51 protein-coding genes are annotated in these 51,781 nt (G+C 67.3%); 47 read left to right on the top strand and 4 right to left on the bottom strand.

Translation table 11 applies throughout. The annotated features are described in order from the left end of the window. The 3 genes from FHD68_RS02225 to doeB form a co-directional block, all read left to right on the top strand. Positions 1-419: aspartate racemase/maleate isomerase family protein (locus FHD68_RS02225; protein WP_208863731.1), on the top strand; the 419-nt coding region annotated here is incomplete at its 5' end. Positions 420-446: 27 nt separating this feature from the next. Next, positions 447-1,643, top strand: a complete 1,197-nt coding sequence (doeA, locus tag FHD68_RS02220; protein ID WP_045999371.1) for an ectoine hydrolase DoeA — start codon at positions 447-449, stop codon at positions 1,641-1,643. Continuing rightward, a complete protein-coding gene (gene doeB, locus FHD68_RS02215) occupies positions 1,640-2,629 on the top strand; it encodes a N(2)-acetyl-L-2,4-diaminobutanoate deacetylase DoeB (protein WP_139085091.1) in 990 nt (329 codons plus the stop codon). The genes doeA and doeB overlap by 4 nt, the downstream gene beginning before the upstream one ends. Here doeB and FHD68_RS02210 read toward each other — a convergent pair. Further along, on the bottom strand, positions 2,626-3,252 hold the full coding sequence (locus FHD68_RS02210; protein ID WP_164871417.1) for an alpha/beta fold hydrolase: 627 nt from the start codon (positions 3,250-3,252) through the stop codon (positions 2,626-2,628). The two genes, doeB and FHD68_RS02210, sit on opposite strands and share 4 nt — an antisense overlap. Before the next feature lie 90 nt (positions 3,253-3,342). Between FHD68_RS02210 and FHD68_RS02205 the strand changes: the two genes are divergently transcribed. The 31 genes from FHD68_RS02205 to cysE all read left to right on the top strand — a co-directional run bounded on the left by FHD68_RS02205 (position 3,343) and on the right by cysE (position 31,361). Beyond that, positions 3,343-4,221, top strand: a complete 879-nt coding sequence (locus tag FHD68_RS02205; protein WP_127898325.1) for a LysR family transcriptional regulator — start codon at positions 3,343-3,345, stop codon at positions 4,219-4,221. Positions 4,222-4,311: 90 nt separating this feature from the next. Beyond that, positions 4,312-4,785, top strand: a complete 474-nt coding sequence (locus tag FHD68_RS02200) for a formate dehydrogenase subunit gamma (protein ID WP_045999367.1) — start codon at positions 4,312-4,314, stop codon at positions 4,783-4,785. Beyond that, entirely contained in the window at positions 4,782-6,299 is a 1,518-nt protein-coding gene (locus FHD68_RS02195; protein ID WP_127898326.1) for a formate dehydrogenase beta subunit, read from the top strand. Before FHD68_RS02200 ends, FHD68_RS02195 begins: the two co-directional genes overlap by 4 nt. Continuing rightward, the gene (gene fdhF, locus FHD68_RS02190; RefSeq protein ID WP_127898327.1) at positions 6,296-9,223 is read left to right on the top strand and encodes a formate dehydrogenase subunit alpha; all 2,928 of its coding nucleotides are present in this window, start codon (positions 6,296-6,298) and stop codon (positions 9,221-9,223) included. The genes FHD68_RS02195 and fdhF overlap by 4 nt, the downstream gene beginning before the upstream one ends. Before the next feature lie 2 nt (positions 9,224-9,225). Continuing rightward, the gene (gene fdhD, locus FHD68_RS02185; RefSeq protein ID WP_084693669.1) at positions 9,226-10,050 is read left to right on the top strand and encodes a formate dehydrogenase accessory sulfurtransferase FdhD; all 825 of its coding nucleotides are present in this window, start codon (positions 9,226-9,228) and stop codon (positions 10,048-10,050) included. After that, positions 10,040-10,243, top strand: a complete 204-nt coding sequence (locus FHD68_RS02180) for a formate dehydrogenase subunit delta (protein ID WP_127898328.1) — start codon at positions 10,040-10,042, stop codon at positions 10,241-10,243. Before fdhD ends, FHD68_RS02180 begins: the two co-directional genes overlap by 11 nt. Positions 10,244-10,314: 71 nt before the next feature. Next, the gene (locus tag FHD68_RS02175) at positions 10,315-11,271 is read left to right on the top strand and encodes a diacylglycerol/lipid kinase family protein (RefSeq protein WP_240542389.1); all 957 of its coding nucleotides are present in this window, start codon (positions 10,315-10,317) and stop codon (positions 11,269-11,271) included. A 6-nt stretch (positions 11,272-11,277) separates the two neighbouring features. After that, positions 11,278-12,069: a metallophosphoesterase family protein gene (locus FHD68_RS02170; protein WP_127898330.1), complete on the top strand. Its 792-nt coding sequence runs from the start codon at positions 11,278-11,280 to the stop codon at positions 12,067-12,069. Positions 12,070-12,256: 187 nt separating this feature from the next. Then, the gene (rpsA, locus tag FHD68_RS02165) at positions 12,257-13,936 is read left to right on the top strand and encodes a 30S ribosomal protein S1 (protein WP_084693668.1); all 1,680 of its coding nucleotides are present in this window, start codon (positions 12,257-12,259) and stop codon (positions 13,934-13,936) included. A gap of 239 nt (positions 13,937-14,175) precedes the next feature. Further along, positions 14,176-14,460, top strand: a complete 285-nt coding sequence (gene ihfB, locus FHD68_RS02160; protein ID WP_045999360.1) for an integration host factor subunit beta — start codon at positions 14,176-14,178, stop codon at positions 14,458-14,460. Positions 14,461-14,510: 50 nt separating this feature from the next. Beyond that, positions 14,511-14,894 (top strand): LapA family protein, encoded by a 384-nt coding sequence (locus tag FHD68_RS02155; RefSeq protein ID WP_127898331.1) that lies wholly within the window; start codon positions 14,511-14,513, stop codon positions 14,892-14,894. 3 nt (positions 14,895-14,897) lie between these two features. Then, positions 14,898-15,533 (top strand): phosphoribosylanthranilate isomerase, encoded by a 636-nt coding sequence (locus FHD68_RS02150; protein WP_127898332.1) that lies wholly within the window; start codon positions 14,898-14,900, stop codon positions 15,531-15,533. Between the two features lie 235 nt (positions 15,534-15,768). After that, on the top strand, positions 15,769-16,176 hold the full coding sequence (locus FHD68_RS02145) for a hypothetical protein (protein WP_045999357.1): 408 nt from the start codon (positions 15,769-15,771) through the stop codon (positions 16,174-16,176). Positions 16,177-16,210: 34 nt separating this feature from the next. Next, positions 16,211-17,470 carry a DNA-packaging protein gene (locus tag FHD68_RS02140; protein ID WP_127899341.1) on the top strand — a complete coding sequence of 420 codons (1,260 nt, stop codon included), beginning with the start codon at positions 16,211-16,213 and terminating at the stop codon, positions 17,468-17,470. 80 nt (positions 17,471-17,550) lie between these two features. After that, on the top strand, positions 17,551-18,735 hold the full coding sequence (locus FHD68_RS02135) for a phage portal protein (RefSeq protein ID WP_127898334.1): 1,185 nt from the start codon (positions 17,551-17,553) through the stop codon (positions 18,733-18,735). Between the two features lie 3 nt (positions 18,736-18,738). After that, a complete protein-coding gene (locus FHD68_RS02130) occupies positions 18,739-18,969 on the top strand; it encodes a GTA head formation protein, RCAP_rcc01685 family (protein WP_045999356.1) in 231 nt (76 codons plus the stop codon). Between the two features lie 3 nt (positions 18,970-18,972). Next, a complete protein-coding gene (locus FHD68_RS02125) occupies positions 18,973-19,503 on the top strand; it encodes an HK97 family phage prohead protease (protein WP_240542390.1) in 531 nt (176 codons plus the stop codon). Positions 19,504-19,611: 108 nt separating this feature from the next. Continuing rightward, entirely contained in the window at positions 19,612-20,775 is a 1,164-nt protein-coding gene (locus FHD68_RS02120) for a phage major capsid protein (RefSeq protein ID WP_127898335.1), read from the top strand. Positions 20,776-20,965: 190 nt separating this feature from the next. After that, positions 20,966-21,580 (top strand): head-tail connector protein, encoded by a 615-nt coding sequence (locus FHD68_RS02115; protein ID WP_127898336.1) that lies wholly within the window; start codon positions 20,966-20,968, stop codon positions 21,578-21,580. Beyond that, positions 21,580-21,918, top strand: a complete 339-nt coding sequence (locus tag FHD68_RS02110; RefSeq protein ID WP_127898337.1) for a head-tail adaptor protein — start codon at positions 21,580-21,582, stop codon at positions 21,916-21,918. Before FHD68_RS02115 ends, FHD68_RS02110 begins: the two co-directional genes overlap by 1 nt. Continuing rightward, complete coding sequence (locus FHD68_RS02105) at positions 21,915-22,334, top strand: DUF3168 domain-containing protein (RefSeq protein WP_045999352.1); 420 nt, start codon at positions 21,915-21,917, stop codon at positions 22,332-22,334. Before FHD68_RS02110 ends, FHD68_RS02105 begins: the two co-directional genes overlap by 4 nt. Positions 22,335-22,346: 12 nt before the next feature. Further along, the gene (locus FHD68_RS02100; protein ID WP_127898338.1) at positions 22,347-22,760 is read left to right on the top strand and encodes a phage major tail protein, TP901-1 family; all 414 of its coding nucleotides are present in this window, start codon (positions 22,347-22,349) and stop codon (positions 22,758-22,760) included. Continuing rightward, entirely contained in the window at positions 22,760-23,074 is a 315-nt protein-coding gene (locus tag FHD68_RS02095; RefSeq protein WP_127898339.1) for a gene transfer agent family protein, read from the top strand. The genes FHD68_RS02100 and FHD68_RS02095 overlap by 1 nt, the downstream gene beginning before the upstream one ends. Then, positions 23,071-23,325, top strand: coding sequence for a rcc01693 family protein (locus FHD68_RS02090; protein WP_127898340.1), 255 nt, complete (start codon positions 23,071-23,073; stop codon positions 23,323-23,325). Before FHD68_RS02095 ends, FHD68_RS02090 begins: the two co-directional genes overlap by 4 nt. Continuing rightward, the gene (locus tag FHD68_RS02085) at positions 23,312-23,956 is read left to right on the top strand and encodes a phage tail tape measure protein (protein ID WP_127898341.1); all 645 of its coding nucleotides are present in this window, start codon (positions 23,312-23,314) and stop codon (positions 23,954-23,956) included. Before FHD68_RS02090 ends, FHD68_RS02085 begins: the two co-directional genes overlap by 14 nt. A 13-nt stretch (positions 23,957-23,969) precedes the next feature. Then, positions 23,970-24,602 (top strand): DUF2460 domain-containing protein, encoded by a 633-nt coding sequence (locus tag FHD68_RS02080; RefSeq protein ID WP_127898342.1) that lies wholly within the window; start codon positions 23,970-23,972, stop codon positions 24,600-24,602. Next, positions 24,599-25,432 (top strand): DUF2163 domain-containing protein, encoded by an 834-nt coding sequence (locus FHD68_RS02075; protein WP_139085088.1) that lies wholly within the window; start codon positions 24,599-24,601, stop codon positions 25,430-25,432. Before FHD68_RS02080 ends, FHD68_RS02075 begins: the two co-directional genes overlap by 4 nt. Beyond that, complete coding sequence (locus FHD68_RS02070) at positions 25,425-25,850, top strand: NlpC/P60 family protein (protein WP_127898344.1); 426 nt, start codon at positions 25,425-25,427, stop codon at positions 25,848-25,850. The genes FHD68_RS02075 and FHD68_RS02070 overlap by 8 nt, the downstream gene beginning before the upstream one ends. Positions 25,851-25,874: 24 nt before the next feature. Beyond that, on the top strand, positions 25,875-29,756 hold the full coding sequence (locus tag FHD68_RS02065) for a baseplate multidomain protein megatron (protein ID WP_139085085.1): 3,882 nt from the start codon (positions 25,875-25,877) through the stop codon (positions 29,754-29,756). Further along, the gene (locus tag FHD68_RS02060; RefSeq protein ID WP_127898345.1) at positions 29,746-30,456 is read left to right on the top strand and encodes a DUF2793 domain-containing protein; all 711 of its coding nucleotides are present in this window, start codon (positions 29,746-29,748) and stop codon (positions 30,454-30,456) included. The genes FHD68_RS02065 and FHD68_RS02060 overlap by 11 nt, the downstream gene beginning before the upstream one ends. A 77-nt stretch (positions 30,457-30,533) precedes the next feature. Beyond that, positions 30,534-31,361, top strand: a complete 828-nt coding sequence (gene cysE, locus FHD68_RS02055; protein ID WP_127898346.1) for a serine O-acetyltransferase — start codon at positions 30,534-30,536, stop codon at positions 31,359-31,361. A gap of 2 nt (positions 31,362-31,363) precedes the next feature. Here the strand turns inward: cysE and FHD68_RS02050 are convergent, their stop codons facing one another. Both FHD68_RS02050 and FHD68_RS02045 read right to left on the bottom strand, forming a co-directional pair. After that, entirely contained in the window at positions 31,364-32,416 is a 1,053-nt protein-coding gene (locus tag FHD68_RS02050) for a quinone-dependent dihydroorotate dehydrogenase (RefSeq protein ID WP_127898347.1), read from the bottom strand. Continuing rightward, positions 32,413-32,748, bottom strand: a complete 336-nt coding sequence (locus FHD68_RS02045; RefSeq protein WP_127898348.1) for a DUF952 domain-containing protein — start codon at positions 32,746-32,748, stop codon at positions 32,413-32,415. Before FHD68_RS02045 ends, FHD68_RS02050 begins: the two co-directional genes overlap by 4 nt. Before the next feature lie 141 nt (positions 32,749-32,889). On the opposite strand from FHD68_RS02045, the gene FHD68_RS02040 reads away from it, so the two are divergent. From FHD68_RS02040 to FHD68_RS02030, 3 genes are all read left to right on the top strand, one after another. Beyond that, positions 32,890-34,491 carry a bifunctional metallophosphatase/5'-nucleotidase gene (locus FHD68_RS02040; protein ID WP_127898349.1) on the top strand — a complete coding sequence of 534 codons (1,602 nt, stop codon included), beginning with the start codon at positions 32,890-32,892 and terminating at the stop codon, positions 34,489-34,491. 89 nt (positions 34,492-34,580) lie between these two features. Then, positions 34,581-35,174, top strand: coding sequence for a nicotinate-nucleotide adenylyltransferase (locus FHD68_RS02035; protein WP_127898350.1), 594 nt, complete (start codon positions 34,581-34,583; stop codon positions 35,172-35,174). A gap of 17 nt (positions 35,175-35,191) precedes the next feature. Beyond that, the gene (locus tag FHD68_RS02030) at positions 35,192-36,556 is read left to right on the top strand and encodes a D-alanyl-D-alanine carboxypeptidase (RefSeq protein ID WP_167550350.1); all 1,365 of its coding nucleotides are present in this window, start codon (positions 35,192-35,194) and stop codon (positions 36,554-36,556) included. On the opposite strand, the gene FHD68_RS02025 is transcribed toward FHD68_RS02030, so the two are convergent. Further along, on the bottom strand, positions 36,553-36,975 hold the full coding sequence (locus tag FHD68_RS02025; protein WP_045999336.1) for a tellurite resistance TerB family protein: 423 nt from the start codon (positions 36,973-36,975) through the stop codon (positions 36,553-36,555). The two genes, FHD68_RS02030 and FHD68_RS02025, sit on opposite strands and share 4 nt — an antisense overlap. 87 nt (positions 36,976-37,062) lie before the next feature. Here FHD68_RS02025 and FHD68_RS02020 point away from each other — a divergent pair, with 87 nt between their 5' ends. The 10 genes from FHD68_RS02020 (at position 37,063) to FHD68_RS01975 (ending at position 51,713) form a co-directional block, all read left to right on the top strand. Next, on the top strand, positions 37,063-38,649 hold the full coding sequence (locus tag FHD68_RS02020; protein ID WP_127898352.1) for a lysine--tRNA ligase: 1,587 nt from the start codon (positions 37,063-37,065) through the stop codon (positions 38,647-38,649). Between the two features lie 129 nt (positions 38,650-38,778). Continuing rightward, on the top strand, positions 38,779-41,073 hold the full coding sequence (locus tag FHD68_RS02015) for a glycosyl hydrolase family 28-related protein (RefSeq protein ID WP_127898353.1): 2,295 nt from the start codon (positions 38,779-38,781) through the stop codon (positions 41,071-41,073). A 70-nt stretch (positions 41,074-41,143) separates the two neighbouring features. Further along, a complete protein-coding gene (locus tag FHD68_RS02010) occupies positions 41,144-42,679 on the top strand; it encodes a SulP family inorganic anion transporter (RefSeq protein WP_244297734.1) in 1,536 nt (511 codons plus the stop codon). A 179-nt stretch (positions 42,680-42,858) separates the two neighbouring features. Further along, the gene (gene acs / locus FHD68_RS02005; protein WP_127898354.1) at positions 42,859-44,814 is read left to right on the top strand and encodes an acetate--CoA ligase; all 1,956 of its coding nucleotides are present in this window, start codon (positions 42,859-42,861) and stop codon (positions 44,812-44,814) included. A gap of 119 nt (positions 44,815-44,933) precedes the next feature. Then, a complete protein-coding gene (locus FHD68_RS02000) occupies positions 44,934-45,191 on the top strand; it encodes a DUF4212 domain-containing protein (RefSeq protein ID WP_042244402.1) in 258 nt (85 codons plus the stop codon). Between the two features lie 10 nt (positions 45,192-45,201). After that, the gene (locus FHD68_RS01995) at positions 45,202-47,109 is read left to right on the top strand and encodes a sodium:solute symporter family protein (RefSeq protein ID WP_127898355.1); all 1,908 of its coding nucleotides are present in this window, start codon (positions 45,202-45,204) and stop codon (positions 47,107-47,109) included. 60 nt (positions 47,110-47,169) lie between these two features. After that, complete coding sequence (locus FHD68_RS01990) at positions 47,170-48,984, top strand: DUF294 nucleotidyltransferase-like domain-containing protein (protein WP_139085079.1); 1,815 nt, start codon at positions 47,170-47,172, stop codon at positions 48,982-48,984. Then, positions 48,981-49,484, top strand: coding sequence for a hypothetical protein (locus tag FHD68_RS01985; protein ID WP_127898357.1), 504 nt, complete (start codon positions 48,981-48,983; stop codon positions 49,482-49,484). The genes FHD68_RS01990 and FHD68_RS01985 overlap by 4 nt, the downstream gene beginning before the upstream one ends. Next, on the top strand, positions 49,477-49,839 hold the full coding sequence (locus FHD68_RS01980; RefSeq protein ID WP_127898358.1) for a response regulator transcription factor: 363 nt from the start codon (positions 49,477-49,479) through the stop codon (positions 49,837-49,839). Before FHD68_RS01985 ends, FHD68_RS01980 begins: the two co-directional genes overlap by 8 nt. Further along, entirely contained in the window at positions 49,839-51,713 is a 1,875-nt protein-coding gene (locus FHD68_RS01975) for a 3'-5' exonuclease (RefSeq protein ID WP_127898359.1), read from the top strand. Before FHD68_RS01980 ends, FHD68_RS01975 begins: the two co-directional genes overlap by 1 nt. The last annotated feature ends 68 nt before the right edge of the window (positions 51,714-51,781 follow it).

Raw genomic sequence — 51,781 nt, 5'->3', positions numbered from 1 at the left:
CGCCGGTGACCACGCCCGCGGGCGCGGCGCTGCGGGCGTTCGCGGCGCTGGGCGTGGCGCGGGTCGCGCTGATGACGCCCTATCTGGCGGCGACGACCGACCTGGTCGGCGATCATTTCGCGTCCAATGGCATCGACGTCGTCCGCCGGTCGTCGATGGGCCATGCCGACGACCGCGACATGGCCATGCTGAACCCGACCGAGATCACCGAGATGGCGCTGGCCAGCGACCATCCCGACGCGCAGGCGCTATTCATGTCCTGCACCGCGCTGCCCGCGCTGGATCTGATCGACACGCTGGAGGGGCTACTGGGCAAACCGGTCGTCACCTCGAACCAGGCGCTGTTCTGGGCGATGCTGGACCGCGCGCGCATCCCGGGTCGCGGGCCGGGCGCGCTGTTCCGTACCCGCAGCTGGTAATTCACCCCCCGACGCAAGGTCCGTCCCATGCCTGAACTGCAACGCACGCCCGAACGTTTCGCGACCGAGGAATACGAGGCCCGGCTGGCCGGTACCCGCGCCCGCATGGCGCGCCAGGGCCTGGACGCGCTGATCGTCAGCGACCCGTCCAACATGGCCTGGCTGACCGGCTATGACGGCTGGTCGTTCTATGTGCATCAATGCGTGATCGTCGGGCCGTCGGGCCCGCCCGTCTGGTTCGGGCGCGGGCAGGACGCGCAGGGCGCGCTGCGCACCGTCTGGATGCCCGAGGACGCGATCATCGGCTATCCCGACCATTACGTCCAATCGACCGAGCGTCACCCGATGGAATACCTGGCCGCCCGTCTGACCGATCTGGGCTGGAACCGCGGCACCATCGGGGTCGAGATGGACAACTACTGGTATTCGGCCAAGGCCCATGCCTGCCTGGCGGCGGGCCTGCCCGATGCGCGGTTGACGGATGCCGCGTCGCTGGTCAACTGGCAGCGCGCCGTCAAGACCGAGAAGGAACTGGAATACATGCGCAAGGCCGCGCGCATCGTCGAGCGCATGCACCGCCGCATCGCCGACAAGGTCGAGGTCGGCATGCGCAAATGCGACCTGGTGGCCGAGATCTATGACGCGGGCCTGCGCTATGACGAATGGTCCGGCCATGGCGGCGACTATCCGGCCATCGTGCCGCTGCTGCCGTCGGGTCCCGATGCGGGCGCGCCGCACCTGACCTGGGACGACCAGCCGATGAAGCCCGAGGAGGGCACGTTCTTTGAAATCGCCGGCTGCTATCAGCGCTATCACGTGCCGCTGTCGCGCACGATCTTTCTGGGCACGCCCCCCGACGCCATGCTGGAGGCCGAGAAGGCCGTCCTGGAGGGCATGGACGAGGGGCTGGAGGCCGCCCGCGCCGGCAACACCTGCGAGGATGTCGCCAACGCCTTCTTCCGGGTGCTGGACCGCCACGGCATCGTCAAGGACAACCGCACCGGATACCCGATCGGCCTGTCCTATCCGCCCGACTGGGGCGAACGCACCATGTCGCTGCGCCGGGGCGACAAGACCGTGCTGAAGCCGGGCATGACGTTTCATTTCATGACCGGGCTGTGGATGGACGACTGGGGGTACGAGACGACGGAATCGATCATCATCACCGATGGTGCGCCCGACCTGTTCTGCACCCTGCCGCGCCGGATGCTGGTGAAGGGATGACCGCGATCACGCCCACCATCCCGCTGGACGCGCCGGGCAAGCATCACGGCTTTCTGCGCCTGCCCTACAGCCGCAACGACAGCGCCTGGGGCAGCGTGATGATCCCGCTGACGGTGATCCGCGGCGGCGACGGGCCCACCGCCCTGCTGACCGGGGGCAATCACGGCGACGAATACGAAGGCCCCCTGGCGCTGCAGCAGCTGGCATGGGAGCTGGAGCCCGCGCAGGTGATGGGCCGCGTGATCATCCTGCCCGCGATGAACGCGCCCGCGGTCGCGGCGGGCACACGGGTCAGCCCCATCGACGGGGTGAACATGAACCGCGCCTTTCCGGGGCGCCCCGACGGTTCGGTCACGCAGAAGATCGCGGATTACCTGGCGACGGTCCTGGTGCCCGCCGCCGACCTGGTGCTGGATTACCATTCGGGGGGCAAGACGCTGGACTTTCTGCCCTATGCCGCGGCGCATTACCTGGACGACGCGGATCAGCAGGCGGCCTGCGTGGCCGCCATGCGGGCCTTTGGCGCGCCCTGGTCGATGATGATGCGGGAAATCGACGCGGTTGGCCTGTTCGACACGACCGTGGAACAGCAGGGCAAGGTCTTCGTCACCACGGAACTGGGCGGCGGCGGCACGGCCACTGCGGCGACCGTGTCCATCGCGCTGCGCGGGGCGCGCAACGTGCTGCGCCATGCGGGCATCCTGTCCGGCCCGGTCGAGGGGGTGGACGACAGTCGCATGCTGGACATGCCCGACGATGCCTGCTTCCACTTCGCGCCCCAGGGCGGGCTGCTGCACCCCCTGGTCGATCTGGGTCAGGACGTGGCCGAGGGGCAGCCGCTGGCCTGCATCTGGCCCGTGGACCGCACCGGCATCGCGCCCGTGACGGTCTGCGCGAACCGCCCCGGCCTGCTGGCTGCGCGGCACTTTCCGGGGCTGGTGCAGACCGGCGACTGCCTGGCGGTGGTGGCCGTTCCCGCACCCTAGCGCGCGATTGCGTCGATCAGGTCGGCCAGCCCCTGCGGGTCGGACTGGAAGGGCGAATGCCCCCAGGGCTGGTGGTGCAGGTGATCGACCGGCGCGCGGTCCAGCATCGCGCGCTGCGCGGCAGGCAGGATGGCGCGGTCCCGGTCGCACAGGACATAGTGGCGGGTGGTCTGCTTGCGCGGTCCGGGCAGCGGGTCGCGCAGCGGGCCGACCGGCTGGGGCCGCAGGCGGGACAGATCGGCGTCGGCGCAATCGTCATACAGCATCGCCCGCGCGGCGTGTGGCGACAGAACCAGCCGCCCCAGGTCGTCGCGCGGCCAGTTCCTGGGCGGTGCGGGGATCAGCCGGTCCAGCGACGCCACGCTGTCGCCCGGCAGCTGTAGATAGGAACACAGGTGGATTAGCACCCGCGGTGCCGGGTCCATCGCCTCGGCCAGCATGCCGCCCAGGGAATGACCCACGACCACGGGCGCCCAGGGCAGGGCCGCGGCGCAGGTGGCCAGGGTGTCGCCCGCGACATCGGGACAGGCCACGCGCCAGCCTTGCGCCCGCAGCAGGGCTGCGGTCCGGTCCCAGCACCAGCCGCCGTGCCATGCCCCGTGGATCAGCAGGATATCGGTCATGCGCCGACCCTCACCCGCGACGGCCCGCGCGGCAAGTCCTTGACCGCGCCTGCCCGGACGCGCCTGATGGCGGCCAAAGGGGGACCACGCATGATCGACAAGCTGGAGATGTTCCTGGCCGTGGCCAAGGAGGGCCATTTTGGCCGTGCCGCCGCGACCATCGGCGTGACCCAGCCCACCCTATCCGCCGGGATCAAGCAGCTGGAGGAGAGCCTGGGCGTCCTGCTGATCTTTCGCGGATCGCGCTATGGCGGGCTGACGCCCGAGGGGCAGCAGGCCCTGGTCTGGGCACGGCGCATCGTGGGCGATACCCGTCAGCTGCGCGACGAAATGCGGGCCGTCCGCCACGGCCTGTCGGGTCGGCTGCGCATCGCGGTCATTCCCACCGCGCTGACCTGGGCCGCACGGATCAGCGCCCGGTTCGGGGCGGCGCATCCGAACGTGGGCTTCACCATCCTGTCGCGCACCTCGGCCGAGATCCTGCAGATGATCGACGACCTCGAGGTGGATGCCGGCATCTCGTATCTGGACAACGAACCGCTGGGCCGGGTCAGCAGCGTGGCGCTGTACGACGAACGCTATCTGCTGGTCGCGCATCAGGATCACCCGCTGGCGGCGCAGGCGCAGGTCGCGTGGTCTGATCTGGACGGGCAGCGGCTGTGCCTTCTGTCCCAGGACATGCAGAACCGCCGCATCATCAACCGCACCCTGACCGCCGCAGGCGTGGTGCCGCAGGCCACGGTGGAATCGAATTCGACCGTGGTGCTGGTGTCGCATGTGATGGCCGGTGGCTGGCTGACCATCCTGCCCGAGGATATCGCCGGTTTCCTGGCGCAGGGCAAACCCTTGCGCCTCATCGCGCTGGAGGGGTCGGCACCGGGCCACGCCGTGGGCCTGATCGCCCCTTGGAGAGAGCCGCATACCCCGGTTCTGGAGGCGCTGCTGAGCGAGGCGCGGCGTATGGTTTGATAGAAACACTCTATCGTTCAACGGAACTGCGATATTGATTTCAGATGGTCCCCGCTGTCTTCTGGGGAACGGATATCTGAAAGGCCAGCCATGCTGAACGACGCGCCAGCCCCGACCGCGGACGAGATCCGCGATGTCGTCACCCCCCTGACCGCGCTGGAGGGGCCGCTGCTGCCGATGCTGCATGCCATCCAGGCGGAATGGGGGCACGTGCCGCAGGCCGCCGTGCCGGTGCTGGCCGACGTGCTGAACCTGGGCCGGGCCGAGGTTCATGGCGTCATCAGCTTCTATCACGATTTCCGCGACCATCCCGCCGGGCGTCACATCCTGAAGATCTGCCGCGCCGAGGCCTGCCAGTCGATGGGCGGCGCCGCGATGGCCGCGGGCGTTCTGGACCGGCTGGGCGTGGACTGGCACGGGACCACCGCCGACGGGGCCGTGACGGTCGAGCCGGTCTATTGCCTGGGCCTGTGCGCCTGCGGTCCGGCCGCGATGCTGGACGGGCAGCTGATGGGGCGGGTCGACGGCGACCGGCTGGTCACCGCTCTGGAGGCCGCACGATGAGGATCTTTGTTCCCCTGGACAGTGCCGCCAAGGCGCTGTGTGCCGATGCCGTGGCCGACGCCCTGACGCAGCAGATCGCCGCGCGGGGTCTGGATGCCCAGGTCGTGCGCAATGGGTCGCGCGGCATGGTCTGGCTGGAGCCCCTGGTCGAGATCGAGGCCGACGGCCGGCGCCTGGCCTATGGCCCAGTGACGCCCGCCGATGTGGGCGCGATGCTGGATGGCACGTTGCCCTGCCTTGGCCGGGTCGAGGACATTCCCTTCTTCGCCCGCCAGACGCGGCTGACTTTTGCGCGCTGCGGGCTGATCGACCCGCTGGACCTGGACGAATACGAACGCCATGGCGGTCTGGCGGGGCTGCGCCGCGCGATCGGCATGGACGGTGCGGCCATCGTGGCCGAGGTCACGGCCAGCGGGCTGCGCGGGCGCGGCGGCGCAGGCTTTCCGACCGGCATCAAGTGGAAGACCGTGGCCGATGCGGTCGCCGATCAGAAATACATCGTCTGCAATGCCGACGAGGGCGACAGCGGCACCTTCGCCGACCGGATGATCATGGAGGGCGATCCCTTCACCCTAATCGAGGGGATGGCGATCGCCGCCCTGGGGGTCGGGGCGACGCGCGGCTATGTCTACATGCGGTCGGAATACCCCGTGGCGATCGACGTGCTGGAACGCGCGGTCGTCATCGCCCGCCAGCGCGGCATGCTGGGTGCGGATGTGCTAGGCTCCGGGCGGGCCTTCGACATGCAGGTGCGGGTCGGCGCCGGCGCCTATGTCTGCGGAGAGGAGACCAGCCTGCTGAACAGCCTGGAGGGCAAGCGCGGCACGGTGCGCGCCAAGCCCCCGCTGCCCGCGCTGGAGGGGTTCCTGGGCAAGCCGACGGTCGTCAACAACGTCATCAGCCTGGCCACCGTCCCGGTGATCTTCGAACGGGGCGCGCAGGCCTATGCCGATTTCGGGCTGGGGCGGTCGCGGGGCACCGTGACCCTGCAGATCGCCGGCAACGTCGCGCGCGGCGGCCTGTTCGAGACCGCCTTCGGGATGCCGCTGGGTGAGGTCGTCAACGACATCGGCGGCGGCACCGCGACCGGGCGTCCGGTCAAGGCCGTGCAGGTCGGCGGGCCGCTGGGCGCCTATATGCCCGTCAGCAAGTTCGACACGCCCATGGGATACGAGGATTTCGATGCCGCGGGCGGGCTGATCGGCCATGCCGGTCTGGTCGTGTTCGACGACAGCGCCGACATGCTGCAGATGGCGCGTTTCGCGATGGAGTTCTGCGCCGTCGAATCCTGCGGCAAGTGCACGCCCTGCCGGATCGGTGCGGTGCGCGGGGTCGAGACGATCGACCGCATCGCCGCGGGCGATCCGGGTGCCGCCGCCCTGCTGACCGATCTGTGCGAGACGATGAAGGATGGGTCGCTGTGCGCCCTGGGCGGCTTCACGCCCTATCCGGTCATGTCCGCGCTGACGCAATTTCCCGACGATTTCGCCACCCATAAGGAGGCCGCGGAATGAAAGACTTCATCATCCCGGAATTCGCGCCCGGCGACGACCGCGACATGGGCACGCCTGCGCGCAGCGGCGCCCCGGTCGCCCTGACCATCGACGGCATTGCGGTGATCGTGCCCGAGGGAACGTCGGTGATGCGCGCCGCCATGATGGTCGACGTGCAGATCCCCAAGTTGTGCGCCAGCGACAACATGGAGGCCTTCGGGTCGTGTCGCCTGTGCGTGGTCGAGATCGAGGGGCGGCGCGGCACGCCCGCATCCTGCACGACCCCCGTGGCCGAGGGGATGGTGGTTCACACGCAGTCCGCCAAGATCCGCAAGCTGCGCAAGGGCGTGATGGAGCTGTATATCAGCGACCACCCGCTGGACTGCCTGACCTGTTCGGCCAATGGCGATTGCGAGTTGCAGGACACGGCCGGGCAGGTGGGCCTGCGCGACGTCCGCTATGCGCCGGGCGACAACCATTTCGATCCGTCGGGAACGGGCGCGCGGTCGCAGGCCGAGGCCCGGCTGCGCGGGGGGCATGACAACCCGCAGTTCATTCCCAAGGACAACTCCAACCCCTATTTCACCTATGATCCCAGCAAGTGCATCGTCTGTTCGCGCTGCGTGCGGGCGTGCGACGAGGTGCAGGGGACGTTCGCCCTGACCATCGAGGGCCGGGGCTTTGACAGCCGCGTCAGCGCCGGGACCAGCGCCGACGATTTCTTCTCCAGCGATTGCGTCAGCTGCGGTGCCTGCGTACAGGCCTGCCCGACCGCGACCCTGCAGGAAAAGTCGGTGGCCGAACTGGGCACGCCCACGCGGTCGGTCATCACCACCTGCGCCTATTGCGGCGTCGGCTGCAGCTTCAAGGCCGAGATGAACGGCGACCAGCTGGTGCGCATGGTGCCCTACAAGCACGGCAAGGCGAACCGCGGGCACAGCTGCGTCAAGGGGCGGTTCGCCTATGGCTATGCCGCTCACCAGGACCGCATCCTGAAACCGATGATCCGCGAGCGGATCGAGGACCCGTGGCGCGAGGTCGCCTGGGACGAGGCGCTGGCCTTTGCCGCCGATCGGATGCGCGGGATCCAGGAACGGCATGGGCGGCGGTCGGTGGGGGTCATCACCTCCAGCCGCTGCACGAACGAGGAGACCTATCTGGTCCAGAAGCTGACCCGTGCGGTGTTCCTGAACAACAACACCGACACCTGCGCGCGGGTGTGCCATTCGCCCACGGGATACGGGTTGGGCAAGACCTTCGGCACCTCGGCCGGGACGCAGGATTTCGACAGCGTGGAACAGACCGACGTGGTGCTGATCATCGGGGCCAACCCGACGGACGGCCACCCGGTCTTTGCCAGCCGTCTGAAGAAGCGCCTGCGCCAGGGGGCCAAGCTGATCGTCGTCGATCCGCGCCGCACCGACATCGTGCGGTCCGCGCATGTCGAGGCATCCCATCACCTGCCACTGCGCCCCGGCACCAACGTCGCCGTCATCAGCGCCATGGCGCATGTGATCGTGACCGAGGGGCTGATGGACGAGGCCTATATCCGCGACCGCTGTGATTGGGACGAGTTCCAGCATTACGCCGAGTTCATCGCCGATCCCCGCCACGCCCCCGAGGCGACCGAGACCCTGACCGGCGTGCCCGCCGCAGAGTTGCGCGCCGCCGCACGGCTGTTCGCGACGGGCGGGAACGGCGCGATCTATTATGGGCTGGGCGTGACCGAGCACAGCCAGGGGTCGACGACCGTGATGGCGATCGCGAACCTTGCGATGCTGACCGGCAATATCGGGCGGCCCGGCGTGGGCGTGAACCCGCTGCGCGGTCAGAACAACGTGCAGGGCGCCTGCGACATGGGGTCGTTCCCGCACGAGCTGCCGGGATACCGCCACGTCAAGATGCCTGACGTGCGCGCGATCTTCGAGAACGCCTGGGGGGTCCAGATCGACCCCGAGCCGGGCCTGCGCATTCCCAACATGCTGGATGCCGCGGTCGAGGGGACGTTCAAGGGTCTTTACTGCCAGGGGGAGGACATCCTGCAATCCGATCCCGACACGCATCACGTGGCGGCGGGCCTTGCCGCGATGGAATGCGTGATCGTCCACGACCTGTTCCTGAACGAGACGGCGAATTACGCGCATGTCTTTTTGCCCGGGTCGTCCTTCCTGGAGAAGGACGGGACCTTCACCAATGCCGAACGCCGTATCAACCGCGTGCGCAAGGTCATGGCGCCCCGCAATGGTTATGAGGACTGGGAGATCACCCAGATGCTGGCCAACGCGATGGGGGCGGGGTGGCATTACACCCACCCGTCCCAGATCATGGACGAGATCGCCGCGACCACGCCCAGCTTTGCGGGCGTCAGCTATGATCGGCTGGAGGAGCTGGGCTCGGTGCAGTGGCCCTGCAACGAGGCCGCGCCCACGGGCACGCCGCTGATGCATGTCGACGGGTTCCAGTCGGGGCGCGGGCATTTCGTGATCACCGAATACATCCCGACCGACGAACGCACCGGACCGCGGTTCCCGCTGCTGCTGACCACCGGGCGCATCCTGTCGCAATACAATGTGGGCGCTCAGACCCGGCGGACCGAGAACACCGCCTGGCACGGCCAGGACGTGCTGGAGATCCATCCGCATGACGCCGAGACCCGCGGCATCCGCGACGGCGACTGGGTCCGGCTGGCCAGCCGGGCGGGGGAAACCACGCTGATGGTGACGCTGACCGAACGGGTGTCGCCGGGGGTGGTCTATACGACCTTCCACCATCCGGCGACGCAGGCTAACGTGGTGACGACCGATTTTTCGGACTGGGCGACGAATTGCCCGGAATACAAGGTCACCGCGGTGCAGGTCAGCCCCTCGAACGGTCCGTCGGACTGGCAGGAACGCTATACTGCACAGGCCGAAAGGTCGCGGCGGATCCTGTCAGCCGCGGAGTGACGATGAACCTGCCCGACCCCACGACCCAAGCCCCCGCCACCCATGTCCGCGCGGCCAGCCGCGCGGATGTCACCCGGACCCTGCCGGAGGAGACGGCCGTGGCGATGGTCTATGGCGGGTCCACCCAGGCCGTCATGATGGCCACGCCCGCGGATCTGGAGGATTTCGCCGTGGGCTTTTCCCTGACCGAGGGGATCGTGACCGACCCGGCCCAGATCGAGCGGCTGGAGGTTCTGGCCCATCCCCGCGGCGTCGAGGCGCAGATGTGGATCGCGGATGACCGCACCGACGCGCTGGCGGCGCGGCGCCGCTTCATGGCGGGGCCGGTGGGCTGCGGGCTGTGCGGGATCGACAGCCTTGAGGAGGCGGTGCGCGCGTTGCCCGACCTGTCGGGCGCTGGGCCGGTGCTGGATGCGAGCCAGATCGCGCGGGCGACTGACGATCTGCGCGGCTGGCAGCCATTGCATGACCGGACCCGCGCGGTCCATGCGGCGGGCTTCATGATTCCCGGACGGGGGATCGTGCTGGCGCGCGAGGATGTGGGCCGCCACAACGCCTTGGACAAGCTGATCGGCGCGATGGCGCGGCAGGGCATGGATGCAGGGCAGGGCGCCTTTGTGCTGACCAGCCGCGTGTCCGTCGAGATGGTGCAGAAATGCGCCCTGGCCGGGGGCGCGGTGCTGATCGCCGTGTCCGCCCCCACCGCCCATGCGCTGCGCCTGGCGCAGGGCGCGGGCATCACCCTGGCGGCCTTTGCCCGCGGCGAGGGCTTTGATCTGTTTTCCCACCCCGAACGGCTGCGCGCCGAGGTGTCCGATGTCGCCTGACAAGATGGTCCTGATGGTCAACCAGATCGCCGGTTTCTTTGACACCCAGCCCGGCGGCGCAGCACCTGAAAAGATCGCCGCCCATCTGCGCGATTTCTGGGAGCCGCGGATGCGCGAACAGCTGGTCGCCTTTGTCGGCGGCGGCGGGCAGGGGCTGAAACCGTCGGCCGAGGCGGCGGCCCGGCTGCTGTAGATGCAACCCTGCGGCGGGGTCGGGTGTTCGGTGCCCAGCAGATGACAATCACGGCCGGGGACAGTCCAGCGATGCAGCACAAGACCGATGGGTTCGACCTGGCCAGTGCCAAGGTTTGTGTTGTGATGAACCGCGGATCGGGCAAGAAGAAGCATGTCGAGCTGCGTGAGATGCTGAACGAACGGCTCGCTCCGGCCTGCGGCAGCTTCGAGCTGCGCGAGAGCCGGAAGGGGAGCGACCTGCCCGCGCTGGCGCGCAAGGTCGCGACCGAGGGGTTCGACCTGGTGATCGCCGCGGGTGGCGACGGCACGCAATCGGCGGTGGCCGGGGCGCTGGTTGATCGCGACGTCGTGATGGGCGTCCTGCCGGGCGGGACGTTCAACTATTTTGCCCGCGACCTGGGCGTCGGAGAGACCGTCGAGGAGGCGCTGGACACGATTTTGGACGCGCGGGTCGAGGCGGTCGATGTCGGAGACGTCAACGGGCTGATCTTTCTAAACAATGTCAGTCTGGGCGCCTATCCGCAGATCCTGAAGACGCGCGAGGGGATCTACAAGCGGTGGGGGCGGTCGCGGATGGCGGCCTATTGGTCGGTGCTGGTGGCGCTGCGGCGTCTGCGCCGCCCGATGCAGCTGGTCGCCCGCGTCGACGGGCAGGAGAGCCGCTATACCAGTGCCTTGGTCTTTGTCGCGCGCAGCGCCTATCAGCTGGACAGCTTTGGGCTGGAAGGGGCGGAGGAGATCCGGCGCGGCGAATTCGCGGTGCTGATCGCCAAGGCGAAGCACCCCCTGCCGCTGATGCGGTCCGCCCTGCGCATGGCGATGGGCAAGAGCGCCAAGAACGACGATTTCGACCTGATCCTGACGGACGAGCTAACCATCGAGACGCCCAAGCGGCGCCAGCTGATCGCCCACGACGGCGAGAAGACGGCGTTGGAGAGCCCCTTCCGGCTGAAGGTGCGCCATGACGGGCTCAAGGTCCTGCTGCCCCGCGATGGGGTCAGCAAGACCGAGCAGCCGAAGGGCTGACCACCGGTGACGCGCATTCTTCACCTGACCGACCTGCATTTCGGATTTCACCGTGCCGCGTTGGAGGAGCCGCTGCTGGCGCGGATTGCGGCGCTGCGCCCCGACCTGGTGGTCATCGGCGGCGACATCACGCATCGCGCGCTGCCTGCGCAGATGCGGCAGGCACGCGCCTTTCTTGACCGCATCGAGGCGCCCTTGATGTGCATGCCGGGCAATCACGACGTACCGGCATGGAACCTTGTGGCGCGGATGTTCTGGCCCTTTGCGGGGTTCCGGCGGCATTTCGGTCCCGTGCTGACCCCGGTGGGGCGGGCGGGCGACGTGCGGGTCATGGCGCTGAACAGCGCCGATCCCTATGCCTGGCAGCGCGGCAAGATCCGCGAGGGCGAGATCGGCCGCGTCATCGGCAATGTCGACGCGATGGGCACGAATATCGTGGCGCTGCATCATCCGCTGCAGCAGCTGCCGCGGGTCGACAAGGCGCTGGCACGGCGCGCGTCAGAGGCGCTGTACCGGCTGGAGGCGTCGGGGGTGCAGGTGGTCCTGTCGGGGCATCTGCACCGGTGGGCGACGGACGCGTTGCTGGCGACGGGCCGCCATCCGCGCGTGCTGCAGATCCAGACCGGCACGGCGCTGTGTGCGCGTATCACCGACAGGCAGAACGAGTTCGTGCTGCTGGAGATCGACGGACCCGACCTGCGGCTGGAGCGGCATGACGCGCCGATGGACGCGGGCGATTTCGGCGCCCCCGAGATCGCGGATTACAGCCGCGCGTCGGGCGTGTGGAAACGCGTTTAGGCGTTGAAATTGGCGTCAAACACGGGTATTGGGGCCGCAGTCACACGGGCGACATGGTCAGAACAGACCGCATTCCAACGGGTCGGGCGTCATGCCGCGACCCTTTGGCGTTGCCCCAACGGCACCATAAAGACCGGCGGAGCCAACCGTCAGGCCGGAAAACAGACACAAAGGATACTGAATACGTATGTGCGCTAAAGCGACCATGGAGGAGTTCGAGGCCCTTCTGAATGAAAGCCTCGAGATTGACACCCCCGACGAGGGCAGCGTTGTCAAAGGCCGCGTCATTGCCATCGAGGCAGGCCAGGCCATCATCGACGTCGGCTACAAGATGGAAGGCCGCGTCGATCTGAAGGAATTTGCCAATCCCGGCGAAGAGCCCAGCATCAAGGTCGGCGACGAGGTCGAGGTCTATCTGGACCGCGTCGAGAACGCCCGCGGCGAAGCGTCGATCAGCCGTGAGAAGGCCCGCCGCGAGGAAGCCTGGGATCGTCTGGAGAAGGCCTACGAAAGCGAAGAGCGCGTCGAGGGCGCCATCTTCGGTCGCGTCAAGGGCGGCTTCACGGTCGACCTGGGCGGTGCCGTCGCCTTCCTGCCCGGTTCGCAGGTCGATGTGCGCCCCGTGCGCGATGCCGGCCCGCTGATGGGTCTGAAGCAGCCGTTCCAGATCCTGAAGATGGACCGTCGCCGCGGCAACATCGTCGTGTCGCGCCGCGCCATCCTGGAAGAGAGCCGCGCCGAACAGCGCGCCGAAGTCATCGCGAACCTGACCGAAGGTCAGTCGATCGACGGCGTGGTCAAGAACATCACCGAATACGGTGCGTTCGTTGACCTGGGCGGCGTCGACGGCCTGCTGCACGTCACCGACATGGCCTGGCGTCGCGTCAACCACCCGTCCGAGATCCTGGCGATCGGCGAGACCGTCAAGGTCCAGGTCATCAAGATCAACAAGGACAGCCACCGCATCAGCCTGGGCATGAAGCAGCTGCAGGCCGATCCGTGGGATACGGTCGCCGACAAGTTCCCGATCGAGTCGGTCCACCAGGGCCGCGTGACCAACATCACCGATTACGGCGCCTTCGTGGAGCTGGAAGCCGGTGTCGAGGGTCTGGTCCACGTTTCGGAAATGAGCTGGACCAAGAAGAACGTCCACCCGGGCAAGATCGTCTCGACCTCGCAGGAAGTCGAAGTGATGGTTCTGGAGATCGACGAGGCCAAGCGCCGCGTGTCCCTGGGCCTGAAGCAGACGATGCGCAACCCGTGGGAAGTGTTCGCCGAAACCCACCCGACCGGCACCGTCATCGAGGGCGAGGTCAAGAACATCACCGAGTTCGGTCTGTTCATCGGCCTGGAAGGCGACATCGACGGCATGGTCCACCTGTCGGACATCAGCTGGGATGCCCGCGGCGAAGACGCGATCCAGGACTTCCGCAAGGGCGACGTCGTCAAGGCGGTCGTCCAGGACGTGGACGTCGAGAAGGAGCGCATCAGCCTGTCCATCAAGTCGTTGGAAAACGAGAACATGGCCGAGGCCGTTGATGGCGTGAAGCGTGGCACCATCGTCACCGCCGAAGTCACCGCGATCGAAGAGGGTGGCATCGAGGTCGAGTACAACGGCGTCAAGTCGTTCATCCGCCGCAGCGACCTGGCCCGCGACCGTGCCGACCAGCGCCCCGAGCGTTTCAGCGTCGGCGACAAGGTCGACGCCCGCGTGACCAACGTCGACACCAAGACCCGCCGTCTTGGCCTGTCGATCAAGGCCCGCGAGATCGCCGAGGAAAAGGAAGCCATCGACACCTATGGCAGCTCGGATTCGGGCGCGTCCCTGGGCGACATCCTGGGTGCGGCACTGAACCGCAACAGCTGATCGGCCCAACCCGATCGATCCTTGCCCGCCCCGGTTCGTCCGGGGCGGGCTTTTTCTTGCCTACGGCCGGGCGGATGCGCGCCATCCCGCTTGCGCGTTTGGGGCAAAGCTGGCAACGCTATGAAACCAGTGACTTCTGTCGGGCGTTGAACGGAAACATGAAGGGCGGTATTGCACCGGCCTTGCGGTTTGACGTGCCGACTTTGACGGCAGGAAGACCCGTCCAATTGGGGGAAAATATGATCCGGTCCGAACTGATCCAGAAGATCTCAGATGAAAACCCCCACCTATTCCGCCGCGACGTCGAGAGGATCGTGAACACGATCTTCGAGGAGGTCATCGACGCGATGGCGCGGGGCGACCGGGTCGAGTTGCGCGGCTTTGGCGCCTTCTCTGTCAAGAAGCGCGATTCCCGGACGGGGCGCAATCCGCGCACCGGGGAATCGGTCGAGGTTGACGAAAAGCACGTTCCGTTCTTCAAGACCGGTAAGCTGCTGCGCGACCGCCTGAACGGCGACGCTTGAGGCCCCTGTTTACCGGGCATCCCGCCCGTCTGCGATATCGAGGAAATTCAATGCGCTTCATCCGTCTGATCTTTGTCGCAGCACTGGCGCTTGTGCTGGTGGCGGTCGCCTTGGCCAACCGTGACATGGTCACCCTGTCGGCGTTCCCGGCCAATTTCGGACAGTATCTGGGCGGCACGTGGTCGCTGACGGTGCCGCTGTTCCTGGTGATCTTCGTGGCCTTTGCCCTGGGCATGCTGGCCGGTCTGGTCTGGGAGTGGCTGCGCGAGGCGCATTTCCGCCGCGAGGCGCGGCAGCGCAACGCCGAGGTCGTGCGTCTTGAGAGCGAGGTCGGGCATCTGCGCGACCGCCATGCCGCCCCGCGTGACGAAGTTCTGGCGATCTTGGACGAGCCTGCCCCGGCCAAGGGCGCGGCCCTGCCTGCGGTTCGCTGAGGCGTGGCCGAGGTCAAGATCTGCGGGCTGTCCGAGGAACGCCATGTCGCGGCGGCCGTCGATGCTGGTGCGCGCTTTTTGGGGTTCGTATTCTTTCCCAAGTCGCCGCGTGCAGTGACCCCGACCCAAGCCGCAGCGCTGACGGCGGAGGTTCCCGTTGGGGTCGCCCGCGTGGGACTGTTCGTCGATCCGTCGGACGATTTGCTGCGAGAGGTGCTGGACCACGCGGCGCTGGACGTTATCCAGCTCCACGGCCATGAGAGCGCCGGGCGGGTGGCCGAGGTCAAGGCGTTTACGGGGCTGCCTGTGATGAAGGCGGTCGGTCTGTCGGGTCCGGCGGACCTGCCACAGCTGATGGATTACGGCGTGGCGGCGGACATGCTGCTGGTGGATGCCAAGCCGCCGGCGGGGGCCGATCTGCCGGGCGGGAACGGGCTGGCCTTCGATTGGCGGCTGCTGGTCGGGCGGCATTGGTTGCGACCCTGGATGCTGGCCGGGGGACTGACACCGGACAACGTCGCCGAGGCCGTGCGCCTGACAGGGGCGCCTGTCGTGGACGTCAGTTCGGGCGTGGAATGTGCACCGGGCATCAAGGATGTTGCGCTGATCCGCGCATTCGTCGAGGCCGCGCGGAGTTGATTCCGGGGCGTGTTGCGCGGCGTACGCCGGGGGTGTTGCATAGTGTATAACATTGTAATCGCAGGGTTTATGCGCCACATTTTGCACGTATGGGTTTATCCATTGACTTGGCGAACGCCCTAAGGTAGAATTTTTACATGCTGGAAGAGGTGGGCAAGCGGCCGGGGGAAACCCTTGGGCCGCTTTTTTCGTCTCTTGGCTCGTGCGGACAGGAACACGAGGCGGGGCAGAGTGCATGAACGATATGGAATGGGGCGGGGCCGGGAAAACCGACGGACCTTTCGTGACTGGAACCCAGCCTGAGAAGGCCGGGTTCGCGATGCCCGAGATCGCCGAGGGCGAGGACGAGATCGACGTCCTTCGCTGGCTGTTCTGGGATTACGTCAAGGACTTGCGGGGGCACCAGGCCGAGCTTGAAGCGCTCAAGTCCGGGGAGCTTGACCCGGCCAAGCTGAAAAAGGCCATGGAGACGGCGAAGACGGTCCGCGAGGCCGTCCAGCTGCTGATGGCGGAAAGGATCAAGGTTGACAAACTTCGCAAGGACATCGCGGGCGGCGTCGGAGGGGGCAGCCTTGACCTCGGCGCCGCACGAGACGAGATCGGGCGCCGCCTGGCTTGCCTCCGCCGGGCCGGAGGAGGTTGAGGAATTCTTGGGCGGGCTGTCGCAGAACGCGCTGATGAGCCTGCCCTGGCTGTTCGAGTTCTGGGCTTTGCCGCACCAGTTGCCCCCGGAGGGCGACTGGAAATCCTGGGTGATCATGGGCGGGCGCGGGGCGGGCAAGACCCGCGCCGGGTCGGAATGGGTGCGCAGCCTGGTCGAGGGGCCCACGGCTGCGGCGCCCGGGAAGTGTCATCGCGTGGCGCTGGTCGGGGAGACCTTCGACCAGGTGCGCGAGGTGATGGTGTTCGGCGAGAGCGGCATCCTGGCCTGTTCGCCCCCCGACCGTCGTCCGGTCTGGGAGGCGGGCCGCAAGCGGCTGGTCTGGGCAAACGGGGCGACCGCCACGGTCTATTCCGCGCATGAGCCGGAGGCTTTGCGCGGGCCGCAATTTGATGCGGCCTGGGTCGATGAGCTCGCCAAGTGGAAGAAGGCCGAGGATGTCTGGGACATGCTGCAGTTCGCGCTGCGGCTTGGCGAACATCCCCAGCAGGTCGTCACCACGACGCCGCGCAATGTGGGCGTGCTGAAGCGCATCCTGGGCAATGCCAGCACTGTGGTGACCCATGCGCCGACGGATGCGAACCGCGCCTATCTGGCGGAGAGTTTCCTGGCGGAGGTCGAGAGCCGCTATGGCGGGACGCGGTTGGGGCGCCAGGAGCTGGACGGCGTGCTTCTGGACGATGTCGAGGGGGCGCTGTGGACGACCGCGATGCTGGAAGGCGCGCGGGTGGCCGAGGCGCCTAAGCTGGACCGGATCGTCGTCGCGGTCGACCCGTCGGTCACCGGCGGGCGGGCCAGCGACGAATGCGGGATCGTGGTGGCGGGCGTCGTTACGCAGGGCGAACCCAAGGATTGGCGCGCCTATGTGCTGGAGGATGCCAGCGTCCGGGGCGGGCCCACGGATTGGGCCCGCGCCGCGATTGCCGCGATGGACCGCCACGGTGCCGAGAAGCTGGTGGCCGAGGTGAACCAGGGCGGCGATCTGGTCGAGAGCGTCGTGCGCCAGATCGACCCGCTGGTCCCGTTCAAGGCGCTGCGGGCGTCGCGGGGCAAGGGGTTGCGGGCAGAGCCCGTCGCCGCGCTGTACGAGCAGGGGCGCGTCAAGCATCTGAAGGGCGCCCTGGGCACGCTGGAGGATCAGATGTGCCAGATGACGGTGCGCGGGTTCGAGGGGCGGGGCAGTCCCGACCGGCTGGATGCCCTGGTCTGGGCGGTCCATGAGCTGATGATCGAGCCCGCCGCAGGCTGGCGCAGGCCGCAGATGCGGCGATTGTAACCGGGTCCGAGAGGTCGGACCGACGAAGGGCCGTCCCGCAGGGGGCGGCCCTTTCGCATGGCTGAGGCATGGAGGCGAGCATGGCGTTTCGATTGTTTTCGCGGGAGGAGAAATCATCCCCCCCGCCAGAGAGGAAGGCCAGTGCGACGGGCCGGGTCGTGGCATTCGCCAGCGGGTCCGGGCGCCCTGTCTGGTCGGCCAGGGATACGGGCACGCTGACGCGCGGCGGGTTCATGGGGAACCCGGTGGGCTTTCGCAGCGTGCGCCTGATCGCCGAGGCCGCGGCGGCCGTGCCGATGATCTGCGCGGATCGCGACCACCGCTATGAGGTGCATCCGGTTCTGGATCTACTGCGCAGGCCCAATCCGGGCCAAGGTCGGGCCGAGCTGTTCGAGGCGCTGTTCGGGCAGATCCTGCTGTCGGGCAACGGCTATCTGGAGGCTGTGGGCGCGGACGCCACGGGCATCCCGGAGGAGCTGCACGTGCTGCGGTCCGACCGCATGAGCGTGGTGCCCGGTGCGGATGGCTGGCCCGTCGCCTATGAATATGCGGTGGGCGGGCGCAAGCACCGGTTCGACATGACCGGCAGCCCCGATCCGATCTGCCACGTCAAGGCGTTCCACCCGCAGGACGACCATTACGGTCTGTCGCCGATGCAGGCGGCCGCCGTCGCGCTGGACGTGCACAACAGCGCCAGTGCCTGGTCCAAGGCGCTGCTGGACAATGCGGCGCGGCCCAGTGGGGCGATCATCTACAAGGGAGTCGACGGGCAGGGGGTGCTTAGCCCCGAGCAGTATGACCGCCTGGTGGGCGAGATCGAGATGAACCATCAGGGCGCGCGCAATGCGGGCCGTCCGATGCTGCTGGAAGGCGGGCTGGACTGGCGTCCGATGGGTTTCAGCCCGTCCGACATGGAGTTCCACGAGACCAAGCTGTCGGCGGCGCGCGAGATCGCGTTGGCTTTTGGCGTGCCGCCCATGCTGCTGGGAATTCCGGGGGACGCGACCTATGCGAATTATGCCGAGGCGCACCGTGCGTTCTTTCGCCTGACGGTGCTGCCGCTGGCGACGCGGGTGTCGGCGGCTGTCGCCTGGTGGCTGTCCGAGCATCTGGGCGCCGAGATCGAGCTGCGGCCCGATCTGGACCAGATCCCGGCCCTGGCCGAGGAGCGCAACCAGCAATGGGCCCGCATCAGCGGTGCGAGCTTCCTGACGGATGCGGAAAAGCGCGCCCTGCTGGGCCTGCCGCCCCTGGACGGGGCGTGAGGCATGGAAGGGTCGCGTTTCGTCAAGGACGGGCTGTGGCACGACACGCGTCTTGAGGCGCAGGAACGGATCATGGCGCTGCAGTTCGGCCAGGTCGAGAAGCGCCTGGAGCGGATCGAGGCGATGATCGAAGGGCTGGAGCGGCGGCTGTGGATGACGGTCTACGGCGTGGTCGCCGTGATCCTGACGCAGGCCGTCCAGGGTATTCTAGATTATGCGCCGAAAGGAGGCTGAGGGATGGTTCCGGGTCTGGAGATGAAGTTCGCGGGCGGTCCGCCCGTGCTGACCGACGGTCAGGTGATCGAAGGTTATGCCAGCCTGTTCGGTCTGACCGATCAGGGCGGCGATGCGGTGCTGCCCGGCGCGTTTGCCGCGTCGCTGGCGCGGATCGCGGCGCGCGGCGACAAGGTGCGGATGCTGTGGCAGCACGACCCGACCCGCCCCATTGGGGTCTGGGACGAGGTCCGGGAGGACGGCAAGGGCCTGTGGGTCAAGGGCCGCCTGCTGCCCGACGTGGCGCAGGCCCGCGAGGCGGCGGCGCTGATCCAGGCGGGTGCGATCGACGGGCTGTCCATCGGCTATCGCACCCTGCGGGCCGAACGCGACAAGGCCGGTCGGCGCGTGCTGGCCGAGGTCGAGCTGTGGGAGGTGTCGCTGGTGACCTTCCCGATGCTGGCCGAGGCCAAGGTGGACCGCAAGGACAGCGACGAGATGCGCGACGTCGCGGCGCTGTTCGTGCAGGCGGCACAGGCCCTGCGCGGCGCATGAGATTTCGGACCGGGTGCATCCCGGTCCGTCAACCAGGTTCGGACCGGTCCCGTGCGGGAGGTCCGACGACAGGGGCGCGGCCCCGATCACCGTGACGAGGAGAAGACCATGACCGAGGTGAAGGCCGCGGGCGGCGGCGACATGCCCGCCGACCTGAAGGGGGCCATGATGGGGTTCGTCAGCGAACTCAAAGGCTTTCGTGAAGATATTCAATCCAAGCTCAACGCACAGGAACAGCGTATGACCATGATCGACCGCAAGACCGCCCTGCGGGGCCGCGCGCCCCTGTCCGCCACCGCAGAGGTCGAGGTGCCCCACCAGAAGGCGTTCAACGCCTATTTGCGCAGCGGCGACGATGACGGCCTGCGCGGTCTGGCCATCGAGGAGAAGGCGCTGTCGGTGGCCAGCGACGGCGGTTTTCTGGCCGCACCCAAGGTTGCCGAGACCGTGCAGAACACGCTGCATTCCACCTTGTCGCTGCGCCGTCTGGCCAACGTGGTGACCATCGAGGGCAGCGTCTATGAGGCACTGGTCGAGCGTGGCGACATGGGCGCCGGTTGGGCGACCGAGGCCGCCACGGTCGAGACCGCGAACTCGGCCCTGGACCGCATCGCCATCCCGGTCCACGAGCTGTCCGCGATGCCGCGTGCCAGCCAGCGCCTGCTGGACGATGCGGCCTTTGATGTCGAGGGCTGGCTGGCCGAGCGCATCGCCGAGAAGTTCGCCCGGTCCGAGGCCAACGCCTTTCTGCGCGGCGACGGCGTCGACAAGCCGCGCGGCCTGCTGAGCTATCCCACCGCGCCTGCGGCGACCGCGACCACGGCCCAGATCGGCTTCGTCGCCACCACCGCGGCTGGCGATTTCCCGGCCGCTGCGCCGATGGATTGCCTGATCGACCTGATCTACTCTCTGGGCGCGGAGTATCGCTCGAACGCCTCGTTCCTGATGAACTCGAAGACGGCAGCGCGGGTGCGCAAGATGAAGGATGCCGACGGCCGCTTCCTTTGGACCGATGCGCTGAGCGTGGGCCAGGTGCCCCAGCTGCTGGGTTATCCGGTGATGATCAGCGAGGACATGCCCGACATGACGACGAGCTCGTTCTCGATCGCGTTCGGTGATTTCCGCGCGGCCTACACGATCGTCGAGCGTCCCGACCTGCGCGTGCTGCGCGACCCGTTCAGCGCCAAGCCGCACGTGCTGTTCTATGCCACCAAGCGTGTCGGCGGCGGGATCACCGATTTCCGCGCCGTCAGGCTGCTGCGCTTCATCTGATCCCCCGAGGGATCGGATGAGGGAGGGGCGCGCCTGGTGCCGGGCATTCCGGTTTAGCAACTGTCCGCGCGCGCTGATGGCCGGCGTGCGGCGCGCCCCGCTTCCCTTTTGCCTGCAAGACAGCCGGGGCCCCGTTCGGGGGCCCCGGCTTTGGTGGAACATGCGGACGGCACGACGGGAGGTTCGCAACATGATGCTGATAGAGGAAACGGCGCCCGCGGCGGAGGCGCTGCCGGTGGCCGCCCTGCGCGCGCATTTGCGTCTGGCCCAAGGTTTCGAAGGGCCCGACGACGCCGCTGAGACGGCGGCACTGGCGGGCTTTCTGCGTGCAGCGATCGCCACAATCGAGGGGCGCACCGGCAAGGTGCTGCTGAAGCGGCGGTTCCGCATGCAGCTGGACGATTGGCGCGACCGGCTTGGCCAGTCGCTGCCGCTGGCGCCCGTGCATTCGGTCGAGCGCATCGAGATCGACGACGGGAACGGCACGCTGACCCACCTGCCCCCCGAGGGGTGGCGGCTGGTCCCGGACGGACAGCGCCCCGTGATCCTGCCGACCGGGGTCGTGCTGCCGTCGATTCCGCGGCGGGGGACGGTGACGATCACGTTTCTGGCGGGCTTCGGGGATGCCTGGTCCCAGGTTCCGGCGGATCTGGCGCAGGCGGTCATCCTGTTGGCCGCGCGTTATTACGACGATCGCAGCCAGGATGGTTTGCGTCATGCACTGCCCTTTGGTGTCAGCGCGCTGATCGAGCGCTGGCGCGCGGTCCGCACCCTGGCCGGGCGCGGCAGCCGGGAGTGGCGCTGATGGCCGCCCCGAACCTGTCGACGCGGCTGGCGCTGGAGACATCCGACCGGATCGCGGACGGCTTGGGCGGCTATGAGACGCGGTGGCGTCAACTGGGCTGGCTGTGGGCGCAGATGGAGGCGCGGTCGGGTCGCGAACAGGGGACCGGCGCGGGAATGATCAGCGTGGTCCAATGGCGCATCACGCTGCGCGCCGCGCCTGTGGGTGATGCGCGACGCCCGCGGCCGGGGCAGCGGCTGCGCCAGGGAACACGGTTGTTCCAGATCGAGGCGGTCGCGGAGAGCGATCCGTCCGGTCGGTATCTGGACTGCTTTGCGCGCGAGGAGGATCTGACATGAGCTATGGGGCAGGGGTCGCCTTGCAGGCGGCCGTCTATCAGCAGCTGCGCACGAACGAGGCGCTGGCGGATTTGGTGGGCGATGCGATTTTCGACGCGATGCCTGTGACGGCGCCAAGCGGGATCTATGTCTCGCTTGGTCCCGAGGAGGTGCGTGACGCCAGCGATTCCACGGCACGCGGATCGCGGCATGATTTCGTGATCTCGGTCATGGCGGGCAGCGACAGTGGGGCGGGCTTCGGCGCGGTCAAGGCCGCAGCGGTCGCCGTGGCCGATGCGCTGGAGGCGGGCGGACTGGTGCTGTCGCGCGGACAGCTGGCGGGTTTGTGGTTCCTGCGCGCAACCGCGCGGCGGGTGAAAAGCGGCGCGGCTCGTCAGGTCGACCTGACCTTTCGCGCGCGCATCGATCTGAACTGAGGAGATGGGACAATGGCAGTGCAAAGCGGACGTGATCTGCTGATCAAGATGGATATGTCGGGCAACGGCACGTTCGAGACCGTGGCGGGCCTGCGTGCGACTCGCCTGTCCTTCAACGCCGACACCGTCGACGTGACCAGCATGGACAGCGCCGGTGGCTGGCGCGAGCTGTTGGGCGGTGCCGGCGTGCGCAGCGCGTCGATCGCCGGATCCGGCGTGTTCCGCGACGCGGCCACCGACGGGCGCGCCCGCCAGGCGTTCTTTGACAGCGAAATCCCGTTGTTCCAGGTCATCATCCCCGATTTCGGCACCGTGGAGGGCCGGTTCCAGATCACCGGCCTGGAGTACGCGGGCAGCTACGACGGAGAGGCGACCTATGAGATGTCGCTGGCTTCGGCGGGGGCGCTGACCTTCGTGGCGCTGTGATGGCCAATCCGATGCGCGGCGAGGTGTCGCTGATGCTGGATGGCCGGCCGCATGTCGCGCGCCTAACCTTGGGCGCCCTGGCCGAACTGGAGGCGCAGCTTGAGGCGGACGGGTTGACCGGGCTGGTCGCCCGTCTTGACGCCGGGCATTTCTCCAGCCGCGAGATCCTGGCCGTGCTGGTGGCCGGGCTGCGCGGCGGCGGCTGGACGGGGCAGGCGGGTGATCTGACGGCGGTGCAGATCGACGGGGGTCCGCTGGAGGCCGCCCGCGTTGCCGCCCGCCTGCTGGCCTTGGCCTTTCGGGCGCCTGCATGACCGGGCGCGCCGGGGGGCTGGACTGGGCGGGCCTGATGCGGGCGGGCCTGCAGGGGCTGCGTCTGCATCCCGATCAGTTCTGGGCACTGACCCCCGCCGAATTGGGCCTGATGCTGGGCATGGGTCCGACGGCGCCCCGCATGACCCGTGACCGGCTGGCCGATCTGGCAGCTCGATATCCCGACGCGCCTGCACCGGCGGGCGTGGTCTTGGCTGAAACGACGGGGGATCATCAAGATGACCACACGTGACGGGACCGGCACTGCGCTGGACCAACTGGACGACGACCTGGGCCGCAATTCCCGCATGACGCAGGAGTTCCAGGCCGAACTGGGCAGGTTGCGCCAGTCGATGATGTTCACCACGCGCGAGGTCGGTACCCTGTCCTCGGGGCTTGAGCGTGGCTTGGGCCGCGCCATCGACGGCTTGGTCCTGGACGGCGGCAAGCTGTCGGACGCGTTGAAATCGATTGGGCAGTCGCTGGCCGATACCGTCTATGGCATCGCCATGAAGCCCGTCGAGAACGCTTTGGCAGGGTCGATCGCGGGCGGCATCGGCGGGATGCTGGGCGGGGTGATGCCCTTTGCCAAGGGCGGGGCATTCGCCAACGGACGCACCATGGCCGGAGATGTCGTCTCCGGACCAACGGCATTTCCGATGCGCGGCGGTCAGGGGCTGATGGGCGAGGCCGGGCCAGAGGCGATCATGCCGCTGCGGCGCGGTCCCGACGGCAAGCTGGGCGTTGCCGCAGCCGGGGGAGGGGGATCGGTGAACGTGACGTTCAACATCCAGACCCCCGACGTGGCCGGGTTCCAGCGCAGCCAGTCGCAGATCGCGGCGCAGATGTCGCGCGTGCTGGCCCGCGGCGAGCGAAACAGCTGAAAGGAGGCAAACGATGGCGTTTCACGACGTAAGATTTCCGACGAACCTGTCCTTTGGCGCCATCGGCGGTCCCGAGCGGCGCACCGAGATCGTGGCGCTGGCCAGCGGGTTCGAGGAGCGCAACACACCCTGGACGCATGCGCTTCGCCGCTTTGACGCGGGCATGGGCCTGAGGTCGTTGGACGACCTGTCGGAGGTCATCGCCTTTTTCGAGGCGCGTGCGGGGCAGCTGCACGGGTTTCGGTGGAAGGATTGGTCCGACTACAAGAGTTGTCTACCGTCAGCGGCCCCGGCATTCGGCGATCAGGTGATCGCGGTCGGGGACGGGCAAACGCGCGTCTTTCCGTTGTCGAAGGCCTATCGATCCGGGGCGACGGTCTATCGTCGGCCCGTGACCAAGCCGGTCCAGGGTTCCGTGCGCGCCGGGATCGGGGGGGCAGAGGTGTTCGTCGGCATCAACTATGCCGTAGACCATGTTGCCGGGCGCATCATCTTTGACGAGGCCCCGGAGGCGGGCGCGGACATCTCTGCCGGGTTCGAATTCGACGTTCCGGTGCGCTTCGACACGGACCGGATCGCAGTGTCCGTCGCGTCGTTCCAGGCCGGGCAGGTTCCCGACATTCCGGTCGTGGAGGTTCGGGTATGACGACGACGACAGTTGCACGCGCTTGGTCGGTGCGGCGCACCGATGGTCTTACGCTTGGCTTTACCGATCATGACCAGCGACTGGTCTTTGGCGGGGTGACCTTTCGCCCTGACCGCGGCCTGACCGCGCGGGCGTTGGTTCAGGGAACCGGCCTGTCGGTCGACAACTCCGAGGCGGTCGGGGCGCTGAACGATGATGCGATCACCGAGCGCGACCTCATGACCGGTCGGTGGGACCAGGCAGAACTGCGCATGTGGGAGGCCGACTGGAGCGATGTCACCAGTCGAAAGCTGGTGTTTCGCGGGTCTTTGGGCGAGGTCTCGCGTGCGAACGGGGCCTTCCGCGCCGAGCTTCGCGGCCTGTCAGAGGCGCTGAACGCGCCGCAGGGGCGCGTCTATCATCCCCGGTGCAGCGCGCGCCTTGGCGATGGGGCGTGCAGGGTCGACCTGAGCGCGGAAAGTCTGAGCATGCTGCGCCAGGTTCAGGTTATGGACGATGGACGCGTCTTCACGTTCACCGCATTTCCGGCCTTTGACGCGGCGTGGTTCGATCATGGGCGGCTGGAGGTTCTGTCCGGAGCAGCGCAAGGTCTGCATGGTGCGATCAAGAACGACACTGCACGCCCCGGTGGCCAGAGGATTATCGAGCTGTGGTCCAGTCTGGGCATTCTGCCCGCCACCGGCGACCAGATCCGACTGACGGCAGGATGCAACAAGGCTGCGGATACGTGCCGGCTGAAGTTTCGCAATCATCTGAACTTCCGCGGGTTTCCTCATCTGCCGTCCGAGGATTGGCTGATGGCGCCTCAGGCAGGACGCCGGAATGGATAGCCCGGTCGTCGATGCCGCCCGGCTGTGGCTGGGCACGCCTTATGTCCATCAGGCCAGCGTCCGGGGCAGTGGCTCGGATTGCCTCGGGCTGATCCGCGGCGTCTGGCGCGACCTGTATGGGGCGGAGCCTGAGGCGCCCCCGGCCTATACCGCCGATTGGGCCGAATGCGGCAGCACCGAAGTGCTGCTGTCCGCGGCCATGCGGCACCTGCGTCCGGTCGATGATGCGGACTGGCAGCCAGGGCAGGTGCTGTTGTTTCGGATGCGGCAGGGCGCCATCGCCAAGCACTTGGGCATCCTGTCGGCCGCGGGCGATGCCCCCCGGTTTCTGCATGCCTATACCGGCCACGGTGTCATCGACAGTCCGCTGACCCCTCCGTGGCAATCCAGAATCGTGGCACGGTTCCGCTTTCCCTGACCAATTCGAACGAAGGAGGCCCTTATGGCCACGATTGTCCTGTCTGCCGTGGGTGCGTCGCTTGGCGGAGGTTTCGGGGGGGCGGTCCTTGGGCTGTCGGGTGCCGTTCTGGGCCGTGCGGCAGGAGCCGTCCTGGGTCGTGCCATCGATCAGCGCCTGCTGGGCGGTGGGGCGAAGGCCGTCGAGACGGGCCGGATCGACCGCCTTCGCATCCAGACAGCCGGAGAGGGCATGGCCATCCCCCGGATCTGGGGACAGATGCGCCTGCCTGGGCATGTCATCTGGGCATCCGACCTTGAAGAGGTCACGCGGTCCGAGAATGCGGGTGGTGGCAAGGGCGCGCCCAGCACCCAGGTGACCCAGATCAGCTATCGTCTGTCTGTCGCATTGGCGTTGGCCGAAGGTCCGATCCTGTCAGTGGGCCGGGTCTGGGCCGATGGCGAGGAGATTGCACAGGCGGATCTGAACATGCGGATCTATCGTGGTGGCGAGGCGCAGATGCCGGACCCCGTGATCGCCGCCATCGAAGGCGACGCGGCCCCTGCCTATCGCGGGACGGCCTATGTCGTTTTGGAGAACCTGAGCCTGGAGCGGTGGGGCAACCGCATGCCGCAGCTTAGCTTTGAGGTGACATGCCCGGCACGTGACGGCAGCGGCCTGTCGCGCGACGTCCGGGCCGTCGCCCTGATCCCCGGCACGGGGGAGTATTCGCTGGCCACGACGCCTGTGACCGAAAGCGGTGACCTGGGCGAAAGCCGCAGCTTCAACACGAACACGCCGATGGGCGGGACCGACTTTCGCGCATCGCTGGATGTCCTGGGGCGCGAACTGCCGAATGTGGGTTCGGTGTCGTTGATCGTGTCCTGGTTCGGCAGCGATCTGCGCATCGGTCAGTGCCGCGTGCAGCCCAAGGTCGAATACCGTCAGGTCGACGGGGCGGAGATGCCGTGGCGCGCGGGTGGCATCGGCCGTGCGGACGCGGCCGAGGTCGCGCGCAAGGATGGACGTCCGATCTATGGCGGCACGCCGTCTGACCGCTCGGTGATCGAGGGGCTCAGGGCGCTGTCGGCGTCGGGGCGCAAGGCGATCTTCTATCCGTTCATCCTGATGGAGCAACTGGGCGGCAACGGATTGACCGACCCTTACGGCGCGACCGAACAGCCTGCCATGCCCTGGCGCGGCCGCATCACGACCAGCGTCGCCCCCGGCCGGACCGGCACCACCGACGGCACGTTGGCCGCCGTCGATCAGGTGGCCGCGTTCTTCGGATCGGCTGCTCCGACCGATTTCGCGCGCATCGGTGAGGCCGTTACCTATTCCGGTCCGGCCGAATGGTCGTACCGGCGGTTCATTTTGCACTATGCCCATGTCTGCGCGGCGGCGGGCGGCATCGATGCCTTTTTGATCGGGTCCGAGATGGTCGCGATGACCCAGATCCGCGGTCCGGGAAACACCTATCCCGCCGTGGCGGCCCTGCGCCGCTTGGCTGCGGACGTCCGCGGCATCCTTGGGCCGAACGTCAAGATCGGCTATGCCAGTGACTGGTCGGAATATTTTGGCCATCACCCCGGAAATGGAGAGCTGTTCTTTCATCTGGACCCGCTGTGGGCAGACCCGAACATCGATTTCATCGGCATCGACAACTATATGCCGCTGTCCGACTGGCGCGATGGCGACGACCATCTGGATGCGTCCTGGGGTCGGATCGACAATATCGACTATCTGCGCGCCAATGTCGCGGGAGGAGAGGGGTACGATTGGTTCTATGCCAGCGACGCCGACCGTCTGACACAGAACCGTACGCCCATTACGGACGGTGCCTATGACGAGGCCTGGGTCTGGCGTTACAAGGACTTGACGGGCTGGTGGCAGAACCTGCACTACAACCGCCCCGGTGGTGTGCGGCAGAGGGAAGCGACCGCATGGGTGCCCGGGTCGAAGCCGATCTGGTTCACCGAGTTCGGCTGCGCCGCGCTGGACAAGGCGACGAACCAGCCGAACAAGTTCCTGGACGCGATGTCTTCCGAGAGCATGCTGCCGCATTTCTCCAACGGTACGCGGAACGATGCGATCCAAGCTGCCTATGTCGAGGCGACGATGGCGCATTGGTGCGACCCCGCCAACAACCCGGTCAATGCCGATGGCATGCGGATGCTGGACGTGGACCGTGCGCATGTCTGGTGCTGGGACGCGCGGCCCTATCCGGCCTTTCCGGGGCGTGGTGATCTGTGGTCGGACGGTCCTGCGTGGGATCGCGGACACTGGCTGAATGGGCGTGCGGGCGCCGTCACGCTGCGCGCGGTGGTCACGGACATCTGCAAGGGTGCGGGTGTGACGGCCGTTGATGTGTCGAGAGTATCAGGCGTGGTGCGGGGCTATGCCCTGCAGGGTTCCGAATCCGGGCGGGCCGCATTGCAGCCCCTGATGCTGGCACATGGTTTCGACGCGGTAGAGCGCGACGGCGTGCTGAAGTTCGTCTCGCGTGACGGACTGGCACGCGCGCAGATCGGACCCGATGACCTGGCCATCACCGGCGACGTGACCGGGTTCGAAACCGTCCGTCAGATGGAATCTGCGAACATCGGTCAGTTGCGCCTCAGCCATGTCGCGGCAGGGGGCGACTATGCGGTCGCGACGGCCGAGGCCAGCTTGACGGATATCGACCGTCGCGCCGTGTCCGAAAGCGAACTGGACATGGTGCTGACCCGCCCGGAAGGGCGCGCCATCACCGACCGCTGGATCGCTGAGGCCGAGGTGGCGCGCGATACGGCACGGTTCGCGCTTTCGCCATCACGTGCGGATCTTGGCCCTGGCGACGTTGTCGTGACGCATATGCCGGGGCAGGAGAGCCGCCGCTGGCGGATCGACCGGGTCGAGCGTGCGGGCGCCATCACGGTCGATGCCGTCAGGGTCGACCCCGGCCTCTACACGCCGCGTCTGGCGCATCAGGATCAGGGCGGTATCGGCCGCTATCTGCCGCCGATGCCCGTGTTCCCGGTGTTCATGGACCTGCCCCTGCTGCGGGGCGACGAGGTTCCGCATGCCCCGTGGCTGGCGGTCGCGGCCCATCCCTGGCCGGGATCGGTCGCGGTCTATGGCTCCGCCGAGGCCGAGGGCGGGTTCGACCTGAACCTGATGCTGCAACGCCGCGCCCTGATCGGTCGGACGCTGACGCCATTGGGGCGTGCAAGCCCGGGTCTGATCGACCGGGGCGAACCGCTGCATCTGCGGATGCTTCGCGATCCGTTGCGGTCCGTGAATGAACGCGCGTTGCTGTCGGGTGCGAACGCGATTGCGATCGGGGACGGCAGCCTGACCCGATGGGAGATCATGCAGTTCGCGAACGCAGAGCTGGTGGCGCCGGACACCTGGCAGATCAGCCGCCGCCTGCGTGGGCAGGCCGGCACGGATGCGATCATGCCGGATGTCTGGCCCGCTGGCAGTCTGGTCGTGCTGCTGGATGGCAGCCCGCGCCAGGTCGCCCTGCCACCCTCCACTCGCGGCCAGGAGCGGTTCTGGCGGGTGGGTCCGGCCCTGCGGGCGCCGGACGACACCAGCTACCGCAGCCGTACGACGGTCGCGCCGGGGATCGGGCTGCGGCCCTATGCACCCTGCCACCTGCGCAAGCAGGGCAATGACATCACCTGGATCAGGCGCAGCCGGATCGAGGGTGATGGCTGGGACGGCGCCGACGTTCCGCTTGGCGAGGAATCGGAACGCTACCTGCTGCGCTTGATCCAGGCGGGGCAAGTCGTCGCCGAAGCCCAGACGCAGACCCCGTCATGGACCATCCCCGCGGCGGTCCGCGACCAGTTGCAGCCCGGACAGGTCACGATCGAGGTGGCCCAATTGTCGCAGACCTTCGGGCGCGGCCCCTTTGCAAGGAGAGACTTCAATGCCCAGTGAAACCGCGCGCCTTCAGATGGCCCTGTTGCAGCCCGCGCAGGCCCAGAAGCACGTCACCGTCAACGAGGCGCTGATGCGGCTGGACGGCATGGTGAACCTTGTGCTGCAGAGCATGTCGACGCAGACGCCCCCGGCAACGGTTCTGGATGGCCAGTGCTGGGGCGTTCCCGCGGCGCCCACGGGGGCATGGGTGGGGCAGACGGGGCGCATCGCCGTCGGATCGAACGGCGGGTGGGTCTTTCTGCCGCCGTCCCGCGGCATGCGCTGTTTCGTCGCCGACAGGGGGGTGGAGGCCATCCATGACGGCACTGCCTGGATCGTCGGCGCGATGAGCATGGGCAGCCGCGGGTCGGGCCTAGTCACCGGGATGGCCGAGGGCGAGGTCATCCTGGGCACGGGCAGCAGCACGGTGACCGGGGTCTTCATCCCGGCGGGTGCGCTGGTGATCGGAGCTGTCGGACGGGTCACGGCCACCCTGACCGGTTCGCTGACCGGCTGGCGTCTTGGTACGGCGGGGGCGTTGAACCGCTTCGGTCAGGGCCTCGGCAAGCAGCAGGATTCATGGGCAAGGGGGATGCTTGGTTCGCCCATGGCCTATTACCAGGCCGATCCGCTGATCGTCACGGCCGAGGGCGGCACGTTCACGGGCGGGCGCATCTCTCTGGCGGTGCATTGGCTGGAAATGCGGCTACCGAACTGATCGACCGGGCCCGCCCGTCTTTTCCCGGACCGCATTCTGTCCTATGTAGGAGGTCTGACAGACCGGGCGGGCCCAAGATGAACATGCTGCATACCGAAAAGACACCGCTGTCCCTGGACCGTGATGCGATCTGGGCGCAGCTGCGCGACGAGGGGCGGGCGGCAGCCGCCGCCGAGCCGCTGTTGGGTGCGCTGATCCATGCGGGGCTTTTGCATCACAAGAGCCTTGAGGCAGCACTGGCCTATCGGCTGTCGCTGAAGCTGGCATCGGGCGAGATGAGCGAACAGATCCTGCGCGAGATCGCCGATCATGCCTATGCCAATGCCCCCGAACTGGGGGACGCCGCGCGGGCCGACCTGATGGCGGTCTATGACCGCGATCCGGCGACACATCGGCTGATCCAGCCGCTGCTGTTCTTCAAGGGGTTCCAGGCGCTGCAGGCCTATCGGATGGCGCATTGGCTGTGGCAGCAGGATCGCAAGGATCTGTCGTACTTCGTCCAGATGCGGTGTTCGGAATGCTTTGGGGTGGACATCCATCCCGCAGCGCGCATCGGCACGGGCATCATGATGGATCACGCCCATTCCATCGTCATCGGTGAGACGGCGACTGTCGGCAACGACGTGTCGATGCTGCATTCCGTGACGCTTGGAGGGACCGGCAAGGAGGATGGCGACCGTCATCCCAAGATCGGCGACGGCGTGCTGATCGGCGCGGGCGCCAAGGTTCTGGGCAACATCCGCGTCGGGCACCATTCGCGGATCGCGGCCGGGTCGGTCGTGCTGCACGAGGTCCCGTCCTGCAAGACCGTCGCGGGCGTCCCCGCCCGCGTCATTGGCGACGCAGGTTGCCCTGAACCGTCGCACAGCATGAACCAGCTGCTGGGCGCCGACGACTACAGCTAGGGTCAGTCGGCGCTGGCGCTGCCTCTCAACTCGTCGAGGGTGATGCGCTGGCGGGTCAGCCGGTCGTCCAGCGCCTCTGCCAGGCGGGGCGCAATCGACAGTCCCTGATAGATCATGGCCGAATAGATCTGCACCGCCGTGGCGCCGGCTCGCAGCTTCTCCCACACATCGTCCACGCTGGTAATACCGCCGACGCCGACAAGCGGCAAAGCGCCTTTCGTTTCCCGATACAGCAGGGAAAGGACGCGGGTGGACCGGGCGAACAAGGGGCGACCTGAAAGCCCACCTGCCTGTCCGGCATGCGGTCCGGTGATGCCGTCACGCGACAGCGTCGTGTTCGTGGCGATGATGCCGTCCAGCTTCGCATTCATGGCGACCGACGCGACCTGCGCGATTTCAGTGTCGGTCAGATCCGGGGCGATCTTGACGAAAACCGGCACGCGCTTCGCCAGGCCGTCCCGCGTTGTCAGAACCCGGTCCAGCAAGGCAGACAGTGCCTCTGCCCCCTGCAAGTCGCGCAGGCGTTCCGTGTTCGGCGACGAGACGTTGACGGTCACGAAATCCGCTGATTGTCCCGCGACGCGCAGGACCTGGGCAAAGTCCTCGGCCCGGTCCGTGCTGTCCTTGTTGGCGCCTAGGTTCAATCCGACCGGCACGCCCGCGGGACGCGCCGCCAGGCGCCGGCCGATCACGTCCGCACCTTCGTTGTTGAAGCCGAACCGGTTGATGATGGCTTGTTGTTCCGTCAGTCGGAACAGGCGCGGTTTGGGATTGCCCGGTTGCGATCGCGGTGTGGCGGCCCCGACCTCCAGAAAGCCGAAGCCGGACCGCATCAGGGGGGCGATGACGCGCGCGTTCTTGTCGTATCCCGCAGCAAGGCCAATCGGGTTGGGCAACGTCATTCCCGCCAGAGACACCTGCAACCTGTCGGATGTCACGGCTCGACCGTGCAGCGGCACCACACCGCGTGCCAGCGCCGCGATCGACAGGTCGTGCGCCCGTTCGGGGTCAATGCGGTGCAGCGCGGCAAGTCCCAGCTTTTCGACCACGCTCATGGCACGATCCCGGTGTCGTGACCCGCGTCGGTCAGGCCAATGGGTCGCGACCATTGCACATCCGCCAGCGTCAATGCCCGGTACAGATGCGGGAACAGCGCCCCGCCGCGCGACGGCTCCCACCGCAGATCGGGCGCCAGGGCGTCCGGATCGCATGACAGCAGGATCAGCCCGTCCTCATTCGCAAAATGCTTGGACAATGTCACCGACAGCTGCTGGGCCGTTGAAAAGTGGATATAGCCGTCGGCCAGATCGACGGGCGCCCCGAGGGTGCGGCCGTCCTGCTGCATCTGGGCCCATTCGGCCGCGCGAAATACCTTGAAGATCTGCATGGCGGCATTTGCCTCCGCCCGGGGCTGCGGGTCAAGACGTCATCGGCCTCCATGCCGCCCAGGGACCTGAAGGTTTGACCCCCCCCGTCGGCTGCGCCAAGCTGCCGGGGCCAACCAACAGGGCCACATAGGGAATCAGGGATGACACGACGCCTTCTTGCCGCCGCATCCGCCATCGCGCTGTTCGCAGGAACCGCGCAGGCCGAAACCGTTCTGCACATTCTTCACACGAATGACGTCCACAGCCGGATCGAGCCGATCAGCGACCGCGACAGCACATGCGATGCGGAACAGACCGCCGCGGGCGAATGCTTTGGCGGGATGGCCCGCATCGCCACCAAGATCAAGGAACTGCGCGACCGGATCACGGCCGAGGGCGGGAACGTTATCGTGCTGGATGCAGGCGATCAGTACCAGGGATCGTTGTTCTACACGACCTACAAGGGCACGGAGGTGGTCGAGTTCATGAACGCCATCGGATATGACGCGATGGCGGTCGGAAACCATGAGTTCGACGACGGACCCGAGGGTCTGGCGGTACTGACCGACGGCGTCGACTTTCCGGTCCTGTCCAGCAACATCGACGTTTCCCAGTCGAACGTGCTGGCCGACAAGGTCGCCAAGCACACCATCCTGGAGGTCGGCGACCACAAGATCGGCATCGTCTCGGCCCTGGCCATGGACACGCCTGAAACGGCGTCGCCCGGGCCTAATGTCATCTTTCAGGATGACGCCGACAGCCTTGCTGCGGCAGCGGCGGAACTGGCCGATCAGGGCGTCGACAAGGTCATCGCCCTGACCCATGTCGGCTATCTGCGCGATCTGGAACTGGCAGCCGAGGTGCCGGGGATCGATGCGGTTATCGGTGGCCACTCTCACACCCTGCTGGGTGACATGGAGGGCGCGACGGCGGCCTATCCCACCATGGTGGACGGGGCTGACGGCGCGAAGGTGCCGGTGGCGCAGGTCTATGCCTATGGCAAGTATCTGGGCCATCTGACGCTGACCTTCGATGATGCGGGCGTTCTGACGTCGGTCGAGGGCGAGCCCATTCTGCTGGACGCCTCGGTTCCCGAGGACGAGGCGATCGCTGCGCGCGTGGCCGAGATGGCCGAACCCATCGCCGCGCTGCGCGAGGAGGTGGTGGCCAGCACCTCGGCGCCGATCAACGGCGACCGGGACGTCTGTCGTGCGCGGGAATGCGAGATGGGCAATCTTGTGGCCGACGCCATGCTGGACCGCGTAGCGGATCAGGGCGTCACCATCGCCATCCAGAACGGTGGCGGACTGCGCGCGTCTATCGACGAAGGCGAGGTGACGATGGGCGAGGTCTATACCGTCCTGCCGTTCCAGAACGTCCTGTCGACCTTTCAGCTGACCGGTGCCGATATCGTCGCCGCACTGGAGAACGGCGCCAGCCAGTACGAGGAGGCCGCAGGCCGTTTCGCGCAGGTGGCAGGACTGAAATATACCGTCGATCCTGCTGCTGAATCGGGCGCGCGCATCAGCGAGGTGATGGTGCAACAGGATGGCGAATGGGTGCCCATCGATCCTGCGGCGACCTATGGCGTCGCCACCAACAACTACATGCGCGGGGGCGGCGACGGGTACGAGGTCTTCGCGACGGGCGGCCAGAACGCCTATGATTTCGGACCCGACCTGGCCGAAGTGGTGGCGGATTATCTGGGCGCGCGTCAGGAGGGCTATGCCCCCTATGTCGATGGCCGCATCACCGTGAAATGACGCCAAGGGGTGCCGGGCCGTGGGTCCGGCACCCCCTTTTTGCGGTCCGCGTGCTTGGCGCGGGCGCCGCCTTGCGCTAATCGGGCCGGATGCGAACGGGCTTTCCCCTCGCGCGGCCAGGCCAGCGCATCGGCATTCTGGGCGGGTCCTTCGATCCGGCCCATCAGGGGCACCTGCTGATCAGCCAGGTCGCCCTGCGCAGGCTGGGTCTTGACCGGGTCTGGTGGCTGGTCTCTCCCGGAAACCCGCTCAAGGCGCACGGCCCCGCGCCGTTGGCGACGCGCATGGCCGCCGCCCGTGCCAACGCCCGCGATCCCCGAATCCTTGTCACCGACATCGAGGCCAAGCTTGGCTTGCGCAAGACGGCGGATACCCTGCACGCGCTTGCGCGGCTTTATCCAGGGGTGCGGTTCGTCTGGCTGATGGGGTCCGACAACATGGTGCAGTTTCACCATTGGGACCGCTGGCGCGTAATCGCCGACCAGGTGCCCATTGCCGTGATGGCCCGGCCCGGATCGCGGCTGGCGGCGCGTCATGCCGTTGCGTCCACCATCCTGCGCCGCGCGCGCCTGCCGGAAGCGCGGGCCGCTTTGCTGGCACAGGCACGGCCGCCGGCCTGGGTGCTTTTGAACCTGCCGATGTCGGGCCTGTCCTCCACCGAACTGCGGAAAGGGCTGCGATGACGCTGAACCGACGCCGAATGCTGACCATGATTGCGGCCGCGACCCTGGCCCCCGGTACCTTATCCGCGCAAGGGCTGGACCTGCGCCCCCGGCCGCGACCTGTTCCGGAACCCGGCGATCTTGTCGTGCGGTCTGGTCTGCCCGGGCGGGTGGCCTTTGCGCTGACCGACGGGACCGAACCGCTGGCCCTGCGCCAGGCGGGGGCGCTGCTGGCGCCGGCGAGCACGATGAAGGCGATCACCGCGCTTTATGCGCTGGACCGGCTTGGCCCGGCCCATCGGTTCCGCACGCGGGTGATCAGGGCAGGGGACACGCTGATCCTGGCGGGCGGCGGCGACCCTGTGCTGACCACCGATGACCTGGCGCGTCTGGCCGACGATCTTGTCGGGCTGAAGACCCCAAGCCCCGCGCGCTTTGCGGTCTGGGGCGGCGCCTTGCCCGGCATCGCCGAAATCGCCCCCGAACAGGACGATCATCTGCCTTACAACCCCGCCATCTCGGGGCTGATGCTGAACTTCAACCGCGTCCATCTGGGCTGGACCCGCGTGGGCGTCGATCATCAGATCAGCGTCGAGGCGCGGGCGGCCGACAATTCCCCCCGCGCCTATACCGTCACCGCGATGCCGGGCGACCAGTCCGACCTGTTCTCCTATCACCATGATCTGGAACGCGAATATTGGACGGTGTCGCGCGCTGCGATGCGTCGAACGGGCAGCCGGTGGCTGCCGGTACGCCTGCCCGAACTTTATGCGGCGGACGTGTTCCAGACGCTGTGCCGCGCCCGCGGTCTGGTCCTGCCCGCGCCAGACGTCATCGACCGCCTGCCAGCGGGCCAGGACATCGCGCATCATGACAGCCCCCCGGTCGAGGCGCTGGTCCGCGACATGCTGGAATATTCCACGAACCTGACGGCCGAGGCGCTTGGACTGCATGCCAGCGGTGCGCCCGATCTGGTGCAGTCGGGACAGGCGATGCGCGGCTGGCTGGACGGGCTGGGGCAGGGGATGCGTCTTGCCGATCATTCGGGCCTGTCGGATGCCAGCCGGATCAGCCCCTATGCGATGACGCGCGTGCTGGCGGGGCCGGGGCGCGATCTGCTGTTGTCGCGCCTGATGCGGCGCAATCCGCTGGCCGATGACGACCACCTAGTCAACGCGCCGGTCGCGGCCAAGACCGGGACGCTGAACTTTGTGTCGAACCTGGCCGGATATGTCACCGGGACGTCGGGAACCGAAGGCGTGTTCACCATCTTTTGCGCCGATGCCGTGCGTCGCCGGGCCACCATCGGAGAGGAACTGCCCGCAGGGGTCAGCACCTGGACACGGCAGGCCAAGGCGCTGCAGGCCGATCTGCTGAACAGTTTCGCGGGTCGTCTGGCCTAGACGGTCATGTGGCGCACGCGGGCCGACAGCTCGATCGCCGCGGCGTGCAGGCGGCTGATGTTCAACTGGTCGCGGATCTCGGCCAGCATCATGACCTCGCCCTCGTACAGGCGTCCGTCGGCCGCGCCCACATCGCAGGCAAGCGCATAGGCCGTCTCATAGAGCTTCTCGGGCAGCGCGTCGCGGATCAGGCCGAACAGCGCGTCCACGCCATCCTCTTCGTCGAACAGCGTCATCACGGTCTGGCTGATCGGCCGGATGCGGTCGTCGTCATAGGCCGCAAAGACCGGCGCATGGTCGACCATCCGCTGGATCGCCACCAGTTCGGATGTGCGGATGGTGCTGTCCGAGCAGGACACCGCCACCATCACCGCGACAAGCGCATCGCAGGGGGACAGGGAAGGCAGGTCGATGGTCATGGCACACTCCGCTTCGTTCGGGTGCAAATTATTGACGATCTGCGGCGCTTTCAATAAGCGTTCCGGACCTCAACAGGAGATCCGACCATGACCACCCTGCGCGACGCCGCGATGCAATCGAAGGCCTGGCCGTTCGAAGAAGCGCGCCGGGTGCTGAAACGGTACGAGAAGCAGCCCCCCGAAAAGGGCTATGTCCTGTTCGAGACGGGCTATGGCCCCTCGGGCCTGCCCCATATCGGCACCTTCGGAGAGGTCGCGCGCACGACGATGATCCGCCGCGCCTTTCAGGAGATCAGCGACATCCCGACGCGGCTGATCTGTTTCTCGGACGATCTGGACGGCATGCGCAAGGTCCCCGAGAACGTCCCCGACCAGGAGATGCTGAAGGAGCACCTGCAGCTTCCCCTGACCTCGGTCCCCGATCCGTTCGGCGAATATGACAGCTTTGGCGGTCACAACAACGCCATGCTGCGCCGCTTTCTGGACACGTTCGGGTTCGACTACGAATTCGTCAGCGCGACCGAGTTCTACAAGTCCGGCCAGTTCGATGCGGTGCTGCTGCGCGCCGCCGAACGCTATGACGACATCATGGCGGTGATGCTGGCATCCCTGCGCGAAGAGCGTCAGCAGACCTATTCCTGCTTCCTGCCGATCAGCCCCAAGACGGGCCGCGTGCTGTATGTGCCGATCAAGCATGTCGACGCCAAGGCCGGGACCATCACGTTTGACGAGGACGGCGAGGAGATCACCCTGCCGGTCACCGGCGGCAATGTGAAGCTGCAGTGGAAGCCCGATTTCGGTGCACGTTGGGCCGCGCTGGACGTCGACTTCGAGATGTATGGCAAGGATCACAGCACCAACACGCCGATCTATGACCGCATCTGCGAGATCCTGGGCGGCAAAAAGCCCGAGCATTTCACCTATGAGCTGTTCCTGGATCAGGACGGCCAGAAGATCAGCAAATCCAAGGGCAACGGCCTGTCGATCGACGACTGGCTGACCTATGCGTCCACGGAAAGCCTGTCCTATTTCATGTATCTCAAGCCCAAGACGGCCAAGCGGATGCATCTGGACGTGATCCCAAAGGCGGTGGACGAATACCACCAGCAGCTGCGCGCCTTTCCCGACCAGACCCCCGAACAGCAGCTGGCGAACCCTGTCTGGCACATCCACGGCGGCAACGTGCCCGCGTCCGACATGGCGATCCCGTTCCAGATGCTGCTGAACCTGGCATCCGTCGCGGGCGCCGCGGACAAGGAGGGACTGTGGGGGTTCATCCGCCGCTATGCCCCCGAGGCCAGCCCCGAGACGCATCCCGGTCTGGATCAGGCTGCGGGCTTCGCACTGCGCTATTTCACCGATTTCGTGGCCCCCTCGCGCCAGTTCCGCGAACCCACCGAAGTCGAGCGTGCCGCGATGCAGGACCTGGCCGATCGCCTGGCCGCATGGGACCAGCCCGCCGACCCCGAGACGCTGCAGTCGATGGTCTTCGCCGTCGGCAAGGAGCACGGGTTCGAGCCGCTGCGCGACTGGTTCGCGGCCCTGTACCAGGTGCTGCTGGGCGCGGACCAGGGGCCCCGGTTCGGCGGCTTCATCGCGCTTTACGGCGTGGATGAGACCCGTGACCTGATCCGGGACGCGCTTGACGGCAAGCTGGTCCTGAACCACGGCTGACGTTGCGGACGGGGCCGTTGCAGCGCACGCTGCGTTCAGGCCCCGTTAACCTTTCATCAACTATTTCTGTCCGCATCACGGCGGGTCTTCCCGGACCCGCCCGCCATGCCGATACGGAAGGGATAGCCGATGAACATAGCGATCACCAACGGGCTTTTGCTGACCCCACCCGCCTTCAGGGCGGGCTTGGGCGTCTGGTCGCGCAGCGACGGCACATCGGGCAGTCCTACCTGGGCCGATGCGGGCAATGCCGGCATCGTTCCCGCCGACCAGGATTTCGGTCCCTGCTTCGAGGTCGTCAAGCAGCAGACCACGACCAGCCTGCGCTTCATGGGAGAGACGCCGATGATCCCCGGCGTCTATCTGCGCGTGTCGGCGCGGGTCAAGATCGTCGCCGGCCCGCTGGCCAGCGTGCGCATCGCGGGCTGGGCGGGCGACGGGTCGCGCAACGCGGTCGCGGGCCTGGTCACCGCGGGGACGACTGTCGCGCTGCGCAACTACGGCGAGGTGGTCGAGGTCAGCGCCATCGTCGGCGTCGGCAACCGGCCGGGCGTCGATCTGCCGTGGGGCACGCGCGCGGTCTATGGGCATTTCGGTCTGGACCTGGTGGGCGCCAATGGCGGGGCGTTCCGGGTTGAATCGATCCGTATCGACGATATCACCGCGGCGTTCGTGCCGTCGTTGCTGGACTGGGTGGACGTGCGCGATTTCGGCGCGGTCGGCGATGGCGTCACGAACGACCGGGCTGCGTTCCTGGCGGCGGACCAGGCGGCGGCGGGCGGATCGATCGTGGTGCCCGCAGGGACGTTCTTCATTTCGGGCGACCTGTCGATCAACAGCCGCATCCGTTTCAAGGGCCGCCTCATCACCCCGCCCTCGACACGCGTGTCGCTGCTGCGCAGCTTTGATTTTCCGACCTATGCGGACGCCTTCGGCGACGAGACGCTTGGCATGAAAAAGGCGCTGCAGGCGCTGCTGGGCTATACCGACCACATCTCTCTGGACCTTGGCGGGCGCCGCGTGGACCTGGGCGAACCGCTGATGCTGGCCGAACTGGCGCCCACGCTGGAGGGGTTCGCGAACCGCCGGGTGATCCAGAACGGCTCGATCCAGGCAAAGCCCGGCCCCGCATGGCAGACCGGCCGCGCGACCAGCCCCGGCACGTACAACCCGGCCCAGCCCTATCTGCTGAGCAACGTCGCCAATGTCGCGGCCATCGAGGTCGGCAGCCGCATCATCGGCAGCGGCGTCGGCCGCGAGGTCTATGTGAACGCCAAGAACGTCGCCCAGGGCACGCTGACCCTGTCGCAGCCGCTTTATGGCGGCGCGGGGACGCGGCAGTACAGTTTTGAACGCTATCGCTATCTGTTCGACTTTTCGGGCGTGCGCGAACTGAGCCGCCTGAACTTCTCCAAGGTCGATTTCGGCTGCGACCGCATCTCCAGTGGCGTGATGCTGCCCCAGCAGGGAGAGATGATCCAGTTCGCCGATTGCTACTTCACCCGTCCGATGGACCGGGCGATCACCTCGATCGGGCGCGGCTGCCAGGACCTGCTGGTCGACAACTGCCAGTTCATCTCGAACGACCTCGACCTGCCGGCGCAACAGCGCACCACGGTCGCGATCAACGTGAACGCCAACGACATCAAGATCCGCAACAACCGCTTCGTGCGGTTCGCGCATTTCATGGTGGCGAACGGCGGCGGCCACATCATCAGCGGCAACCACTGGTTCCAGGGCGACGGGTCGGGGCAGGGGCTGCGCTATGCGGGCCTGGTGCTGACCCAGCCCAACGTGCAGACGACGGTGTCGGGCAACTATATCGACAACGCCTCGATCGAATGGACCAACGAACACAGCGCCATCCCGAACTTCACTGGGTCCGAGTTCAGCTTTGGCGGCCTGACCCTGACGGGCAACACCTTCCTGTGTTCGAACACCGTTGCGTGGTTCACCTGGATCACCGTCAAGCCCTATGGCTCGGGGCATTTCATCCAGGGGCTGAACGTCGTGGGGAACGTCTTCAAGGCGCTTTACGGCAACGTGGAGCGGATCGACCGGGTCGACACCTCGATCGCCGACCTGAACTACAACAGCATGCGTAACCTGCAGTTCGAGGCCAACACCTTCAACGGCATCAACACCTATGTGTCGAACCCGCTGATGATCCAGCTGACCCAGAACACCGCCACGGCGACCTGGACCACGCCGGTCCTGACCGGCCTGCCATTCCAGGGCTGGGCGCGGTCCGTCCAGTCCGTCGTGACCGAGGTCGCGCTGCAGTCGACCAGCGGCGCCCGTGTCGATGCGACGCCGACGGTCGTGCCGGATTCGGGCACGTCAAAGCGCCAGATCCGGCTGACCTGGTCACAGCCCCTGCGCGGCCGGGTCTGCATCTATGCGCGGATGGATCGCCCGCAATAGCACGATCATGCTGTTGACAGGCGCCTTGGGCCGGGGGCAACCTCGGCCCAAGGCCATGTTTGGAGGATCCATGGGCTATCGCCCCGCCTTTCTGGATCTTTCATTCGATCTCAAGGACCTGCAGGCAGGACTTACGGTCGCCATCGTGGCGCTGCCGCTGTCTCTGGCGATCGCCATCGCCAGTGGCGTCGGTCCCGACCGCGGGCTGGTCACGGCCATCGTTGGCGGGTTTCTGGTCAGCGCCATGGGCGGGTCACGCCACCAGATCGGCGGCCCGGCGGGCGCGTTCATCGTGCTGGTCGCGGGCTGCGTCGCGGCGATCGGCATCGACGGCCTGATCGTGGCCACGATGCTGTCCGGTGCCATGCTGGCGGTGCTGGGCCTGCTGCGTCTTGGCGGCACGATGCGACTGGTGCCCTATCCGGTGATCCTGGGGTTCACTGCCGGGATTGCGGTGATCATCGCCGCAAGCCAGCTGCGCGACCTGTTGGGCCTGACGCTGTCCGTGCCCGAACCTGCCGCGCTGCTGCCCAAGCTGTCCGCCCTGTGGCAGGCCCGTGCCACGGCTGATCCGCAGGTCATCGGCGTCGCGCTGACCGCGGTCGCGGTGATCGTGTTCGCACAGCGCCTGGCGCCCCGACTGCCGGCGCTGCTGCTGGGGATCGTCGCCGCCACCCTTGCCGCACAGGTGCTGGACGCGCCATCGGTCTTTGATCGCTTCGGCGCGCTGCCGGCCGGTCTGCCGATGCCGATGCTGCCCGCGCTGGACTGGGCGTCCGTTCAGGCGGCGCTGCCCTTCGCGGTGGGCTTCACCTTGCTGGGGGCGATCGAGTCGCTCCTGTCGGCGATGGTCGCCGACCAGATGGCCGGGACCCGCATGCGTCCCGATGACGAGCTGATCGGGCAGGGGCTTGCCAATATCGGGGCGGGTCTGTTCGGCGGCTTTTGCGTCACCGGCACCATCGCGCGGACGGCGACCAACGTGAAGGCCGGCAGCCGCGGCCCGGCATCGGGGATGATCCACGCCGCGCTGCTGCTGGGCTTCCTGATCGTCGCCGCGCCGCTGGTCGGGGCCATTCCCCTGGCCGGCCTGGCGGGGCTTCTGATGGTCGTCGCTTGGAAAATGATCGAATGGCACGCGATGATCAGCCTGACCCGCATCGACCGGGCCGAGGCGGGGGTGATGGTCGCGACCTTCCTGGGCGTGATCCTGCATGATCTGACGACCGGCATCCTGATCGGCATGGCGCTGACCGGGATGCTGTTCATCGCGCGGATGTCGCGCGAGGGGACCGCCCATGCTCCCGCAACCGACCCCGATGGCCCGGCGGACCGGATGGTGATCCATCTGTCCGGGCCGGTCTTCTTCGGCTCCGTCGCGCGGATCGAGGGGGCGCTGGCCCGGATCGACGCGCATCCCCGCCTGCTGCTTCTGGACATGTCACAGGTCATGCTGATCGACCGAAGTGGCGCCCAGATGATCCGCGACCTGTCCGACCGGCTGGCGCGCCGCGGAACCCGGGTCGTGGCGGTTCATGCGCGGCCGGTGCTGCGGGCGGGACTGCATGGCAGCGTCACGGTTGCGGACGACCCTGCCCGTTTGTGAAGCATTGACAGGATCGGTGATCCTCAAGTCAATTCATTTACAAAATTTCCGTTTATAAAAAACAAGTTAACTTGTTCCCTCATCTGTGATTAACATGGTGGCGACGCAGCGTTGCGCCCACACCCTGACAGGGGTCGTCGCGGCCGGGCTGCAGCATGGCGACGACGAGGGGGAAAGTCATGACCGCTGAAAACATTCGCAAACACGCCATTCCGGCCGGCCTGGAGGACGCTCATGCCGGCCCCGAGGACTATGCGCGGCTGTATGACGAATCGATCCGCGACCCGCAGGGCTTCTGGTCCCGCGAGGGGCAGCGGCTGGACTGGATGACGCCCTATACCAAGGTCAAGAACACCGACTTCACCCTGGGGCAGGTCAGCATCAAGTGGTTCGAGGACGGGGTCCTGAACGCCTCGGTCAACTGCATCGATCGCCACCTGCCGACCCGTGCCAACCAGACCGCGATCATCTTCGAACCCGACGATCCGCAGACGCCCGCCCAGCACATCACCTATGCTCAGCTGTCCGAAAAGGTGAACCGGTTCGCGAACGTCCTGCTGAGCCAGGGCGTGATGCGCGGCGACCGCGTGGTGATCTATCTGCCGATGATCCCCGAGGCCGCCTATGCGATGCTGGCCTGTGCGCGCATCGGGGCGATCCATTCGATCGTCTTCGCGGGCTTTTCGCCCGATGCGCTGGCCAACCGGATCAACGACAGCGGCGCCAAGGTTCTGGTCACCGCCGACACCGCGCCGCGTGGCGGCCGGCGCACGAACCTGAAATCGAACGCCGACGCGGCGCTGCTGCATTGTTCGGACAAGGTGCGCTGCCTTGTGGTCAAGCATACCGGCGACCAGACCACCTGGGTCGAGGGACGCGACATCGACGTCAAGGCGCAGATGGAGCAGGTCGCCCCCGACTGTCCGCCCCGCCCCATGGGCGCCGAGGATCCGCTGTTCATCCTGTATACGTCGGGATCGACCGGCAAGCCGAAGGGCGTCGTGCATACGACCGGCGGCTATCTGGTCTATGCCGCGATGACGCATCAGTACACGTTCGACTACAAGGACGGCGACGTCTTCTGGTGCACGGCGGATGTGGGCTGGGTCACCGGCCACAGCTATATCGTCTATGGCCCGCTGGCCAACGGCGCCACGACCGTGATGTTCGAGGGTGTCCCGACCTGGCCCGACGCCGGACGCTTCTGGCAGGTCTGCGCCAAGCACAAGGTCACCCAGTTCTATACCGCACCGACCGCCATCCGCGCGCTGATGGCCAAGGGGCCCGAGCCGGTCGAGGCACATGATCTGTCGTCGCTGCGCATCCTGGGTACCGTCGGAGAGCCGATCAACCCCGAGGCCTGGAACTGGTACAACGAACATGTCGGCAAGGGCCGCTGCCCCATCGTCGACACCTGGTGGCAGACCGAGACCGGCGGCCACCTGATCACGCCGCTGCCCGGTGCGATCGAGACGAAGCCCGGATCGGCCACGGTGCCGTTCTTCGGCGTGGTCCCGGTTATCCTGGATGCGGCCTCGGCCGAGGTGCAGCAGGGCAACCCGGCCGAGGGCGTGCTGTGCATCGGCGACAGCTGGCCCGGCCAGATGCGGACCCTGTGGGGCGATCACGCCCGCTTCGAGGAGGCGTATTTCCAGCAGTATCCCGGCTATTATTTCACCGGCGACGGATGCCGGCGGGACGAGGACGGCTATTACTGGATCACCGGCCGCGTCGATGACGTCATCAACGTCAGCGGCCACCGCATGGGCACGGCCGAGGTCGAATCCGCACTGGTCGCCCATGAGAAGGTCGCCGAGGCCGCGGTCGTGGGCTATCCGCACCCGATGAAGGGGCAGGGCATCTATGCCTATGTCACGCTTATGAACGGCGTGGACCCCTCGGAGGAGCTGCGCGCCGACCTGGAGAAATGGGTCCGCACCGAGATCGGCCCGATTGCCAAGCCGGACCTGATCCAGTGGGCGCCGGGCCTGCCCAAGACGCGGTCGGGCAAGATCATGCGCCGCATTCTGCGCAAGATCGCGGAAAACGACCACGGCACCCTGGGCGACACCTCGACCCTGGCCGAACCCGAGGTCGTGGACGATCTGATCGCCAACCGCATGAACCGCGGCTGACGACCGGCCGGGGGCCTTGGCGTCCCCGCAAACCTGCCCGCGCCCATCGCCGGGGACGGGCTTGGAAGAACACTAGGGCGGAGTGACAGACATGTCTGAACAGGGAGGGACCTAGGGACATGAGTGACAGACAATCCTCGAATGCCTATTGGCAGGCCAATCTACGCATCATCTACATCTGCCTCGCGATCTGGGCGCTGGTGTCCTACGGCTTCGGCATCATCCTGCGGCCGCTGCTGTCGGGCATTTCGGTGGGCGGAACGGATCTGGGATTCTGGTTCGCGCAACAGGGGTCGATCCTGTGCTTCATCGCGCTGATCTTCTTCTACACCTGGCGCATGAACCGCCTTGACGCCGAACACGGCGTGGACGAGTGAGGACCCAGCCATGAGCCAATTCACCCTGAACCTGCTGGTCATCTGCGCCTCGTTCGCGCTGTATATCGGCATCGCCATCTATTGCCGGGCGAAATCCACGGCCGAATTCTATGCCGCCAACCGTGGCGTCGGACCGGTCATGAACGGCATGGCGACGGCCGCCGACTGGATGTCGGCCGCATCCTTCATCTCGATGGCGGGCCTGATCGCCTTCACGGGCTATGACAACTCGACCTACCTGATGGGCTGGACGGGCGGCTACGTGCTGCTGGCCCTGCTGCTGGCGCCCTATCTGCGCAAGTTCGGCAAGTTCACCGTGCCGGAATTCATCGGCGACCGCTTCTATTCGCGCACCGCGCGGATCATCGGCGTGATCTGCCTGCTGATCGTCTCGATCACCTACGTCATCGGCCAGATGACCGGCGTGGGCGTCACCTTCTCGCGCTATCTCGAGGTGTCGAACGCGACCGGCCTGTGGATCGGCGCGGCGCTGGTGTTCTGCTATGCCGTTCTTGGCGGCATGAAGGGCATCACCTACACGCAGGTCGCGCAGTACGTCGTGCTGATCATCGCCTACACGATCCCGGCGGTGTTCATCTCGCTGCAGCTGACGGGCAACTTCCTGCCGCCCCTGGGCCTGTTCGGCACCCATGAGGGATCGGGCGTGGCGTTCCTGGCGCAGCTGGACGGTCTGGTGACCGACCTGGGCTTCCGCGCCTATACCGAGCACCACAACTCGACCCTGGACATGGTCCTGTTCACGATGGCGCTGATGATCGGCACCGCGGGTCTGCCGCACGTGATCATCCGCTTCTTCACCGTGCCCAAGGTCTCCGATGCCCGCAAGTCGGCAGGCTGGGCGCTGGTCTTCATCGCGCTTCTCTATACCGTCGCTCCGGCGGTGGGTTCGATGGCGCGCTTCAACCTGACCGCGACCATGTGGCCGGGCGCCGCGCAGGGCGAGACCTTCAGCCAGCCCGCCGTGTCGCTGGCCGACATCGAGACCAGCGAGGACCTGGCCTGGATGCGCAACTGGCAGACCACCGGCCTGCTGAACTGGGAGGACAAGAACGGCGACGGCCTGATCCAGTACTACAACGACGGTGCCGCCGCACAGGCGACCGCGCTGGCCGCGGCCCGCACCAGCGGCGACCAGGCGGCGATCGACGCGGCCCAGGCCGCCTATGACGCCCGTCTGGCCGAGACCCATGCCGCCCTGCCGGGCGCCCCCGCGGCCGAGCAGAACTGGGTCGGGAACGAGCTGACCACCGTGAACAACGACATCATGGTGCTGGCCAACCCCGAAATCGCCAACCTGCCGGGCTGGGTCATCGCCATCGTCGCCGCCGGCGGCCTGGCCGCCGCCCTGTCGACCGCGGCGGGTCTGTTGCTGGCGATCTCGGGCGCCGTGTCCCACGACCTGATCAAGGGCACGCTGCGCCCGAACATCAGCGAAAAGGGCGAACTGATGGCCGCGCGCGTCTCGATGGCGCTGTCGATCCTGGTCGCGACCCTGCTGGGCCTGAACCCGCCGGGCTTTGCGGCCCAGACCGTGGCACTGGCCTTCGGCCTTGCCGCCAGCTCGATCTTCCCGGTGCTGATGATGGGGATCTTCTCCAAGCGTGTCGGCAAGGAAGGCGCGATCGCCGGCATGATCGCGGGCATGCTGTCCACGATCCTCTACATCTTCGCCTACAAGGGCTGGTTCTTCATCGCGGGCACCAACATGTTCCCCGATACGCCCGACGCCTGGCTGTTCGGCATCTCGCCGGCATCCTTCGGCACCGTGGGCGCGGTGATCAACTTTGCGGTCGCCTTCGGCGTCTCGGCCGTCAGCAAGCGTCCCCCCGCCCATGTGCAGGAACTGGTCGAATCGATCCGTGTCCCGCGCGGCGCGGGCGGTGCCGTCGCGCACTGATCATCCTGCCGCGTCCCCGACCGGGGGCGCGGCACCCTCCTTCCCACAAGGTCACCCCGGATGCCCGACAGCATTGTCGATTTCATCGCCACCGTGCACCCCTATGACAGCCTGAAGCGGGACGAGCTGGCGCGCGTCGCCACCTCCTTCAGCCGCAGGACATTCGCCCCCGGCGACCTGATCTATCAGTTCGGAGACCGCCTGCCGGGCCTGTACCTGATCGAAAGCGGCCAGGTCGCGGTCACCGACCGCAACGGCGACAGCGTATCCCAGCTGGGACCACGCAATTCCTTCGGCGAACGCGGCCTGCTGCGCGACGGCGTGGCGGTCACGTCGGCGCGGGTCATGGACCGGCCGGCGGTGATCCTTATGTTGCCCCGGGCAGAGGTGACGCGCCTGATCGCCGACCATCGCGCAGTCGCCCGGTTCTTCGACCGGGGAAGGGGGCCCTCCGACCGCGGGGGCGACCTGGCCCGGCTCAAGGTGGGGGAGCTGCTGTCGGGCAAACCCGTCAGCTGCACCCCCGAGACCCCGATCATCGAGGCCGCCCGCCAGATGCGCGACGCCCGCGTCAGCAGCTTGGGCATCACCCAAGGCGGCCGCCTGATCGGGCTGGTCACCATCCGCGACATGTCGAACCGCGTCGTGGCCGAAGGGCGTGACATGCGTCAGCCGGTCAGCGCCGTGATGACGCCCGACCCGGTGACCTTGGCCCCCACGGCCCTGGGCTATGACGTGCTGAACATCATGCTGGAACGGCGCATCGCGCATCTGCCGGTGGTCGATGACGGCCGTTTCGTCGGCATGATCAGCCAGACCGACCTGACGCGGGTCCAGGCGATTTCCGCCGCGGGGCTGATCCGACAGGTCGCCAAGGCGCGCGACACCGCACAGATGGCCGCCATCACGGCCCGCATTCCCGAACTGCTGACGCAGCTGGTTCAGGCCCGCCAGCGGCACGAGATCATCACTCGCATGATCACCGACATCGCCGACGCGGTCACGCGCCGCCTGCTGGACCTGACGGCCGCCGACCTTGGGCCTGCGCCCGCCGCCTGGTGCTGGGCCGCCTGCGGCAGCCAGGGCCGCCAGGAACAGACCGGCACCAGCGATCAGGACAACTGCCTGATCCTAGCACCCGGCGCCGATCCGAAGGACCCGTGGTTCACCACCTTGGCGCGGCGGGTCAGCGATGGGCTGCATGCCTGCGGCTATGTGCATTGCCCGGGCGACATGATGGCGACCAACCCGCGCTGGTGTCAGCCGCTGGACGTCTGGCAGGGCTATTTCCGCGACTGGATGACCCATCCCAGCCCTGAGGCGCAGATGCTGGCCTCGGTCATGTTCGACCTGCGCGCCATCGGCGGCGACGTCACGTTGTTGGGCGACCTGCAGGACGGGACCCTGGACGCGGCCTCGAAGAATTCGATTTTCATTGCGCATATGGTTGGAAATTCACTGAAACATCGGCCTCCGCTTGGCCTGATCGGCGGCTTTGCCACGATCCGGTCCGGAGAGCATCGCCACCATATCGACATGAAGCATAACGGCGTCGTCCCGGTGACCGATCTGGCGCGGGTCTATGCCCTGCAGGGACGCATCGGCGCGGTCAACACACGTGCCCGGCTGGAGGAGGGCGAGGCGCGGGGCGTGATCTCGGCCACGGGCGGGCGCGACCTGATCGCGGCCTATGACATGATCCAGACCGTGCGGCTTGAGAATCAGGCGCATCTGGTCAGGGCGGGGCGCAGGCCCGACAATTACCTCTCGCCGGCGGATCTGTCGGATTTCGAACGCAGCCACCTGCGCGACGCCTTCGTCGTCGTGCGCGGAATGCAGTCGGCGGTGGGACATGGCAAGGGGATGCTGGGATGACAGGGATCGGAAGCGATCTGATCGGGGTGATCGCCGCGGCGGTCGGGGCGGCGGCGGTGCTGTATGCCGGGATGCATCTGGCGCGCAAGCTGGGTCTGTCGCCCGCCGCCTGGCTGCTGCCGGCGGGCATCGGGCTGTCGATGGTCGCCTATTCGGTGTGGAACGACTATGCGTGGTTCGACCGCGCGCAGGCCAGCCTGCCTGCCGGTTCGCAGGTACTGGTCGTGGGGCATGACAGCCAGCCCTGGGCGCCCTGGACCTATCTGTTCCCGGTCGAGACGCGGTTTGCGGCCTTGGACCCCGCGCAGATCACGCAGGGCGCGGACGGCACGCGCCGTGCGCCGATCATGCTGGTGGAACGCCGCGGCCAGACCGTGATCGTGCCGCAGGACTTCGACTGCGCGGGCGCGCGGATCCGTCCGGGACGTGCCGACTGGATGCCCGCGGGCGATGATGCGGCCTTTGCCACCGTCTGCCCGGATGGAGGGACCAATGGCTGACATCCTGGTCATCGAGGATGAGGACAACATCGCCACCGCGCTTGATTTCCTGCTGACCCGCGACGGCCATCGCCATGACCGCATCGCCACGGGCCGCGGCGCCGTGGATCGCATCCGCCAGACGCGGCCGGACCTGGTCCTGCTGGACGTGATGCTGCCCGAGGTATCGGGGTATCAGATCGTCCAGGACGTGCGCGCCGATCCCGACCTGGCGGGGGTGCGGGTGCTGATGATGACCGCGCGCGGCTCCGTGGTCGAGCGGCGCAAGGGACTGGCGCTCGGCGCCGACGGCTTTATCACAAAGCCCTTCGAATTGGCCGAGTTGCGGGCCGAGATGGCCCGTCTGCTGTCCTGATGCGCCGGCGCATCCTGATGCTGTTCCTGGCCGCGCTGGTCGCGGCGCTGGTCCTGGCGGGGTTGGCGCTGTGGCGGGTGGTGCAGGGCGGGCAGGATGCGGTGATCCAGGCCGCGATGATCGCGGGCCTTGGCCTGCTAGGGCTGATGACCGCACTGTGGTTCCTGTTCGACCGGCACCTGGCCCGGCCGCTGGAATCGCTGGCCGGGGCGTTGCGGACCGGGCGAGTTCCCGACCTGGCGCAGGCCCGTCACCTTGCCGATCTGGGCCCGGCCGCCCGGGACGCGGCCTTGGCGCGCGAACGGTCCGATCAGGCGCTGGCGCAGGCGCTGCAGGATCACGCCGCCGAAACCCTGCGCGAAAAGGCCAGCCTGGAGGCGATCCTGGCCGATTTCGGCGCGGGCGCGGTCATGGCCGACGCACGGGGGCGGGTGGTCTTCTATAACGCCAGCGCGGCGCGGCTGCTGCCGGGACTGGCGTTGGACCGTGCGCTGGACACGCTTTTGACGTCGGGCGCGTTGCGGGCGGCACAGATGCGGCTGTCGGCGGGGGCCGCCGCGACGGACCTGACCTGCCTGACGGTCGGCGGTGTCCGCTTGTCGGGTCGGTTGCGCGCGATTGACGATGGGCTGCTGCTGATCCTGCGCGATGGCGTGGTCCAACGCCCCGCGCCTCGCGACACGCTTGAGGCGCTGCGCCGCCATGCCTCCACCCTGGTTCCGATGCTGGACGCGCTGGACGGGCCGATCCCGCCCGCGCTGGCTCAGGCGATCCGCGCAGAGGGGCAGGGCTTGGCCAACGCCACCCGCAGCCTGTCCCAGATCATGGCCAGCGATGCGCCCGCCACGGTGGCTGCGCTGACGGAACTGGCCGCGGGGCTGGAGGCCGCGGATCTGCCGCCGCTGGCGTTCCGTGCAGAGGCGGCCAGCCTGAACGCCCTGCTGCTGCTGCTGGACGCCAAGCTGCGCGCCCTGGGGCACACCCCGGTGCTGTCGGTCCGGCCGGACCCCGACGACCAGATGCGGCTGGTGCTGGATTGGCGCGGGTCGCCGGTGCCTATCGACCTGCTGGAGGGTTGGCTGACCGCCGCCCCCGATCCCGGCCAGCCCGATGTGACGGGGGCGGAGATATTGGCCCGCCACGGCACCGGCATCTGGCCGGAAACGGACGGCGCAAGGGCGCGGCTGGTCATGCCGCTGGCCTTGGCGCAGGGCGTCGCGGACGGATCGGGCGTGACCTATGATTTCGCCTTGGCGACGCGGGGGGCGGCGTCGTCGCGGCTGGCGGACCTGACCTGCGTGGTCTTCGACACCGAGACCACGGGACTGACCGATCGCGACCGGATCGTCCAGATCGCCGGTCTGCGCCTGGCGCGCGGCCGCCTGACCGGGGAACGGTTCGAGACGCTGGTGAACCCCGGCTGTTCCATTCCCCCGGCCTCGACCGCGATCCATCACATCACCGACGCAATGGTGGCCGACGCCCCGGATCTGACCGCGGCGCTGACGGCGTTCCGGCATTTCTGCGACGACAGCGTGCTGATCGCGCATAACGCGCCCTTCGATATGGGCTTTCTGCGGCGCGCCGAGGCGCAGACCGGCACGCGGTTCGACAACCGGGTGCTGGACACGGTGCTGCTGTCGGCGATGGTCTGGGGTCAGTCAGAGGTCCATACGCTGGATGCGCTGACCGAGCGTCTTGGCATCGCCATTCCGCCCGAAGCCCGGCATACCGCGATGGGCGACACCATCGCCACCGCGCAGGCCTATCTGGCGCTCATCCCCGCGCTGGAGGCCAAGGGCATCACCCGGTTCGAGGAGGTTGTGGCCAAGGCCCGCGACCACCGCGCGCTGATCGCCGACGCGAACCGCTAGAGCGTTTCTGCAAAACCCGGAATCATGGGATTTTCATAGGGGTCTGCTTGTGATTCATCCTTTCTAGG

Source organism: Paracoccus marcusii (genome assembly GCF_006151785.1).
Taxonomy (GTDB): domain Bacteria; phylum Pseudomonadota; class Alphaproteobacteria; order Rhodobacterales; family Rhodobacteraceae; genus Paracoccus; species Paracoccus marcusii.
This window is presented reverse-complemented; position numbering and strand designations above follow the sequence as displayed.

What these genes read in the sequence shown, in the direction of transcription:
- doeA (WP_045999371.1), top strand. Translation starts at nt 447, where the DNA reads ATGCCTGAACTGCAACGCACGCCCGAACGTTTCGCGACCGAGGAATAC.
- doeB (WP_139085091.1), top strand. Translation starts at nt 1,640, where the DNA reads ATGACCGCGATCACGCCCACCATCCCGCTGGACGCGCCGGGCAAGCAT.
- FHD68_RS02210 (WP_164871417.1), bottom strand. Translation starts at nt 3,252, where the DNA reads ATGACCGATATCCTGCTGATCCACGGGGCATGGCACGGCGGCTGGTGC.
- FHD68_RS02205 (WP_127898325.1), top strand. Translation starts at nt 3,343, where the DNA reads ATGATCGACAAGCTGGAGATGTTCCTGGCCGTGGCCAAGGAGGGCCAT.
- FHD68_RS02200 (WP_045999367.1), top strand. Translation starts at nt 4,312, where the DNA reads ATGCTGAACGACGCGCCAGCCCCGACCGCGGACGAGATCCGCGATGTC.
- FHD68_RS02195 (WP_127898326.1), top strand. Translation starts at nt 4,782, where the DNA reads ATGAGGATCTTTGTTCCCCTGGACAGTGCCGCCAAGGCGCTGTGTGCC.
- fdhF (WP_127898327.1), top strand. Translation starts at nt 6,296, where the DNA reads ATGAAAGACTTCATCATCCCGGAATTCGCGCCCGGCGACGACCGCGAC.
- fdhD (WP_084693669.1), top strand. Translation starts at nt 9,226, where the DNA reads ATGAACCTGCCCGACCCCACGACCCAAGCCCCCGCCACCCATGTCCGC.
- FHD68_RS02180 (WP_127898328.1), top strand. Translation starts at nt 10,040, where the DNA reads ATGTCGCCTGACAAGATGGTCCTGATGGTCAACCAGATCGCCGGTTTC.
- FHD68_RS02175 (WP_240542389.1), top strand. Translation starts at nt 10,315, where the DNA reads ATGCAGCACAAGACCGATGGGTTCGACCTGGCCAGTGCCAAGGTTTGT.
- rpsA (WP_084693668.1), top strand. Translation starts at nt 12,257, where the DNA reads ATGTGCGCTAAAGCGACCATGGAGGAGTTCGAGGCCCTTCTGAATGAA.
- ihfB (WP_045999360.1), top strand. Translation starts at nt 14,176, where the DNA reads ATGATCCGGTCCGAACTGATCCAGAAGATCTCAGATGAAAACCCCCAC.
- FHD68_RS02155 (WP_127898331.1), top strand. Translation starts at nt 14,511, where the DNA reads ATGCGCTTCATCCGTCTGATCTTTGTCGCAGCACTGGCGCTTGTGCTG.
- FHD68_RS02145 (WP_045999357.1), top strand. Translation starts at nt 15,769, where the DNA reads ATGAACGATATGGAATGGGGCGGGGCCGGGAAAACCGACGGACCTTTC.
- FHD68_RS02140 (WP_127899341.1), top strand. Translation starts at nt 16,211, where the DNA reads ATGAGCCTGCCCTGGCTGTTCGAGTTCTGGGCTTTGCCGCACCAGTTG.
- FHD68_RS02135 (WP_127898334.1), top strand. Translation starts at nt 17,551, where the DNA reads ATGGCGTTTCGATTGTTTTCGCGGGAGGAGAAATCATCCCCCCCGCCA.
- FHD68_RS02130 (WP_045999356.1), top strand. Translation starts at nt 18,739, where the DNA reads ATGGAAGGGTCGCGTTTCGTCAAGGACGGGCTGTGGCACGACACGCGT.
- FHD68_RS02125 (WP_240542390.1), top strand. Translation starts at nt 18,973, where the DNA reads ATGGTTCCGGGTCTGGAGATGAAGTTCGCGGGCGGTCCGCCCGTGCTG.
- FHD68_RS02120 (WP_127898335.1), top strand. Translation starts at nt 19,612, where the DNA reads ATGACCGAGGTGAAGGCCGCGGGCGGCGGCGACATGCCCGCCGACCTG.
- FHD68_RS02115 (WP_127898336.1), top strand. Translation starts at nt 20,966, where the DNA reads ATGATGCTGATAGAGGAAACGGCGCCCGCGGCGGAGGCGCTGCCGGTG.
- FHD68_RS02110 (WP_127898337.1), top strand. Translation starts at nt 21,580, where the DNA reads ATGGCCGCCCCGAACCTGTCGACGCGGCTGGCGCTGGAGACATCCGAC.
- FHD68_RS02105 (WP_045999352.1), top strand. Translation starts at nt 21,915, where the DNA reads ATGAGCTATGGGGCAGGGGTCGCCTTGCAGGCGGCCGTCTATCAGCAG.
- FHD68_RS02100 (WP_127898338.1), top strand. Translation starts at nt 22,347, where the DNA reads ATGGCAGTGCAAAGCGGACGTGATCTGCTGATCAAGATGGATATGTCG.
- FHD68_RS02095 (WP_127898339.1), top strand. Translation starts at nt 22,760, where the DNA reads ATGGCCAATCCGATGCGCGGCGAGGTGTCGCTGATGCTGGATGGCCGG.
- FHD68_RS02090 (WP_127898340.1), top strand. Translation starts at nt 23,071, where the DNA reads ATGACCGGGCGCGCCGGGGGGCTGGACTGGGCGGGCCTGATGCGGGCG.
- FHD68_RS02085 (WP_127898341.1), top strand. Translation starts at nt 23,312, where the DNA reads ATGACCACACGTGACGGGACCGGCACTGCGCTGGACCAACTGGACGAC.
- FHD68_RS02080 (WP_127898342.1), top strand. Translation starts at nt 23,970, where the DNA reads ATGGCGTTTCACGACGTAAGATTTCCGACGAACCTGTCCTTTGGCGCC.
- FHD68_RS02075 (WP_139085088.1), top strand. Translation starts at nt 24,599, where the DNA reads ATGACGACGACGACAGTTGCACGCGCTTGGTCGGTGCGGCGCACCGAT.
- FHD68_RS02070 (WP_127898344.1), top strand. Translation starts at nt 25,425, where the DNA reads ATGGATAGCCCGGTCGTCGATGCCGCCCGGCTGTGGCTGGGCACGCCT.
- FHD68_RS02065 (WP_139085085.1), top strand. Translation starts at nt 25,875, where the DNA reads ATGGCCACGATTGTCCTGTCTGCCGTGGGTGCGTCGCTTGGCGGAGGT.
- FHD68_RS02060 (WP_127898345.1), top strand. Translation starts at nt 29,746, where the DNA reads ATGCCCAGTGAAACCGCGCGCCTTCAGATGGCCCTGTTGCAGCCCGCG.
- cysE (WP_127898346.1), top strand. Translation starts at nt 30,534, where the DNA reads ATGAACATGCTGCATACCGAAAAGACACCGCTGTCCCTGGACCGTGAT.
- FHD68_RS02050 (WP_127898347.1), bottom strand. Translation starts at nt 32,416, where the DNA reads ATGAGCGTGGTCGAAAAGCTGGGACTTGCCGCGCTGCACCGCATTGAC.
- FHD68_RS02045 (WP_127898348.1), bottom strand. Translation starts at nt 32,748, where the DNA reads ATGCAGATCTTCAAGGTATTTCGCGCGGCCGAATGGGCCCAGATGCAG.
- FHD68_RS02040 (WP_127898349.1), top strand. Translation starts at nt 32,890, where the DNA reads ATGACACGACGCCTTCTTGCCGCCGCATCCGCCATCGCGCTGTTCGCA.
- FHD68_RS02035 (WP_127898350.1), top strand. Translation starts at nt 34,581, where the DNA reads ATGCGAACGGGCTTTCCCCTCGCGCGGCCAGGCCAGCGCATCGGCATT.
- FHD68_RS02030 (WP_167550350.1), top strand. Translation starts at nt 35,192, where the DNA reads ATGCTGACCATGATTGCGGCCGCGACCCTGGCCCCCGGTACCTTATCC.
- FHD68_RS02025 (WP_045999336.1), bottom strand. Translation starts at nt 36,975, where the DNA reads ATGACCATCGACCTGCCTTCCCTGTCCCCCTGCGATGCGCTTGTCGCG.
- FHD68_RS02020 (WP_127898352.1), top strand. Translation starts at nt 37,063, where the DNA reads ATGACCACCCTGCGCGACGCCGCGATGCAATCGAAGGCCTGGCCGTTC.
- FHD68_RS02015 (WP_127898353.1), top strand. Translation starts at nt 38,779, where the DNA reads ATGAACATAGCGATCACCAACGGGCTTTTGCTGACCCCACCCGCCTTC.
- FHD68_RS02010 (WP_244297734.1), top strand. Translation starts at nt 41,144, where the DNA reads ATGGGCTATCGCCCCGCCTTTCTGGATCTTTCATTCGATCTCAAGGAC.
- acs (WP_127898354.1), top strand. Translation starts at nt 42,859, where the DNA reads ATGACCGCTGAAAACATTCGCAAACACGCCATTCCGGCCGGCCTGGAG.
- FHD68_RS02000 (WP_042244402.1), top strand. Translation starts at nt 44,934, where the DNA reads ATGAGTGACAGACAATCCTCGAATGCCTATTGGCAGGCCAATCTACGC.
- FHD68_RS01995 (WP_127898355.1), top strand. Translation starts at nt 45,202, where the DNA reads ATGAGCCAATTCACCCTGAACCTGCTGGTCATCTGCGCCTCGTTCGCG.
- FHD68_RS01990 (WP_139085079.1), top strand. Translation starts at nt 47,170, where the DNA reads ATGCCCGACAGCATTGTCGATTTCATCGCCACCGTGCACCCCTATGAC.
- FHD68_RS01985 (WP_127898357.1), top strand. Translation starts at nt 48,981, where the DNA reads ATGACAGGGATCGGAAGCGATCTGATCGGGGTGATCGCCGCGGCGGTC.
- FHD68_RS01980 (WP_127898358.1), top strand. Translation starts at nt 49,477, where the DNA reads ATGGCTGACATCCTGGTCATCGAGGATGAGGACAACATCGCCACCGCG.
- FHD68_RS01975 (WP_127898359.1), top strand. Translation starts at nt 49,839, where the DNA reads ATGCGCCGGCGCATCCTGATGCTGTTCCTGGCCGCGCTGGTCGCGGCG.